We start from the raw sequence: 44,045 nt of genomic DNA on the forward strand, positions 1-44,045 counted from the left end.
CATATTATCAGAAGCTAAGTTCTAATAATTAAATTTGGTTGCGGGGGCCGGATTTGAACCGACGACCTTCGGGTTATGAGCCCGACGAGCTACCAAGCTGCTCCACCCCGCGTCCGTATCACCATTTAAAGCATGATGAGAGCTTTACTTCCAAAAGGAAGAAATTTGGAGCGACACACGAGGTTCCCGTTCTCTTCGTAAAGAGGCGTGACCTCAACCTTGATAAGGTTGCACTCTAATGAGTGGTGACGCTGTACCTTCGCATGAAGGAAATTGGAGCGACACACGAGGTTCGAACTCGTGACCTCAACCTTGGCAAGGTTGCGCTCTACCAACTGAGCTAGTGTCGCATTCACAACGTTTCCGTCGTTTAGGGCTGCGAATTATAAGAGCATTTTTTTGTGATGCAAGTCCTTCTAGCAAAAAAATCTGCTTTTTTTTTCGATTGATGAAAAAGCACACAAATTATCGAGTTTCAGCTGCTTTTTTGCTCAACATCGTCAGCCCTGAGTGATTAAATGGTAAAAATTGTCTGGCGATAATATTTGAGTTCGGCAATCGATTCGCGAATGTCATCGAGAGCCAAATGACTGCCTTGCTTAGAAAAACCGTCTAAAACCTCTGGTTTCCAACGACGAGTCAATTCCTTCAAAGTACTGACATCGATATAGCGATAGTGGAAATAGCTTTCTAGTTGCGGCATGTGTTTGTACAGAAAACGGCGATCTTGCCCAATGCTATTACCACAAATCGGAGATACTCCTTGCGGCACCCATTGCTGCAAAAATTCGATGGTTTGCGACACCGCTTGCTGCTCATTAATCTCACTTGCCTTAACACGTTCAACCAACCCACTGTTGGTGTGGGTTGTGGTGCACCAATCATCCATTTTCTGCAATTCTTGTTCATTCTGATGAATCGCTAACACTGGCCCTTCCGCAAGAATATTCAACTGCGCGTCGGTCACTATCGTGGCAATTTCGATAATCTTATGGGTTTCCGGGTCTAGCCCTGTCATTTCTAAATCGATCCAGATTAAGTTTTGATCGCTAAAGGACATAAATCATTGCCTATTTGTTTACTCACAAAAAAGGTACTATACCCAAATTCAAATACCCAAGATAGGTTTGCCCTTCAGCCATAAGAACAACTTTTAGGCAGAGCAAAACCAAAACAGTAAGTAGAGTGTTGTGGCAAAAAAGAAAAAGTTAACCAAGAGTCAAGTTAGACGCGTACGTAATAACCAGCATCGCAAACTGAAAGAAGCCAAGAATGTCCAGTGGGACGAAACGATGCTTGGCCCACAAAAAAACGGTTTGGTGATCACAAGATTTGGTCAGCACGCGGATATCGAAGACCCAGAGACTCAAGAGATCCACCGCTGTAATTTACGTCGTGGTATCGAGAGTTTGGTTTCTGGCGATCAAGTGCTTTGGCGCGCTGGCTCCGAAGTCATGGATGGCATCTCCGGCGTCGTAGAAGCCGTGGAACCGCGCCGCTCAGTACTTACTCGCCCAGATTATTACGATGGCCTTAAACCGGTTGCGGCGAACGTTGACCAAATGATCATCGTCTCTTCGGTACTACCAGAATTGTCACTCAACATCATCGATCGTTATCTGATTGCATCAGAAACACTCCAGATTGCACCGCTAATCGTACTCAACAAAGTGGATCTACTCGAAGAATCTCAGCGCGAGCAATATCAGCAATCGCTCAGTGAATACCAACGAATTGGCTATAAAGTTTTACTTGTGAGCAAGCAATCTGGCGAAGGTATCGATGCCCTAGAGCAGGAACTGCGTAATCGAGTCAATATCTTTGTCGGGCAATCCGGGGTTGGCAAATCGAGCTTAGTGAATGCATTAATGCCCGGCTTGGATGTCGAAGAAGGTGACGTTTCCGAGAACTCTGGCTTAGGCCAACACACCACAACCGCCGCACGCCTCTATCACATTCCATCAGGTGGCGATCTGATTGATTCTCCTGGAGTGCGTGAATTTGGCTTATGGCACCTAGAAGCCGAAGAAATCACCAAAGCTTTTGTCGAATTCAGATCTTTCTTAGGTGGTTGTAAATTTAGAGATTGCAAACACTTAGATGATCCAGGCTGTATCTTGCGTGAAGCGGTTGAAAATGGCGAGATAAGCCAAATCCGTTTTGACAATTACCACCGGATTCTGGAAAGCATGGGCGAGAACAAAGCCAACCGACAATACTCTCGTAGCAAGAAAGCAGACTTGTAACCAAGTTGGCGATTTAAACACGCGAATGCTGACTTTTATTTACGATTTGATTAGTATCGCTCGCCCCAAACTTTAAGAACTCTGATTTAAATTGGAAAGCCATCCTATGGATAAATTAAAAGTTAGACTGCAATACTGGATTCCACAGCACGGTTTAACCCGTTTGATGGGTAAACTGGCGTCTGCCAAAGCGGGCAGTCTGACCACCGCTGTCATTCGTTGGTTTATTAAGCAATACAAAGTCAATATGGCCGAAGCTCTGCACAGCGACCCAACTCACTACAAAAGCTTCAATGAGTTTTTTGTTCGAGAACTGCAGCCGGGCGCGCGTCCAATTACAGAAGGCCAAGAGATCATTACGCATCCTGCCGACGCTTGCGTAAGCCAATTTGGTGCGATTGATAATGGTCAACTGATTCAAGCTAAAGGTCATTTATATTCTGCCCTAGAGCTGCTTGGTGGAGATGAAAAACTAGCGCAAGAATTTACCGACGGGGCTTTTGCGACTTTGTACTTGTCGCCACGCGATTACCACCGTGTCCATATGCCTTGCGACGGTACGCTACGCCAGATGATCTATGTACCGGGCGATCTATTTTCAGTAAACCCGTTAACTGCAGAAAATGTACCGAATCTATTTGCTCGTAATGAGCGTGTAGTGTGTATCTTTGACACCGAGTTTGGGCCAATGGCACAAGTTCTGGTTGGTGCGACTATCGTAGGTAGCATCGAATTAGTTTGGGCTGGAACGGTAACACCACCACGCGGCAATACGGTTTATCGTTGGGATTACCCAGCGCAAGGTGATACTTCAGTAGTGCTGAAAAAAGGTCAAGAAATGGGCCGCTTTAAACTGGGCTCAACTGTGATTAATCTGTTTGCTAAAGACAGCGTACGTTTTGATGAAAGCATGCTGCACAACGTCCCAACAATAATGGGGACACCTTACGCTCACAAACCGTAACCATCACTTTGTTTTTGCTCAAAAGCCTCAGCCAATGCTGAGGCTTTTTTATTTCTGATTCGTCAGCGCTTAGCAGTTTGTTTTGCACCAAAACTCGGGCATATTACTTGCCAAATTTCACTCGTTTATTTTGAGACTCATTATGGGTTACGAATGGCTGGCACTCGGCGCCGCTTTTTTATGGGCGGTCGCCAGTATTATGTCGGTAAAACCAGCTCAGCATTTAGGTACATTTGCCTATAGCCGTTGGCGTATGGGTTGCACTTCGATCATTTTATCAATGATGGCGTTAATAACCGGCGGCTGGTACAGCGTGGAATGGAGCTCAATTTCCGCCATGGCACTATCCGGTTTGGTCGGTATTTTTATTGGTGATACTGCGCTTTTTGCTTGCTTAAATCGCATGGGACCTCGCCAAGCGGGCTTACTTTTCTCCTGCCACGCGGTGTTTTCTGCAGTTTTAGGCTACTTCCTATTTAGCGAAACCATGACCGGGCTCGAGCTCATCGGCGCCAGTTTGGTATTTTCAGGCGTACTGACTGCGATCTTTTTTGGTCGTCGTAAACAAGCGACCGCCAGCCTCGATGATATCAAAGGCAATGTGTGGGTAGGTATTGGCCTTGGCATTGTCGCAGCTCTGTGCCAAGCGTTCGGCGGCATTATTGCCAAACCGGTGATGGAAACCGCCATCGACCCTGTTGCCGCTTCTGCCATTCGCATGATTGCAGCGTTTGCGGCTCATTCTGCGCTGTGGCTGACTGGAGCCAAACTCGCCAAAGCTCGCAACGCAATCAACAGCAATGTATTTATCATCACTGCGGTCAACGCATTTCTTGCAATGGCGGTGGGCATGACTCTCATTCTTTACGCGCTGCGTGAAGGAAATGTCGGAATGGTCGCCTTACTCTCTTCAACCACACCGATTATGTTGCTACCGATGTTATGGATATACACCAAGCAACGTCCAAACCGATTTGCTTGGATTGGCGCTGTGGTCGCGGTGCTGGGAACAGGAATACTTGTGCAATAAACGCGGTGAATTGAAGCAATATCTGGAATCTGTCTAATAACTGCTTCCTATGAACATGATAGTCATTTTCATCTTTTAATTTTGCTTCACTTCGCTGAAAATAGAAGTAATAGAAATGCACTGTGGTCGACTCGTTACTACATTTAGCGATCGGAATTGAAAGATAGCTACGTTCTATCCCTAACAATATTTGATCTTAACCTACAGTTTTGGTTAAAAAGTGTAGTAAAGTTACGCTAGTTTTGTATTGAGGTCATCAGACCCACAGTTACTAATATTTGACGAGGTCATAACTATGTCTGCTAAGAAGCCAATCGCTTTAGTTATTCTTGACGGCTACGGTCACCGAGAAGATTCTGCGAGTAACGCCATTGCGAACGCAAAAACTCCAGTCATGGATCAACTGTTAGCCAACAACCCTAACACGCTCATCTCTGCTTCTGGTTTGGACGTTGGTCTACCTGATGGTCAGATGGGTAACTCTGAAGTTGGCCACACTAACATCGGTGCGGGTCGCGTTGTTTACCAAGATCTTACTCGTATTACTAAATCGATCGCCGATGGTGAATTTGCCACCACTCCAGCGCTAGTCGAAGCTATCGATAAAGCGGTTGCTGAAGGCAAAGCGGTTCATATCATGGGCTTGATGTCTCCAGGTGGCGTACACTCACACGAAGATCATATCTACGCTGCAGTTGAAATGGCTGCTGACCGTGGTGCTGAGAAAATTTACCTGCACTGCTTCCTAGATGGCCGTGACACACCACCACGTAGTGCAGAAAATTCACTAAAACGTTTTGATGAACTGTTCGCTAAATTAGGTAAAGGCCGTGTCGCATCATTGGTTGGCCGTTACTACGCCATGGACCGCGACAATAACTGGGATCGCGTTCAAGTCGCTTACGACCTACTGACTCAAGCCAAAGGTTCATTCACCACTGATTCAGCGGTTGCAGGCCTTGAAGCAGCATACGCTCGAGAAGAAAATGACGAATTCGTCAAAGCGACTGTCATTCAAGCCGCCGGCCAAGAAAGTGCAGCGATGCAAGATGGCGATGCAGTTATCTTCATGAACTACCGCGCTGACCGCGCACGTCAAATCACGCGTACATTCGTGACAGACTTTGCTGGTTTTGAACGTGAATCGTTCCCAGCAGTGAACTTTGTTATGCTGACTCAATACGCAGCAGACATCCCTCTTGCTACTGCTTTCCCACCAGCGTCACTTGAAAACACTTACGGTGAATGGCTATCGAAGAAAGGTCAAACGCAGCTACGTATTTCAGAAACAGAGAAATACGCACACGTGACTTTCTTCTTCAATGGTGGTGTGGAAAACGAATTTGACGGTGAAGAGCGTCAATTGGTTGCTTCGCCAAAAGTTGCGACTTACGACCTTCAGCCTGAAATGAGCTCAACTGAGCTTACTGACAAGCTGGTTGCTGCGATCAAATCGGGCAAATACGACACCATTATCTGTAACTATCCGAACGCTGATATGGTTGGTCACACTGGTGTTTACGAAGCGGCTGAAAAAGCAATCGAAGCACTTGATACTTGTGTTGGTCGCGTAGTAGAAGCGATCAAAGAAGTGGATGGCCAACTTCTTATCACGGCTGACCACGGTAACGCAGAAATGATGGTCGACCCAGAAACTGGCGGCACTCACACAGCTCACACCAACCTACCAGTGCCACTTGTGTATGTCGGTAGCAAAGATGTTGAGTTTGTTGCTGGCGGTAAACTGTCTGATCTAGCTCCAACGATGCTGTCGCTGTCTGGTCTGGATATTCCAGCAGAAATGACTGGTCAAATCTTGGTGAAATAAGCCAAACCTCTAACCTTAAGAGCCCAGCCATCGCTGGGCTTTTTATTTGCCAAACCGTAACCGCTTTTAGTTTTCCTAACCAACATCACGGCAGAGTTTTTACATTCCCCTTTCTTCTTGCAAAAATCTTTGGGTATACTGACCTACCGAAAATATTCAGGAAAAGTAAGGAATGACAACCACTTTCGCAACTCGAGCAGGTTCGAAACTTATCTCAACGTTACTGCTTTCGACTACATGCTTGACGTCATTCTTTACCACGTCTTCTTTTGCTGTCTCCCAAGCCGAACTGAAAGGCGTTTCGGGAGAAATCAATCGTCAGCAACAATCCCTGAGCCAACAAAAAAAGCAACTCGATAGTCTTCAACAACAGTTGAAAGACCAAGAGCTCGGAATCAGCAGTATTGAAAAAGAAATTCGTCAAACCAAAAACGAATTGGCGAAAACCGAAAGCAGCATCAAACAGCTTGAAGCAAAAGTCTCAAAGCTCGAGAAACAACGTGCAGAGCAAAGCAAGCAACTCGAAGAGCTCCTCAAAACTTACTACATCACCCAGCGCTCAAAAGCCTCATCCAATCTGCTCAATAACGATGCAGAAGCCGATCGTATCAGCCAATATTTTCAATATTTGGCCAAGAAACGTAGTGAAGTCATTCAAGAACTAGAGAGCACGGTTCGCGAACTCGATAGTAGCCGACGTCAGCTCGACTTACAAAAACAGCAAACCACGCAACTGCTAGACAAACAAACGCAAAAACGTGATCAACTCGCCAAGAGTCAATCGCAGCGACAAGGCACTATTAGCAAAATTCAGAAAAGCATTTCCGGTGATCAAGTGTATCTTGCTGAATTACGTCGCAATGAAACGCGTTTGAAAGCGGAGATTGCCAAAGCTGCAAAACGTAACAATGTGCCGATGGACGGCTTAGCAAGACAAAAAGGCAAACTGCCTTGGCCGGTTAAAGGACGTATTTTACACAGCTATGGCTCTGCTCAAACGGGTAGCCTGCATTGGAAAGGATTGGTCATTGACGCCAATTATGGTCAAGCGGTTAAAGCGGTATACTCTGGCAAAGTGGTTTTTGCTGATTATCTTCGTGGCTATGGCCTAGTGGTGCTGCTTGATCACGGCAAAGGCGATATGACCCTGTACGGCTTTAATCAAAGCTTAATGAAGAAGGAAGGGGATAAGGTCAAAGCTGGGGAAACCATCGCTCTCGCGGGCAATACTGGCGGTCAAAACCAAGCTTCACTCTATTTTGAAGTACGTAGAAATAGCGTTACTCAGAACCCCTCTTCATGGTTGACGCGTTAAACGCTCAATTAACAAAGCCCTGACCAGAAATAAAAAACCAACCTGATTGACTCTATATTCAGGTTGGTTTGAATCACTATCAGGGTTAAGCGTGCATCGCTTTAACACCATCTTCCAACAACTCTAATTGCTCAAGACCTTGCTCTGTCGCTTTAGGTTTAAGTATCGAAATCATCTGCAACATACCTTGGTGAATCACTTGCTCGGTAATGTTGGTGCGCAGCGTCATCGCCGATTGGTAACCTAGCCAGCTTGACGCCATCATATGTAAAGTCGTCACCAGATTAGGCATATCGTGCTCATTAAGATCGAGTAAATCGAGCTGAATAAAGGCGCGCATAATGTTGTTTAGGTTGCCTTGCAACTTCTCTTGAACTTGAATGTACTGATGGTGAAGCTCATCGTCTCGCTGCAGAATTTCTGGCAAGTTGGCGTAGAAGAAACGATATTTCCACATCAAGGTAAAAATCGAGTCCAGATAGTGTTTGAGCAGCACTAAGCTTTCTCTTTGTTCCTGAATCGGCGTAAAGCGCTCTAACAATTCACCAGAGTACAGCGCAAAGATTTCCCGCACGATCTCTTGCTTGTTGCGAAAGTGGTAATACAAATTGCCTGGGCTGATATCGATATGGGCAGCAATGTGGTTAGTAGTGATATTGCGTTCACCCTTTTCATTAAAAAGTTCCAAGGCTGCGTGAACGATTTTATCGCGCGTCTTCATTGTTAAGCCATGCCTATTAATTAGATAACAAAAGTATAACTAGGGATCCATCGAATAACAAAAGGCGCTTAACTGAGTAAGCGCCCACTTTGCTAATTGATGTCTTATTTGTGATATGGCTTTGAGAGTTGGTGTACCGCCTCAACAAACACACCAGCGTTTTCTGGTGGTACATCAAGGTGAATGCCATGACCAAGGTTAAACACGTGACCAGTACCTGCATCGCCGAAACCAGCCAAAATACTTTCGACTTCTTCACGAATGCGCTCAGGAGAGGCATAAAGCATGGATGGGTCCATGTTCCCCTGTAGAGCCACTTTATCGCCGACACGCGCTTTAGCGTCGGCAATGTTGATGGTCCAGTCGAGCCCTACGGCATCACATCCGGTTGCAGCAATTTGCTCAAGCCACATACCGCCATTTTTAGTAAATAGCGTTACTGGCACACGGCGACCTTCATTTTCACGAATCAAACCGTCGACAATTTTATGCATATATTGCAATGAAAATAGGTTGTAATCGCGTGGAGTCAATACACCACCCCAAGTATCAAACACCATCACAGATTGAGCACCCGCTTTAATTTGCGCATTAAGATACTCAATCACGCTGTCTGCCAATTTATCGAGCAAGGCATGCAATGTTTGTGGCTCGGCGTACATCATTTTTTTTATCTTAGTGAACGCTTTAGAGCTGCCACCTTCGACCATGTATGTCGCGAGCGTCCAAGGGCTGCCCGAGAAACCGATCAGTGGCACTTCACCTTGCAAATCTTTGCGGATTTGACGCACGGCGTTCATTACATATTGCAGCTCGCCTTCAGGATCCGGTAGGCCAATTTTATCGACGTCCGCTTTACACGTAATAGGGCGCTCAAACTTCGGTCCTTCGCCCGCTTCAAAATGCAGACCTAAGCCCATCGCATCGGGAATGGTGAGAATGTCTGAAAACAGGATCGCGGCATCAAGTGGAAAGCGACGTAATGGCTGCAAAGTCACCTCAGACGCTAACTCGGCATTACGACATAGGGACATGAAATCCCCAGCCTGAGAACGTGTTTCGCGATATTCAGGAAGGTAGCGACCTGCTTGGCGCATCATCCACACCGGTGTGTAATCAACCGGCTGCTTTAGCAGCGCGCGAAGGTAACGATCGTTTTTTAATTCAGTCATTCAAACTCTCAACTTTTTACTTCTTTACTGGGCACTATTCTAGCATGTGTTTGCTCGCAAAAATCGAGGGCTTTGCAAGCTGGATCATGTTATTAACTTTTAAATCAATGGCGTATTTGCAACCAGGCGTCAACGGTGTTAAAAATTTGATCGCTAGCGAAAATTACAACTACAAAAACTGAATCCAAGAGACTCAGTATCTCATAACGACATCTTACTTACCCCCTCCCTCTCGGAGGGTTTTTTTTGCCTATATTATGCGTTCTTTATCTGCTCAACAGTATGTTCGATCAACTCACGCGCGATGGTTCCTTTCGGTGCGACTTCAGGCATTTCATCCACCCCATACCAGCGCGCATCACTTAGTTCACTGTAGTCAGGCTTAATCGTACCACCATCATAGTCGGCTAAAAAACCCATCATCAAGCTCGACGGAAACGCCCAAGGTTGGCTGCCAAAATAGCGAATATTGGTCACCGAGATACCGGTCTCTTCCATCACTTCACGCGCGACACATTGCTCTAATGTCTCGCCAACTTCAACAAACCCAGCAATCACAGTATACATGCCTGTCTTGTGACGCGGATGCTGGGCAAGAAGGATTTGCTTATCTTTCCTCACCGCAACAATGACACACGGGAAAATTCGTGGGTAATGCAAGGTGCGGCAGTCATTACACTGCATCGCAAGTTGATTGTGATTCAAATGATTACGACCGCCGCATTGCGGACAAAATCTTTGGCTCTGCACCATATGGCCAAATTGAATCGCTCGGCTAATCAAAAGAAAGTCTTGCTCAGAGAAATGTAAGCAATCACGCAGAGACGTCATTTGCGGCAATTCGGCAAGATGCGCTTCATCAATCCACATCACAGGGGCGCCGTTATGCTCACAAATTTGTACGGCGTGCTCTAACGGCAGTTTAAAGTATTCTGAACTACCATACGGTATAACACCATTCTCTAGCCAAACTTGGCTTCCTGACACAACAAACCAGTAAATTAGTGTCTGATGGTTAAGGTGTTTGTTGTTTAACATTCCCGCTCCTCGTTGCTTGAAGTTCAACCATTTTACTGGCAATCTAATTTCATACCAGAGTTTGTAGTTAATGTTTTTTACGTCTATAAATTCTAGTAAGGACAAGAGTTTGTATCTCTAATTACGCTTTGATGACAAAGCTTTTCGGTCACCGGAGATGTGATCAGATCATGAGGGCATGATCATGCTAAATAAATTTAAAAGAACACAAGAACAATGGGGTGGCTCAAGCGAAGTCATCGACCACTGGCTAGATAAGCGACAAGCTCTGTTAGTGGAATACTGCAAACTGGCATCTTGCAAGCCATGCGCAAGTAAAGGGGCACTATCAAAACTACCAAAAGTCTCTGAAATCTCAGTCTTTTGCGAACACCTAGTCGATTACATATCTGAAGGACACTTCAAAATCTACAACATGGTCATGGACAAATGGCGAGCAACTGGCTTTGAAGCCACTGATGACATTAACCAGAGCTATGGCAAAATTGTCCTCACGACAGACCCGCTGCTGAACTTTACCGATAAATACGACAACGTCCCTAAAGACGATGATCTTGAAGAGTTCAACAGTGATTTATCTTTAATTGGCGAGATACTCGAAGTCCGATTCGAAGAAGAAGATGAATTGATTCAACAAATTGCAGATAGTTTAGCGATTCCACCAGGCGCGTAAATGCCGTTGATGAGATGAATTTCTGTCCGCACCTTTGACATTCAATTTTAAAAACGATAGACACAAAAAAGGCACCCTAAGGTGCCTTTTTTACATTTCAACGAAGTGCTTACTCTTCTGTAGAGAAGCCAGCGTTAAGTAGTGCTGCCAGGTTATCTGTCGCTTGTTCTGCAGATGGACCTTCTTGCTCTTTTGCACGCTGATTTTGACGCTCTTGGTGGTATGCGAAACCAGTACCAGCTGGAATCAAGCGACCCACAATTACGTTCTCTTTCAGACCACGCAAGTCATCACGTTTACCAGATACAGCGGCTTCAGTCAGTACGCGAGTCGTTTCTTGGAACGATGCTGCTGAGATGAAGGATTCTGTCGCTAGTGACGCTTTAGTGATACCTAGTAGTTCACGTTCAAAGCGAGCTGGCTCTTTACCTTCCGCTTCAAGTTCACGGTTGGCAATCTTAACTTGTGAGTATTCAACTTGCTCACCAGCCAAGAATTCAGAGTCACCTGCATGCGTGATGATACATTTACGTAGCATTTGACGAACGATAGTTTCGATGTGCTTATCGTTAATCTTAACGCCTTGTAAGCGGTATACTTCTTGAACTTCGTTTGCGATGTACTGAGTCACAGCGTGGATACCACGTAGACGCAGGATATCGTGTGGAGACTCTGGACCATCAGCGATAACATCGCCACGTTCCACTTTCTCACCTTCAAACACGTTCAATTGACGATGCTTAGGAATCATCTCTTCGTAAGTCTCGCCACCATCACGAGTGATGATTAGACGACGTTTACCTTTGGTCTCTTTACCAAAGCTCACAGCACCTGTGTGCTCAGCAAGGATCGCAGGCTCTTTAGGCTTACGAGCTTCAAACAAGTCAGCTACGCGAGGTAGACCACCAGTGATGTCTCGGTTACCGCCAGATTTCTGAGGAATACGAGCAAGGGTATCACCCACACCAACTTCCGCGCCATCCTCGATGTTCACAATCGCTTTACCAGGTAGGAAGTAATGGGCTGGCATATCAGTACCAGGGATCATTACGTCATTACCTTTCTCATCAACAAGTTTGATAGCTGGACGCATATCTTTACCTGCAGATGGGCGAGCTGCTGGATCAGTCACTTCGCTTGAAGATAGACCAGTCAGATCATCGGTTTGACGAGAAACAGTTACGCCATCAATCATGTCTACGAACTGGATACGACCAGCTACTTCAGTGATGATTGGCATGGTGTGTGCTTCCCAGTTCGCTACTGTTTCACCAGATTGAACTGCGTCGTTATCACCTTTGCTTAGCAACGAACCGTAAGGCAGTTTGTGTTTCTCTTTAGTACGACCGAACTCATCAATGATGGTCAGTTCAGAAGCACGAGAAGTAATCACAAGTTTGCCATCTTTGTTCACTACGAACTTGGCGTTGTGAAGCTTAACAGAACCATTGTTCTTCGCTTGAATGCTGTTTTCTGCTGCGGCTGTAGATGCTGCACCACCGATGTGGAACGTACGCATGGTTAGCTGTGTACCAGGTTCACCGATAGACTGAGCAGCGATAACCCCCACTGCTTCACCTTGGTTCACCAAGTGACCACGAGCTAGGTCACGACCGTAACACAGTGCACAACAACCAAAGTCAGAATCACAGGTTACTACTGAACGTACTTTGATTTGGTCGACAGAATTCTCTTCCATAATCTGACACCACTTCTCATCAATCAGAGTATTACGTGGAATCAGTACGTCATCAGTACCTGGTTTCAGAATGTCTTCAGCAACAACACGGCCAAGCGCTAGCTCAGTCAGGGCAACTTTAACGTCACCACCTTCAATGTGAGGCATCATGCTCACACCTTCTTGAGTACCACAGTCGTGCTCAGTAACAACAACGTCTTGAGCTACGTCTACTAGGCGACGAGTTAGATAACCCGAGTTCGCTGTCTTCAATGCTGTATCCGCAAGACCCTTACGTGCACCGTGGGTTGAGATAAAGTACTGAAGTACGTTTAGACCTTCTTTAAAGTTCGCAGTGATCGGTGTTTCGATGATTGAACCATCTGGACGCGCCATCAGACCACGCATACCCGCTAGCTGACGAATCTGTGCAGCAGAACCACGAGCGCCCGAGTCAGCCATCATGTAGATGCTGTTAAACGACTCTTGTTGTTCTTCTTCACCGTCACGGTTAATCACGGTTTCAGATGATAGGTTTTCCATCATCGCTTTCGCTACGCGATCGTTGGTTGATGCCCAAATATCGATCACTTTGTTGTAGCGCTCACCCGCGGTAACCAGACCAGATTGGTACTGCTCTTGGATTTCACGAACTTCTTCTTCTGCTTCCGCGATTTCAGTGTATTTCGCCGCTGGTACAACCATATCGTCGATACCAACAGACACACCCGAAAGTGCCGCGTAAGCGAAACCGGTATACATGATTTGGTCAGCAAAGATAACAGTATCTTTCAGTCCAAGCTTACGGTACGCCTCGTTAAGCAGGTTAGAAATTTGTTTCTTACCTAGCTTTTGGTTAACGATGCTAAATGGCAGACCTTTCGGTACGATTTGCCACAACATTGCACGACCAACAGTGGTATCAACCATCTTGGTCTCAGTTGTGCTATTGCCATCTTCGTCAACAACGGTTTCAGTAATACGAACTTTCACACGTGCGTGCAGTTCAGCCGTCTTAGTGCGGTATGCCTTCTCAGCCTCTTCTGGGCCGGCCAGGTACATGCCTTCACCTTTAACGTTGATCTTTTCACGCGTCATGTAGTAAAGACCCAATACAACGTCCTGAGAAGGTACGATGATAGGATCACCTGACGCTGGCGACAGAATGTTGTTTGTCGACATCATCAGAGTACGAGCTTCTAGCTGTGCTTCTAGAGTTAGAGGCACGTGTACCGCCATTTGGTCACCATCGAAGTCCGCGTTATATGCCGCACACACTAGTGGGTGTAGCTGAATCGCTTTACCTTCGATTAGTACAGGTTCAAATGCCTGAATACCTAGACGGTGAAGTGTTGGTGCACGGTTAAGTAGCACTGGGTGTTCACGGATAACTTCATCCAGAATATCCCATACAACCGCTTCTTCGCGCTCAACCATTTTCTTAGCCGCTTTGATCGTAGTTGCAAGACCACGAGTTTCTAGCTTGCTGTAGATAAATGGTTTGAATAGCTCAAGTGCCATCTTCTTAGGAAGACCACACTGGTGTAGACGCAAGTATGGACCAACTGTGATTACAGAACGGCCAGAGTAGTCTACACGTTTACCAAGTAGGTTCTGACGGAAACGACCTTGTTTACCCTTGATCATATCAGCAAGAGATTTCAGAGGACGTTTGTTTGAACCTGTGATCGCACGACCACGACGACCGTTATCGAGAAGCGCATCAACAGACTCTTGCAGCATACGTTTTTCGTTACGTACGATGATGTCCGGAGCAGCTAGCTCTAGAAGGCGTTTCAAACGGTTGTTACGGTTGATCACACGACGGTATAGATCGTTCAAATCAGAAGTCGCAAAGCGACCGCCATCTAGTGGTACTAGAGGACGTAGATCTGGCGGAAGAACTGGAAGAACGGTTAGGATCATCCACTCTGGATTGTTGCCAGACGCGACAAACGCTTCAACTAACTTAAGACGCTTAGTGATCTTCTTACGCTTAGTTTCAGAGTTCGTTGACTCTAATTCTTCACGCATTTGCTCAGCTTCTGCCTGAAGATCCATCGCCGCTAGAAGATCTTTGATGGCTTCAGCACCCATCTTAGCAGTGAACTCGTCACCCCATTCTTCTAGACGATCTAGGTATTCTTCTTCAGTCAGCATCTGACCTTTTTCAAGATCAGTCATACCTGGCTCAGTCACAACGTACATTTCAAAGTAAAGTACGCGTTCGATATCACGCAGAGGGATATCCATCAACAAACCGATACGAGACGGTAGTGATTTTAGGAACCAGATGTGAGCAACAGGAGAAGCCAGCTCGATGTGGCCCATACGGTCACGACGAACTTTAGTTTGGGTTACTTCAACGCCACACTTCTCACAGATAACACCACGGTGTTTCAGGCGCTTGTATTTACCACAAAGACATTCGTAATCTTTTACTGGACCAAAAATACGCGCACAGAACAGACCATCGCGCTCAGGCTTGAACGTACGATAGTTGATCGTTTCAGGTTTTTTAACTTCACCGAAAGACCATGAACGAATCATGTCTGGTGAAGATAGACCGATTTTGATTGCATCAAATTCTTCGGTCTTATGCTGTGCTTTTAGAAAGTTTAATAAGTCTTTCACAATCAGCTCCTGTAAGGAGTTAAAAAGGAGCTCACCGCAACAGTGAGCACCTTTCTACCAGATAATCGACTTTCTCCGTAAGGGAAAGGGATTACTCTTCGTCTTCTAGCTCGATGTTGATACCTAGCGAGCGAATCTCTTTCAACAATACGTTGAACGATTCTGGCATACCAGGTTCCATCGAATGGTTTCCGTCGACGATGTTCTTATACATCTTCGTACGACCGTTAACGTCATCCGACTTAACGGTTAGCATTTCTTGTAGCGTGTAAGCAGCACCGTATGCTTCTAGTGCCCATACTTCCATCTCACCGAAACGCTGACCACCAAACTGAGCTTTACCACCAAGCGGTTGTTGAGTAACCAGGCTGTAAGAGCCGGTTGAACGCGCGTGCATCTTGTCATCAACCAAGTGGTTCAGTTTGAGCATGTACATGTAACCAACAGTAACTGGACGCTCGAATGCATCACCTGTACGGCCATCAAACAGTTTCAACTGACCAGATTCTGGTAAGTCTGCTAGTTTCAGCAGGTTCTTAATTTCTGGCTCAGTCGCACCGTCAAATACTGGCGTCGCAACAGGTAGACCACCACGTAGGTTAGAGATAAGCGTACGAACTTCATCGTCGGTTAGGCTTGCCACATCGATCTTCTGACGGGTATCACCTAGGTTGTACACTTCTTGCAAGAACTCACGGAACTTAGCCAGTTCTTGTTGCTCTTTAACCATTTGGTTGATCTTGTCACCGATACCTTTCGCTGCCAGACCTAAGTGAACTTCTAGGATCTGACCGATGTTCATACGCGAAGGTACACCCAGAGGGTTTAGTACGATATCAACTGGTTGGCCTTTCTCATCGTAAGGCATGTCTTCAACTGGGTTGATCTTAGAGATTACACCCTTGTTACCGTGACGACCCGCCATCTTATCACCAGGCTGAATGCGACGTTTAACCGCTAGGTAAACTTTCACAATCTTCAATACGCCAGGTGCAAGATCATCACCTTGAGTGATCTTACGACGCTTAGTTTCGAATTTCTTATCGAATTCAGCTTTCAGCTCGTCGTTTTGCTCTGCTAGTTGCTCTAGCTGAGTTTGTAGTGCGTCGTCTTCTAGAGTCAGCTCTAACCATTTCTTACGATCGATGCCGTCAAGCTTCGCTTCAGAGTAACCGCCTTCAAGCAATACAGACTTAACGCGAGCTAGCAGACCGCCTTCCAGAATCTGGAATTCTTCGGTCAAATCTTTTTTCGCTTCTTTAAGCTGCATTTGCTCGATTTCAAGCGCACGCTTGTCTTTTTCTACGCCATCGCGAGTAAAGACTTGAACGTCGATGATGGTACCTGAAACAGAGTTTGGTACACGTAGCGAAGTATCTTTAACGTCTGATGCTTTTTCACCGAAGATCGCACGTAGTAGCTTCTCTTCAGGGGTTAGCTGAGTTTCACCTTTCGGTGTTACTTTACCAACTAGGATGTCGCCACCCTTAACTTCTGCACCGATGTAAACGATACCTGACTCGTCAAGTTTAGACAGAGCCGATTCACCTACGTTTGGAATATCTGCTGTAATCTCTTCAGCGCCAAGTTTGGTATCACGAGCCACACAAGATAGTTCTTGAATGTGGATAGTCGTGAAGCGGTCTTCTTGAACGACGCGCTCAGATACTAAGATCGAGTCTTCGAAGTTGTAACCGTTCCAAGGCATGAATGCGATACGCATGTTTTGACCAAGAGCCAATTCACCAAGGTCAGTTGATGGGCCGTCAGCCAGTACATCACCACGTAGAACCGATTCACCAGGCATCACACAAGGACGTTGATTGATACAAGTGTTTTGGTTAGAACGTGTGTACTTGGTCAAGTTGTAGATATCGATACCCGCTTCGCCAGGAATCAGTTCTTCTTCGTTAACTTTAACAACGATACGAGAAGCATCTACAGACTGAATCACACCACCACGTTTAGCAACTGCGGTTACACCAGAGTCAACGGCGATGTTGCGTTCGATACCAGTACCTACCAACGGTTTCTCTGCTTTCAGAGTTGGAACCGCCTGACGTTGCATGTTCGCACCCATCAAGGCACGGTTCGCATCATCGTGTTCTAGGAACGGAATCAAAGACGCAGCAATCGACACCACCTGGTTGGTCGCAACGTCCATATAGTTGACGTGCTCACGTGGGTGCAGACCAGATTCACCTTTCTGACGAGCTGTGATCAACTCTTCAGCAAAAGTGCCGTCTTCATTCAATTTAGTGTTCGCCTGTGCGATAACAAATTGGCCTTCTTCGATAGCAGATAGGTAATCTACTTCGTCAGTAACCACGTCATCGACCACGCGACGGTATGGGGTTTCTAGGAAACCAAACTCATTACAACGTGCGAACGCTGATAGTGAGTTAATCAAACCGATGTTTGGACCTTCAGGCGTTTCGATAGGACATAGACGACCGTAGTGAGTTACGTGTACGTCACGTACTTCGAAGCCAGCACGTTCACGAGTTAGACCGCCAGGACCCAAAGCAGAAATACGACGCTTGTGCGTTACTTCCGAAAGCGGGTTGTTTTGGTCCATGAACTGTGAAAGCTGTGAAGAGCCAAAGAATTCTTTTACTGCTGCCGAGATAGGCTTAGCGTTGATCAAATCTTGAGGCATGATCGCATCAAGGTCGCCAAGGCTTAGACGCTCTTTAACCGCACGTTCAACACGTACTAGACCAACACGGAATTGGTTCTCAGCCATTTCACCAACGCTACGGATACGACGGTTGCCAAGGTGGTCGATATCGTCCACTTCGCCTTTACCGTTACGGATCGCGATAAGCTTTCTCATCACTTCGATGATGTCGGTTTCGTCTAGTGTGCCTTGCTCTTGAGCATCTTCACGGCCAATTGAACTGTTGAACTTCATACGACCAACAGTCGATAGATCGTAACGATCTTCAGAGAAGAACAAGCTTTCAAATAGCGCTTCAGCAGCTTCTTTCGTTGGTGGCTCGCCAGGGCGCATCATGCGGTAGATTTCAACTAACGCAGAGATACGATCGACAGTGCTATCGATACGTAGAGTGTCTGAAATGAACGGACCATGATCGAGGTCATTCGTGAACAGAACTTCAAGCGCTTTGTGACCAGCTTGAGAAAGATTAGCTAGGCCTTCAAGAGAGATCTCTTGGTTGGCAGCGATAATGATCTCACCAGTTGCTTCGTTGATGTAATCTTTAGAAGCGACTTTACCAACGATGTACTCAACCGGTACTTCGATGTGCTCGATATTGTCTTTTTCTAGTTGACGAATGTGGCGTGCAGTTACGCGACGACCTTGTTCAACATAGACATTACCGTTTGCCTCGATATCAAACGTTGCAGTTTCACCACGCAGACGCTCAGGTACCAACTCCATTAATAGAGTTTGGTCTTTCACTTGGAAGTTCACTTTCTCGAAGAAGATATCTAGGATCTCTTCGGTCGTTTTACCAAGTGCGCGCATGATGATAGAAGCTGGCAGCTTACGACGACGGTCAATACGTACGTATAAGTTATCTTTTGGATCGAATTCAAAATCTAACCATGAACCACGGTAAGGGATAATACGCGCGTTATACAGTACTTTACCTGATGAGTGGGTCTTACCCTTATCGCTGTCGAAGAATACGCCAGGGCTTCTGTGCAGCTGGGATACGATAACCCTCTCGGTACCATTGATTACGAAGGTACCATTGTCTGTCATGAGTGGAATTTCACCCATGTAGACTTCTTGTTCTTTAATGTCTTTTACAGTACCTGCTGGCGCGTCTTTATCAAAAATAACTAGGCGCAGTTTCACGCGTAGAGGTTTTGAATAAGTTACACCGCGAATTTGACATTCTTTGACGTCAAAAACTGGCTCACCAAGACGGTAGCTAACGTATTGCAGCTCAGAGTTGCCGTTATAGCTCTGAATTGGAAATACAGAACGGAAAGCAGCCTCAAGACCATATTGCCCTTCAGGATCCTGTTCGATGAACTTGTCGAACGAATCGAGCTGGATCGATAGCAGGTATGGAATGTCCAACACTTGTGGACGAGTACCAAAGTCCTTACGGATGCGCTTTTTCTCGGTATAAGAGTAAACCATGGGGTTCCTCAGCTCGCTGATAAGTGACCCAAACTGTCTCTATTTCTTGTAGACAGTGACTAACAACTGTTTTTCTGTAGTGACGCTTCATCATGTTGATAATGAAGACGTTTTTTGCTGGATAGAGACGATTAAACAGCGGGAAAATTCGCCTATACCCTACAGCGCAAAAAGGCCGGTGGTCAATAAACCACCAGCCATTAGCCGTTAGGCTAAGAGATTAAGTATAGATTACTTGATCTCAACAGATGCACCAGCTTCTTCTAGTTGAGCTTTAAGAGCTTCAGCTTCAGCTTTCTCTACGCCTTCTTTAAGAGGTGCAGGAGCGCCGTCAACTAGAGCTTTAGCTTCTTTAAGACCTAGGCCTGTTGCGCCACGTACTGCTTTGATAACAGCAACTTTGTTACCGCCAGCAGCAGTTAGGATTACGTCAAACTCAGTTTGCTCAGCAGCAGCTTCGCCGCCAGCAGCTCCGCCAGCTACAACAGCAGCAGCAGCAGAAACGCCGAATTTTTCTTCCATCGCTTCGATTAGTTCAACAACTTGCATTACAGACATTTCTGCAACTGCGTCTAGGATTTGCTCGTTAGTAATAGACATAACAATTCTCTTTTAAGTCAACAATAATTTTATTTTGCAACCAGTAAAAAGCAAGGCTTATTAAGCCGCAGTTGCTTCTTTTTGATCGCGGATAGCAGCGATAGTACGTACCAGCTTGCCAGCAGAAGCTTCTTTCATGCACATCATTAGGCGTGCGATTGCTTCGTCGTAAGTTGGTAGTGTCGCTAGTACGTCAGCATCAGTAACTGCGCCTTCAAATGCAGCAGCTTTAACCTCGAATTCTTTGTTCTCTTTAGCGAAGTCTTTGAAAAGACGCGCTGCAGCACCTGGGTGCTCGTTAGAGAACGCGATCAAAGTAGGACCAGTGAAAGTGTCAGTTAGACACTCGTAGTCAGTACCTTGAACCGCACGGCGTGCTAAAGTGTTACGCACAACTCGCATGTAAACACCCGCTTCGCGAGCTTGTTTACGTAGAGCTGTCATTGCGCTTACTTCAACGCCACGAGAGTCAGCTACAACTGCAGAAAGTGCACCACTGGCTGCTTCGTTGACTTCAGCAACAATTGCTTTTTTGTCTTGAAGATTTAAAGCCATCTTGGATTTACTCCTGGTTGTCGATACACCACTCACTATTATCACAACAGTGAGAGCTATTGAGGTGCGTCCCAGAAGAAAGGAAACCCATTCTTTAAAATAAAAAATGAAATCTTTCTGTCAGGTTCGGGCACCATCTACGTAGGACAATTAAGTTAATCAATACTGAATAACACCTACGGTCTTGGACGGAGACTGGGTCATCATAAGCAAACAAATTTGCTTATCAAAGTTCAGCCCCAACCACAAATATTAGGCGCAGAATTATACATCAATTCTGCGCCTACGCAAATAAATTAAGCTTGAGTGTTCAGAGAGTTCTGATCAACTGCAACGCCAGCACCCATAGTAGTAGAGATGCTAACTTTCTTCAGGAAAGTACCTTTCGCTGAAGATGGTTTTGCTTTCTTAATTGCGATTAGAAGAGCTTCAAGGTTCTCTTGCAGTTGGTTAGTTTCAAAAGAAACTTTACCAATTGTAGTGTGAACGATGCCGTTCTTGTCGTTACGGTAACGAACCTGACCAGCTTTAGCATTCTTAACTGCTTCAGCAACGTTAGGAGTTACAGTACCAACTTTAGGGTTTGGCATAAGACCGCGAGGACCTAGGATAGTACCTAGTTGTCCTACAACGCGCATTGCATCTGGAGAAGCAACAACTACGTCAAAGTCCATAACGCCTTTTTTCACTTGCTCAGCAAGATCTTCCATACCCACTAGGTCAGCGCCAGCTTCTTTCGCAGCTTCAGCGTTTGCACCTTGAGTGAATACAGCAACGCGAATTTCACGACCAGTACCGTGTGGTAGTACAGTTGCACCACGTACGTTTTGGTCAGATTTACGAGCGTCGATACCTAGGTTGATCGCAACGTCAACAGACTCAACGAATTTAGCAGTTGCTAGTTCTTTAAGAAGAGCGACAGCTTCGTTGATTTCGTATTCTTTAGTTGCTTCCACTTTTTCGCGGATAGTGCGCATGCGCTTAGTTAGTTTTGCCATGATCTTAACCCTCTACCACTAGGCCCATTGAACGAGCAGTACCTGCGATAGAACGTTTCATCGCTTCGATGTCAGCACCAGTCATATCGCCAGCTTTAGTTTCTGCGATTTCTTGGATTTGAGCGTCAGTCACAGTACCCACTTTTTCAGTGTTTGGACGACCTGAACCAGACTTAACGCCAGCCGCTTTCTTAAGAAGAACTGCAGCAGGAGGAGTCTTAGTGATGAAAGTGAAAGAACGGTCGCTGTATACAGTGATAACAACTGGAGTTGGTAGACCTTTCTCAAGAGATTCTGTTTTTGCGTTGAACGCTTTACAGAATTCCATGATGTTCACACCGTGTTGACCTAGAGCAGGACCAACTGGTGGACTTGGGTTTGCCATACCCGCTGCAACTTGCAGCTTGATATAAGCTTCAACTTTCTTAGCCATGATATATCCTAAATTTCGGGTTCAAACGCTTATTTAATTCAATAAGCTCCCCATCGTTACAAAAAAACTTTTACTTCAGTGGAAGTAAAAAGGCGCGAAATTATAGTCAGATTTCGCGCCTGATACAACCTTAAAAAGGTGTTTTTTTAATCAAGTTTTTCAACTTGACCAAATTCGAGCTCGACTGGTGTTGCACGACCAAAGATCGATACAGACACTTTCACGCGGCTCTTCTCGTAATCCACTTCTTCAACTGTACCGTTAAAGTCAGCAAATGGCCCTTCGTTAACACGAACCACTTCACCTGCCTCAAACATTGTTTTCGGACGTGGTGCTTCATTTGCTTTCTCAAGACGATTCAGAATTGCGTCAGCTTCCTTATCAGTGATAGGCGCTGGACGGTCAGAAGTACCACCAATGAAGCCCATGACACGCGGCACACTGCGTACTAGGTGCCATGATTCATCGTTCATGATCATCTGAACCAATACGTAGCCTGGGAAGAATTTACGTTCTGATTTGCGGCGTTGACCGGCACGCATTTCCACTACTTCTTCAGTAGGGACTAAAACTTCACCGAACAGCTCTTCCATATCGTGCATTTTGATGTGCTCACGTAAAGATTGAGCAACACGACCTTCGAATCCAGAAAAGGCTTGAACCACGTACCAGCGTTTTTTTGGAGCTTCACTCATGAATAAGAACCCTCTATACCCCAGTCACTAACGCGACTAAACGGACCATCAGTCCGTCAATGCCCCATAGCGCTAGAGCCATTACAATACTTACAGCTAAAACGATAAAAGTCGTTTGCGTTGTTTCTTGGCGAGTAGGCCAAACCACTTTACGAACTTCCATACGTGCTTCGCGAGCAAACGTGATCGCAGCTTTACCTTTAACAGTAGTAGCTAACACACCTAGCGCAGCTACAACCAGTACTACTGCACCAGCAGCACGGGCAACCACGTTTAGGTTATAATACGTAAAGTCTGAATTTGGACCACTTCCACCCAAAAGTGCGTTTCCCACAACAGCGGCAGCTAGCAGAACAAAAGCGACAATCCACTTAAATGTATCTGCGGCACTTGAGCTATCAGGAGTTTCAGCATGATTTGCTTTCATAAAACCAACCTGTCACAAGTCTTACTATAGACGACAACAACCCCGCTGTTGCAGGGCAAATCCATAAAACACCAAGTATAGAGACTTGATGCACGCTTTATTGGCTCAGAGTGTATTCTCAACCAAAAAAATTCCTACTTTGTCGCTTTCTTGTACAAGAAAACAACAACAATTATATGCAGTGCATAAAAAGGGCATCAAATGATGCCCTTTTTGGTGTTAGTTCGTCAAATATTATTCAACGATTTTAGCTACAACACCAGCGCCTACTGTACGGCCACCTTCGCGGATTGCGAAACGTAGACCTTCATCCATTGCGATTGGAGCGATTAGCTCTACAGTCATTTGGATGTTGTCGCCTGGCATTACCATTTCTACGCCTTCTGGTAGTGAGATATCACCAGTTACGTCAGTTGTACGGAAGTAGAACTGTGGACGGTAGCCTTTGAAGAATGGGGTGTGACGACCACCTTCATCTTTAGACAGTACGTATACTTCTGATTCGAATTTAGTGTGTGGTGTGATTGAACCTGGTTTCGCTAGTACTTGACCACGTTCTACTTCATCACGTTTAGTACCACGTAGTAGTGCACCAACGTTCTCACCCGCACGACCTTCGTCTAGAAGCTTACGGAACATCTCTACACCTGTACAAGTTGTAGTAGTTGTGTCGTGGATACCAACGATTGCTACTTCATCACCTACTGATAGGATACCGCGCTCGATACGGCCAGTTACTACTGTACCACGACCTTGGATTGAGAATACGTCTTCGATTGGCATTAGGAACGGCATGTCTACTGCACGCTCTGGCTCTGGGATGTAGTTGTCTAGCGCTTCTGCTAGTTCTACAATCTTAGCTTCCCATTGCTCTTCGCCGTTTAGAGCGCCTAGAGCTGAACCTTGGATAACTGGTAGGTCATCACCTGGGAAATCGTACTCAGATAGAAGTTCACGTACTTCCATTTCTACTAGTTCTAGTAGCTCTTCGTCATCTACCATGTCACATTTGTTCATGAATACGATGATGTAAGGGATACCAACCTGACGGCCTAGTAGGATGTGCTCACGAGTTTGTGGCATTGGACCATCTGTTGCTGCTACAACTAGGATACCACCGTCCATTTGCGCAGCACCGGTGATCATGTTTTTAACATAGTCAGCGTGTCCTGGGCAGTCTACGTGCGCGTAGTGACGAGTTGGAGTATCGTACTCAACGTGTGAAGTCGCGATTGTGATACCGCGTTCACGCTCTTCTGGAGCGTTATCGATTGATGCGAAGTCACGAGCAGCACCGCCGTAAACTTTAGCAAGAGTAGTACAGATAGCTGCAGTTAGAGTTGTTTTACCGTGGTCAACGTGGCCGATAGTACCAACGTTTACGTGCGGTTTCGTACGTTCAAATTTTTCTTTAGACACGATCGTGTTCCTTCCTAGTTATGATTCGCCGCAATCTTTATTGATCACGGCGCGCCAGAATTTGCTATTTTAAGCGCCAACGCATGTCAGCGCAATATTTGGGCGTATCGATCTCGAAAAAACCGTTAGAGTTTTTACAGAACGATACAAATGATCAATATCCGCGGTCAGCAATAACTTTTTCTGCAAAGTTTTTCGGTACTTCCGCATACTCAAAGAATTCCATTGAGTAAGAAGCACGACCTTGCGTTGCTGAACGAAGATCCGTTGCGTAACCGAACATCTCGGACAATGGAACTTGAGCACGGATAATTTTCAGGCCAGCAACGCCTTCATCCATCCCCTCGATGATGCCACGGCGACGGTTTAAGTCACCCACAACATCACCCATCCAATCTTCCGGAGTGGTTACTTCAACTTTCATCATTGGTTCAAGAAGAACAGGCTGAGCTTCTAGAGCCCCCTTCCTGAACGCCATCGAGCCGGCAATCTTAAACGCCATTTCGTTGGAGTCAACATCATGATAAGAACCGTCGAACAAGGTTGCTTTAATATCCAAAACAGGATAACCGGCAAGTACACCACTGTTCATTTGCTCTTCGATACCTTTCGATACCGAGCTGATGTATTCCTTAGGAACCACACCACCCACGATTTCATCGACAAAGACAAAGCCTTCGCCCGGTTCTGAAGGTTCAAGTTTGATCCAAACATGGCCATATTGACCACGTCCACCAGATTGGCGAACAAACTTACCTTCAACCTCAGCTTTACCACGAATGGTTTCGCGATAAGCCACTTGAGGTTTACCAACGTTGCAATCAACGCTGAACTCACGCTTCATACGGTCAACGATAATGTCTAGGTGAAGCTCACCCATGCCAGAAATCAAAGTCTGGCCTGTTTCGTCGTCCGTTTCCACGCGAAAAGATGGATCTTCCGCAGCAAGCTTGCCAAGCGCAATACCCATTTTCTCTTGATCTGCCTTAGAGCGAGGCTCTACTGCAATCTGAATAACCGGCTCTGGGAATTCCATGCGCTCTAGAATCACTTTATGATTCTGATCACACAGAGTGTCACCTGTGGTCACATCTTTTAGACCAACGGCCGCAGCGATATCACCAGCACGAATTTCTTTAATTTCTTCGCGCTTGTTTGAGTGCATCTGTACGATTCGACCAAAGCGCTCACGCTTTTGTTTCACTGAGTTGTAGACAGCATCGCCCGAGTTTACAACACCAGAATAAACACGCATAAAGGTTAAAGTACCGACAAACGGGTCAGTCGCAATTTTGAACGCCAATGCTGAGAATGGTTCAGTGTCGTCTGCATGACGTTCCACTTCTTTCTCATCTTCATCAACGCCCTTAATTGAAGGAACATCAACTGGTGATGGCAAGAATTCAACAACCGCATCGAGTACAGCTTGCACACCTTTGTTTTTGAATGCACTACCACAAGTGGCAAGAACGATTTCGTTATTCAGTGTACGAGCGCGAAGACCGGCTTTGATATCTTGCTCAGAAAGTTCCCCTTCTTCGAGGTACTTTTCCATCAACTCTTCATTGGCTTCTGCTGCTGACTCAACCATGTGGTTGTGCCATTCTTCAGCGAGTTCGAGCATATCAGCTGGAATTTCTTCATACGAGAAGGTCATGCCTTGATCGGCTTCATTCCAGTTAATAGCTTTCATCTTGATAAGGTCGATGACACCTTTGAACTCTTCTTCCGCACCAATGTTCAATTGGATAGGAACAGGAGTCGCACCAAGACGATTTTTAATTTGTTCAACAACGCGTAGGAAGTCTGCACCTGCACGGTCCATCTTGTTAACAAATACCATACGAGGTACATGGTATTTATCAGCTTGACGCCAAACGGTCTCAGACTGAGGTTCAACACCAGATGATCCACAGAATACGACCACAGCACCATCAAGCACACGAAGAGAACGCTCTACTTCGATCGTAAAGTCAACGTGTCCAGGGGTATCAATGATGTTGATGCGATGATCTTGGAATTGCGCTTCCATACCACGCCAGAAGGTAGTCGTTGCAGCTGAGGTGATAGTGATACCACGCTCCTGCTCTTGCTCCATCCAGTCCATGGTGGCAGCACCATCGTGAACTTCGCCGATTTTGTGAGAGAGGCCAGTGTAGAACAGAATACGCTCAGTTGTGGTTGTCTTACCTGCATCTACGTGCGCACAGATACCGATATTACGGTAGCGCTCAATAGGAGTTTTGCGAGCCACGATTGTATCCTCTTACTAAGGTGTACCTTAGAGTAAAGAAAAGTGCTGCGAGAGAGCCTCGCAGCACTGAAGGTCTATTACCAACGGTAATGAGCAAACGCTTTGTTCGCTTCTGCCATACGGTGAACGTCTTCACGTTTCTTAACAGCAGTACCTTTATTTTCTGACGCGTCTAGCATTTCAGCAGCTAGACGTCCAGCCATAGATTTTTCACCACGCTTACGCGCAGCTTCAACCAACCAACGCATAGCAAGTGCGTTACGGCGAACCGGACGTACTTCTACAGGCACTTGGTAAGTAGAACCACCTACACGGCGAGATTTAACTTCTACCGCTGGGCGAACATTTTCAAGAGCTTCTTCAAAAATAGCTAAGTGATCTTTACCAGATTTCTCAGCCATAGTGTCTAGTGCAGTGTAAACGATTTTTTCTGCAGTAGATTTTTTTCCGTCAACCATAAGGATGTTAACGAATTTTGCCAGCAGTTCAGATTTGAACTTAGGATCTGGAAGGATCTTACGCTGACCAATAACGCGACGACGTGGCATGGAATATTCTCCGTTGTCTTCTTCAGGTTTTATCCAAAACTTTTCAGTTTTTTCAAAAAATAAAAATTGAAAATAAGTGTTTGGCCTTACTTAACGCTTTCTTTATAAAAAAGAGGCATTAAGACTTAGGACGCTTCACACCGTACTTAGAACGACCTTGTTTACGGTCATTTACGCCAGCACAGTCAAGTGCGCCGCGAACAGTGTGGTAACGCACACCTGGAAGGTCTTTAACACGACCACCACGGATAAGAACAACTGAGTGCTCTTGAAGGTTGTGACCTTCACCGCCGATGTACGAAGTTACTTCGAAACCGTTTGTTAAACGAACACGACAAACTTTACGAAGTGCTGAGTTAGGTTTTTTAGGTGTAGTAGTGTAAACACGAGTACATACACCACGTTTTTGTGGGCACGCTTCTAGTGCAGGCACGTTGCTTTTAACAACTTGCTTTGCACGTGGTTTGCGTACCAACTGGTTAATAGTTGCCATTAACTAGCTCCTGATTTACTTGAAAGTAAGCTTTGTGAAAAATCTAGTCCCCAATGCAAATGCAAATTGGGGACGCAAAATTCTATGCAGCAGTGGGATGTGTGTCAAGAAATATACAGATCTTTTTTCAACCAAAAATCATGCATGAAGCACAAATGGGCTTTGGTCTTCGCATATTTATGCTTAGTCAGTTAAATACGCTGTTATTCCCAGGTCATGGAGTGGCTATGCTCGACAGTGAGTTCAACAAACTCAGCATAATTAATCACATGAATCGATGGACTGATTCGTGCATCAATACCTCGAGCTTTTGCATCTTCATCAAGAACATAAATTGAGTATTGGTCATTTCCTTGGACATAGTCCTTGTGCTGTGAAATTGCAGCATAAACACTATCTTCGATCAGCAACATCGCGTCCTGTTGAGACACAAATAATCGCGCATCTTGCAAAGCTGGGATGGTTTTTATGATATGTAACATACAGGTGCCTTTAGAAAGATAAGATTTTATCCGCTTGCTGCAGCTGTTGTTTAATCTCATCGCGATTTAGACGTTCGGCATTCAGCACTAAGTCAGCATGTGCCACACCTCGCTCATCGAGCGATTGCTGACAAACGTAGACTTGTTCAATGTCATAGAGCTCAAAGAGCTTAAACATTGGCGCATAATCTTTACTTGCGATGTGATTTGGTTGCTGGCCTTGCAACAATTGCAATACGCCATCAGCAACAAAAATCACTTGAATCGTTTCGCAATACGCCGAAGCAGCTAACAGAGCATCAACACCTTCACGCCCAGATGCGCTACCATGAGGTGCGCTGCGAAATACAAAGGTTAACTGACTCAAAACTGCACCACTCTGTCTTGGCTAAGAAGCGCTTCCGCCAAACTGCCAAGGCCCGACTGTTCAAAACCATCGGCAAGGTTGTGCGAAGCAAGGCCATGTTGCTGAGCTTCACTTTCACTCACAATACCTCTGCGCAGCGCTGCGGCAACACAAGTTTGCAAAGCAAATCCATGCTGTTGAGATAACGCTTGCCATGCAGCGGTAATATCAAACTCGTCATTTGCAGGCACCGCAAGTTGCCCACCATTGGTCACCCCATCACGATAAAAAAACACGCTGTTTAATTGATGACCTTTGGCAAGCAGGGCACTGGCAAACTTATACGCCGAACGTGACGATTGATCGCCATAGTTCGCACCATTGACGACCAACGTATAAGTCAGAGAATTCACTTCTCGTCTTCCTCGGTTTTGCGCTGACGTATATAGAGATAAACGGTATGCTTGGAAATATTTAAACGATCAGCCACTCGGTTGATGGCATCTTTAATATCAAAAATACCCTTATCAAACAGCTCCATGACGATCTGACGGTTTTTGGTGTTGTTCGAGACCGTCTTGTCTGCGTTAATCTCTTCAATCGTGCGCTCTACGGTTTGATCAACTAACTCCTCAACATCACTGGCAAAGTTAACTGATGAAGCCGCTTGTTTCGCTTCTTCATTGGGCATGAACGATTGCAAAACTTGAGAAAAGGGTGCGTCAAGGTTCACGTTAATACATAAGAGACCAATCACTCGATTGTCGCCATTGCGAATTGCAACGGTGATCGACTTCATCAACACGCCACCCTTTGCACGCGTGAAGTAGGAACGAGAAAAGTTGCGCTCGGATCCTTCAATGTCTTTAAGCATTTTAAGCGCCATATCGGTGATCGGTGATCCCACTTGGCGCCCGGTGTTTTCACCGTTAGCAATTTTAATCGCCGAAGTATTAAGATCTTCCAACGAGTGAAGCACTATCTCACAAAACGGACCGATTAGGCTTGCTATCCCATCCACCACCGCTTCATAAGACTTGAGAATTATTTTGTCGTGCTCGCTAAATGGCATCACATGAATAGATTCCATTTCAAGCAACTCATCAATGTTTACCGTCTCTGTAGTCGTCACTTCTTTCGCCTTCGAGTGAAAAATCAACAAATTGATGTAAGTTTATCAGAAATTTTGAAATGAACACTCAACTAAGTGGCATTCTAGTGATTTAAAACAAATATTTGCTCACAAAATCCGCAGTCAAAAAAAAGGCCTAACATCCGTTAGACCTTTTTGAACAGCATAAAATGCTAACAAAGCATATTATTGACTTGCTTTCGCTGAATCCGCACCAGCGTCTTGAGCTTTGTCGCCATTGTCAATTTTTAGCAATTCCACTTCAAACACAAGAGTCGAGTTCGCTGGAATAGTCGGAGTATCTTGCTCGCCGTAAGCCAGCTCAGGCGGGATTACGAACTTGAATTTAGAGCCAACCGGCATTAACTGAACGCCTTCAGTCCAACCAGGAATCACACGGTTAAGTGGGAAGGTCGCTGGTTCGCCACGATCATATGAACTATCGAATTGAGTACCGTCAATCAGAGTACCCTTGTAGTGAACTTGCACTGTATCGGTCTCTTTTGGCATCTCGCCATCCGCAGGAGTGATGATTTGGTATAGAAGGCCTGAGTCAGTTTTCTTCACGCCGTCTTGCTTTTCAAATTCAGCTCGGAATTCATCACCCGCTTTTTTGTTTTTCGCTGCTTTTTCAGCAGATTGTTTCTGCATCTTATCTGCAACGCGTTTGTCTAAACCTTCTAGAGCTGCGCGAGTTTCTTCTTCGCTAAGCTCTGGCTTACCAGAGAACACGTGCTCAATACCTTGCAACACTAAATCTTTGTTAAGATGAATGCCGATTTCGCTTGGCTTATCCAAACTGGTGTTAAGATAGTTAGCGAATGACACACCAATCGCGTACGCGGCTTTGTCATCTTCGGTTTTAAAGTTAACTGCTTTTCCGGCTTCAGCTTGTACTTGTTCGGTTGCAGGCTGAGTGTCAGCTTTTGGCTCTTCTTCTTTTTGACAGCCAGCTGCTAACATGACGGTAGCTGCAAGCAGTGACACTTTAAACATTGATTTCATTGAACTCTCCACGTTGTGATGGATTTACTGTTTGTCCCTGTGCACAAAAATATCGTAAATACTGGTGTACACAAATATGTTGTACCAATATAGCTAATATGCGTTCCGAATGTCGGAAAACCAAGTGGATAATTAGATTTAATGCGGATAAATTTTTATGCTTCTCTGATTTTAATCACAACGCTTTTGCTCGGCGGTTGTTTATTTTCTTCTAAAGAAGATCAGAGGTGGCAACTTGATCCGTCAGGTTCAACCAGTTTTGCACTTAGTCGAGACGCACGTTTCGCTTTACTCTACTCCAAGAAAAACCATTTAACGTTATGGGATCTTGAAGACAACGTAAAATTGGCGGATCTCGGCGAACACGATGCTGATGGCAGTACCATTTCACGCATTCGTATCTCAGATAATGGTCGCTTTGCAATTACAGCAAGCCAAATGCAATTTGCAGTCTGGGATCTGGCGTGGACCCAAGCAAAAGGCCTTTGGTCTATCTCCGACGGTCTGATTAGAGACGTCGATATCACCAGTAATGGAGAGCAAGTCGTGCTTGGCCTCTCCAATGGCAAAGCAATTTACGTCAATTTAGTCACTGGACGCCGCCTAGAGTTCCTTGCCCATCGAGAAAAAGTCAATTCCGTCGCCATTTCCCCCAACGGCCGCTTCGCTCTTTCTGGCGGAAATGACTACACCGCCTATTTATGGGATACCACCAGCGGCCAAATTCTCCATAGTTTCGAGCTAGACCAGCGTGTTAATCGCGTCGCACTACAAAGAGATGGTAAATTGGCTTTTACCTCAGACGGTGGCAATAAAGCGGTTATCTGGGACCTTACGACTGGCGAGAAAGTATCGCGATTACACAGTTGGTACCGCCAACTGATCTTTTCATCGGCTCGATTTTCTGATGATGGCTCTAAATTGGTGACAGGAACGCCTTCTGGACGCATCAGTGTATGGGATACAAAAACCGGCGATAAGCTTGAGCAATTTGAAGCCGAGCCGCTAAAAGATACTCGCCCTCCTACCGCTGTAGTGTATGATGCAGCCTTTGATAAACAGCAACGTGTAATTTCAGCAACTTCCGCAGGCATTGCACAAGCTTGGAAAATAGAACCGTAATCATGAGCGATCAAAATACTGAGCAACTACAACAACGGCTGGATGATTTAGAGTGTCAATTAGCCTTTCAAGAACAAACCATTGAAGCGCTTAATGCCGCACTGAGCAGCCAACAGCTACTGATTACCAAGATGCAAGATCAGATGAAGTATGTAGTTGGAAAAGTAAAAAACATCGACTCATCCAACCTTGCCACTCAAGACGAAGAGACACCACCACCGCACTACTAACTGCATTGGTGTTGGATTAAATTCATAGGCTCGGTACCAACATAAGTTTTGTGTGGCTAGAGAAAACACCACGCGATCACAACGCCAGCAACCACTAAACAGCCACCAATTCGACGTAATTGGTTATCAGGTTGTGCGCTTAATTCTGCAACCATAGCTCGCCAGCCTTTTGGCGCGATCAGTGGGCCGATACCTTCTGCAATCAATACAAATCCTAGCGCAATCCAAAGTGAATTCGACATTTTAAACTCCCAAAAATAAAGGCTCCCAGAGGAGCCTTTATATCGATGATGACAAAATCATTTAACCATTAAGGTTTCACTGCACCCTTTGAATCTTTCATATATTTGAAGAATTCGCTGTTTGGATCCAGAACCAAAATATCACTCTTATCGCTAAATGACTTCTCATAAGCTTTTAGTGAACGCAAGAAGCTAAAGAACTCTGGATCTTTACGATAAGCATCCGAGTAAATCTTGGCAGCTTTTGCATCGGCTTCACCGCGAGTCACGCGAGCGGTTTTATCCGCTTCAGCCAGAATGGTTGCGACTTCTAGCTCAGCTTGAGCTTTGATGATTTCTGCTTTTTCACGACCTTGAGAACGGTGCTTACGAGCAACAGATTCACGTTCCGCACGCATACGACGATAAATCGATTCGCTGATTTCATCAGGTAGGTTGATTTTCTTCATTCGGAAATCAACCACATAGACACCTAAGTCTTTTTCAGCACTCTTACGGGTATCATTCAGAACGTTTTCCATGATCTGGTCACGTTGACCATCCACTTCTAACGCTTGTTTCGCCGCCTCAGTGGTCACCACTTCAGAATCAGAACTGTCAGGCAATACATCTTGGTTACGAGGACCAGAGACAATCTGCTTAATTTCGCGTGAACCGATTTCTGAGCGAAGTACGTCCGTTACTTTACGTTCAAGTAGCGTTTCTGCCGTCAGAGTATTACCGCCACCTGTTGCTAGGTAGTATTGACCGAAGTCTTTGATACGCCATTTCACGTAAGAATCGATGATAACGTCTTTTTTCTCAGAGGTAACGAAACGGTCTGAGCGGCCATCCATTGTTTGAATACGAGCATCAAGAGTTTTGACGCGATCAAACAGTGGTAATTTTAAATGCAAACCCGGTTCGTAAATCTTCGAAACGTTATTGTCATCCTTCAGAACACGACCGAATCGAATTACGATACCGCGTTCACCTTCAGGAATCACAAATATGCTCATTAGAACAACGATCAACGCAACAACAACTACAGGGATCATTAACTTACGCATTCTTAGTATCTCCCTTGACGTGAATCATTAGTGCGTGATTGAGAGCTTGAACTGCCATCTGAATCACTGCGTTGTGACTCAAGCTCGATTTGATCATAGCTAGCTGACGATTTCTGGCTGCGCTTAGTCGGCGCCGAATCTTGTCCCGCTAACTTATCAATTGGCAAGTACAGCAAGTTGCCACTTGATTTCGAATCAATCAGCACTTTAGAAGATTTAGAATACACTTCTTGCATCGAATCTAGGTACAAACGATCACGCGTCACTTTTGGCGCTGCCAAATACTCTGGTAGCAGTTTCTCGAATTGAGCCACTTGACCTAACGCTTCATTAACTGTGCGTTCGGTGTAACCATGAGCTTCTTTCTTCAAGCGCTCGGCACGACCAGTCGCTTTAGGCAAAATTTCGTTTTTATACGCTTCTGCTTCACGAATGAAACGCTCTTCGTCTTCTCGAGCCGCGATAGCATCATCAAATGCATCTTTCACCTGTTCAGGTGGACGAGCAGACTGGAAGTTAACGTCAACTACCGTGATGCCCATATCATAGCTGTCAATGATTGAGTTCAACGTCTCTTGAGTACTTTGACGAATTTGCTGACGGCCACTGGTTAGAATGCTATCCATTAAAGAGTCGCCCACCACAGCACGAAGTGCTGAGTCAGTTGCTTGACGCAAGCTGTCATCAGCATTCGTCACTCGGTAAAGATATTTATATGGGTCAGAAACGCGGTATTGAATATCCATACCGACGGTCACTACGTTCTCATCTTTAGTCAACATCAGACCAGAAGCACGTAATGAACGAATTGCTTGGACGTTTACCGGAGTGACTTCGTCAATAAATTGAGGACGCCAGTTCAAACCAGGATCGACGATACGATCGTACTTACCTAAACGAAGCACCACGCCTCGTTCTGCTTCACCGATGGTATAAAAACCAGCGAAAAACCAAACTGCAACGGCAATTGCAGCAATGACACCAAACCCAATAGCACTGCCGCCACCGAGTGAAGGACCTTTGCCACCTTTGCGGCCAAACTTTCCACCCAGCTTCTGACTCAGCTTATTGAAGACTTCGTCTAAGTCTGGCGGACCTTGATCACGGCCACCTTTGTTACCGCGATTATTATTACCCCATGGGTCATTATCGCGGCCATTGTTGCCGTTGTTATTTCCAGGCTCATTCCACGCCATTAGAAAGCTCCATCATTTGATATGACGTTATACTGTAGCAGTCATTTAAGTAACTATAAAGTCACGTAAAACTGCCCCTTCTCTTTTTTCAAGTCTAGACCAATCTACTTGCTGCATGCGGACATTGATCAGCAAACAGCCGTCTTGGTCATATTCTTCTTGTTGAATACAATTCATGCGAAAGAATATACTGCGAATACGTCCCTGATACTGTGGCGGTATGCACAGACGGTGATCAACCATTTGACTCGCTAACCTTGCGGTTAGAGCTTCAAATAATAGGTCAATCCCTTTTCCTTCCATCGCCGATACCCAGACGGTTCTTGGTACCCCTTCCTCATCATATTCGATACGAGGAGACTGCCCTTCAAGATTGTCAATTTTGTTCATGACTATCAAAGTCGGAACTTCATTGGCATCGATTTCTTCAAGAACTTCGTCAACTGCCCGAATATTCTCACGAAAACGGTCGTCACTGGCATCAACAACATGTAACAAAATGTCAGCTTCTTGTGTTTCTTGCAGGGTCGCTTTGAAGGCAGCGACGAGATCATGGGGTAAATGACGAATAAAACCTACGGTATCTGCAAGAATGGCAGGCCCTACATCTGCTAAGTCGATTTTACGCAAGGTCGGATCCAAAGTAGCGAACAATTGATCAGCTGCGTAAACACCCGCTTCAGTAATACGGTTAAATAACGTTGATTTACCCGCGTTGGTATAACCAACGAGAGAAATAGTAGGAATTTCAGCGCGATTTCGAGCACGTCGACCTTGTTCTCGCTGCTTAGCGACTTTCTCGAGTCGACGAAGAATCGCTTTGATACGTTCACGCAACAAACGGCGGTCAGTTTCTAACTGAGTTTCACCAGGCCCACGTAGACCGATACCACCTTTTTGTCTTTCAAGGTGCGTCCAGCCACGAATTAAGCGTGTTGAGATATGGCGCAGCTGAGCAAGTTCAACTTGTAACTTACCTTCATGGGTGCGCGCGCGCTGGGCAAAAATATCCAGAATTAGACCAGTTCGATCTAACACTCGACATTTGCAAAGCATTTCAAGATTTCGCTCTTGGGCAGGAGAAAGGGCGTGATTAAAAATCACAATGTCAGCACCATTTAACTGCACCGATTGGGCAATTTCTTGGGCCTTTCCCTCTCCGACATAGTATTTAGGGTGTGGAGATTGACGACTACCAGTAATCACTTGTAGCGTCGAAACTCCAGCAGAAGACGCCAGCATTTCAAATTCGCTTAAGTCTTCCCATTCACCCTCTTGCGTGAAGTTGATATGAACAAGTACGGCTCGCTCACCGGCTTCATAACGGTCAAACAAGCAATCAACTCCTTAGTTTATTGCCGACAGAGATATTCAGAGGATTAATCTTCTGATTTCTCTGGACGATCAGATTGTTGAGGACGGTCGTTACTGTGGTGGCTCACAGGGCGAGCCGGAACAACAGTAGAAATCGCATGCTTGTATACCATTTGATTTACTGTGTTTTTCAAAAGAATAACGAACTGGTCAAAAGATTCGATCTGGCCTTGTAGTTTAATTCCGTTTACAAGGTAGATAGACACTGGAATACGTTCGCGACGTAGTGCATTTAAGAATGGGTCTTGTAAAGATTGCCCCTTAGCCATTTTATTTTCCTTATTTGTAATTTTGTTTTAGTTATTTAGCTGGCGGTGCACTGCAAAAGTAAGTGCCTTTGCATCTGAGCTAAACGAATAAAAAACACCCTACCACTTCTTGTTATGAAGGCTTTACACCAAAATTTCAAGTCGCGGTTCCTTGACAGGGTAAATTCACGCAAAAGCGATCACATTATACACAGCTAACCCCCTCAGATGCTAATGCATTTGAGACAGTTTCTAGAGCCTGATCAATATGTTCGCTATCCAACCAAGTTAAATTATCCCAGCTGCGCAACCAGGTAATTTGTCGCTTGGCCAATTGACGGGTCGCACAGATTCCACGAAATATCGCATCATCTAGCGTGGTATTCCCATCTAAATAGTCCCACATCTGCCGATAACCGACGCAACGAATTGAAGGAAGATCTGGATGAAGATCATCTCGGGCATACAATGCTTTCATCTCGTCTTCAAAGCCCATCTCGAGCATTTTTTCAAATCGGAGTTCTATTCGGCGATGGAGTTCAGTCCTTTCCCTGGGAGCGATCGCAAACTGCTTTACTCTAAACGGCAGTTGGTCACCTTTCGTTTGAGTCAGCTCAGTAAGAGTTTTACCTGAAATTCGATAAACTTCCAATGCCCGCGATAACCTTTGCGGATCATTTGGATGAATTCTTGCGGCTGAAACAGGATCGATCGCCTTGAGTTGATCGTGCAGCACCTCCCAACCATTAGTCAATGCTTCTTGCTCAATTTGTTGGCGAATTTCTGGATCCGCCGCGGGAAGCGGTGATAACCCTTCTAATAGAGCCTTGTAATACAACATAGTTCCGCCCACGAGCAAAGGGATTTTTCCTTGCGCGGCAATCTCATGCATTTCTTTTAGCGCATCGCGTCGAAAATCTGCTGCGGAATACGCTTGGGCTGGATCCAAAATATCAATCAAACGATGCGGTGCCAATTGCTGTTCGCGCTGATCGGGTTTTGCGGTTCCGATATCCATACCACGATAAATCAGTGCCGAATCGACAGAAATAATTTCCACTGGGTATTTCTGACGCAAACGAATGGCAAGTTCAGTCTTGCCTGATGCAGTAGGGCCCATCAAGAATAGGGCCAAAGGTAACTCTTTATTCATAATTTAATGCTGCGATTGTCGCTGTAAAATCGATAGGTCTGACCAACGAACGGTCATCAAATGGCAAGTTGCCTTGCCAAACCTGCTCTGCCTCAGCCACCAGCTGTATGGCTTCAGACAAAGTGTAGTTGCTTTTAGTTTTGACCACTTGATGCGCCAACCAATCCGCCAATTCATCCCGAGGAGAGATGCTCGAAGCCAGATTTTGCGCCGCAAAGGCCAACATGTCAGGAATTAGGTTCTGTAAGTTATGTTGACGCAAAGGCTGGGGCACCCCCATCACCATCAATGAATTGCCGCCTCTGGCTTTTAACTCGATACCAAATGAGGTGAGTAACTCAAAAATATCTTCACTCACCTGAATCAAAGAAGGTTCTAACTTCATTGCCAGCGGCACTAAAAGCGGCTGACTTTTGAGTGGTTGCTGCAAAGGTGCAAGTTGCCCACGAGTACGATACCACTCGGCTCTTGGCAGCGAGAGTAACAGGCAATGCTGCTTATCAGCCATAACTAAATATTGCTCTTGCACCACACATACGGCCTTACCTAATTTATCAATAGGCTCAGCGTGAACGACAACACTCGGTGATACTTGTGAGCTAAGCTGAGCAACCACCTCAGCCTTTGCGCTTTCGGGAGTGGTTAATAGCTGCTTGTACGCTCTTAACTCACTTTGACTTGGCGAGGCTGGCACCGAGCGCTCTTTTGGCGCTGATGATTTGCCTGCTGAAGAAGAAAATGCAGGTTTTGAATCATTCCATGAGCGACTCGTGCTCTGTTCCCGCACTTCAAAAGCATCATTCGTATTGCGAGTCGATTTCCCCGGATAAGCCGGAGAATCTTCAATTGCTTGATAAACCCGCTCTGGAACTGGGTTTGCTTGCGGGTTTTGCTGTTCAGAGCTCCAATCACTGACCACTTGAGGTTGCTCAGGGCTTGGAGTATGAAACGCCGATTGTGTCAGCTCTGTCTTATCAATGTCTGCGCCTTGGGCAAGCGCATCGGCCAAAGCTTGATAAATAAAATCATGCACTAAGCGCCCTTGATGAAAACGCACTTCATGCTTAGCTGGATGGACATTGACATCCACTTGATGTGGGTCGACATCAATATACAGAACATACGCGGCGAACTGATCAGGACGTAAGCTGGTTTCGTAGCTTTGACGAATCGCGTGATTAATCAACTTATCACGCATCATTCGCCCATTAACGTAACAATACTGAAGATCGCTTTGTGCCCGCGCCCCTTGTGGCGTGATTATCCAGCCATGAAGTCTTAGGCCTTGATGCTCAAGTTCGATCGCCAGCATATGGCGAACAAACGGCGCACCACACACAGCAGCAACGCGTTTTTCTCGTTGCTGATCCGTTTGTGCAGCGCGATACTGACGCACTATTTTGCCGTTATGTTTGAGATGAATCGTGACATCAAAACGGCTTAACGCAATGCGTTTAATTAACTCGTCAATATGGGTAAATTCGGTTTTATCGGTGCGCAGAAACTTGCGTCTGGCTGGCGTGTTAAAAAACAAATCTAACACTTCAATCGAAGTACCAATGGGATGTGCTGCGGGCTGAAGCTTCACTTCCATATCCCGACCTTCCGCGTGTGCTGACCAAGCTTGCTCTTGCGTTGCGGTTCGTGACGTCAGTGTCAGACGCGACACCGCACTGATACTCGCAAGCGCCTCGCCACGAAAACCCAAGCTCATGATCGCTTCAAGGTCATCCAAGCTATGGATTTTAGACGTCGCGTGACGACTCAGCGCCAGCCCCAGTTCGTCTTTATCAATTCCTTTGCCGTTGTCACGCACACGAATCAGCTTAGCGCCACCTTTTTCGATATCGATATCGATTCGTGTCGCACCGGCATCTAAGCTGTTCTCAACCAACTCTTTAACCACGGAAGCTGGTCTTTCAACCACTTCTCCGGCAGCAATTTGGTTGGCGAGACGGGCGGGTAGAATTTTAATAGTCATGAACTGGCGAAACTCCCTGTGACTCGCAATCTCAATGACGAAATCGCCCGACTTTGGAAAAAAATCGGGCGATTTCGTCAATTAGGATGGTGGTTGGCAACCAAAATGCGATTAATTATTTGGAATAATCAACTCTTGGCCGACCGCTAATCCATCGGAACGTAATTTGTTGGCTCGGCGAATACTGTCGACCGAAACGCCATAGTGAGTAGCAATCTTACCTAAAAATTCACCACGCTTCACGGTATGTTTTCTCAGTGGACGATCCTTCATACTCACGGTGATTTTCAGTTTCTGGCCCAACTTCAACGTGTCGGATTTCAGGTTGTTCTCACGCTTAATCGTCGAAACAGGCACCTTGTACTTACTGGCAATCAACCCCAGATATTCACCGCGTTGAACCACATGCGTGACCACACGCGTTTCAACCGGATTTTCAATCACAGGAACCGGAATATCTTTTGATCCACCCGCAGGAATCGTCAGAACTTGACCGATTCGCAGTGACGAACTGGAAAGATTGTTGGCACTCATAATCGCTTTACTGGACACGCCATAACGCTGAGCCAGTACAGACAAAGATTCACCACTGGTGACTTTATGCTTCAGCGCCTTACCACGATTGGCAAATAACGTCCCTTCCGGCGGATTCTCTTCAAAATACTGCACCACCGCTTTCGCTAAAGCGCGGGCTAATTTATCTTGATGGCTACGCTGGAACAGTAAACGCTCTTCGTTCGGGTTAGAAATAAACCCTGTCTCGACCAATACCGATGGAATATCCGGTGACTTCAACACCGCCAAACTGGCATTAACAGGCTTGCGTTTATGCAGGTAAGCAACCTTACCCACCTCAGCCAAGATCTTTGTCGCAACTTTATAGCCTTCTTTTTGCGAGTGACTAAATTGCAAATCAAGCAAAGTCTGGCTGATGTTTTTATCGTTATTATTCTTGGCCAGCACTTCACCTGCACCGCCAAGCAATTGCGATTGTTGTTCGTGGTTTTCAACCCAGCGACCAATTTCTGTATTGGCTCGGCGCGTATTGAGAACAAACACAGAAGCGCCACGAGGTTGCGGAGAAGAGAACGCATCAGCGTGAATCGACACCAGCAAATGAGCTTTATTCTTGCGCGCAATTTCAGAGCGTTTATTAAGATTAACGTAGTAATCTCCTTGACGCGTCAACACCGCTTTCATTCCCGGTACCGCATTAATTTGCGCTGCAATTTTCTTGGCGATAGCCAGAGTGGCCACTTTTTCATATTTGCGGCTTGGGCCAATCGAACCTGGGTCTTCGCCGCCATGGCCGGCATCAATCGCAACCACAATGTCACCAGAGCCTTTTAATGACGAAGCATCACGGCTGACAGTACTGGTTGTGGTGGCGGATGACGAAGTCGCGGAAGTATCCGGTTTTTCGCTATGGGCAAAGTCCACCACTAAACGGTGACCATATTGCCCACCCGGTGTCGGGGCCAACGTGAATAGATTCGCTGGCGCTTTGCTCTTGAGCTCAAACACCAAGCGATAGGTGCCTTTCTCCGGCGGAGAACTGCTACGAACCTTGGTTAGCACCGGGCTGTCACCCACGTTGATAGGAAGTTTGGTTTGTAGCGCAGTGTTTTTCAGATCGACCACCAAACGGTTTGGACCCGTAAGGCTAAAATAGCTGTAATCAGCTTGGTCTTTTAAATCGATGACAACACGGGTTTCATCCGGAGACGGCCAGACACGGACGCCTTCTAACGCATTAGCCCAAAGTAATTTAGGAAACAGTAAAAGCGTTAAGAAGCAGGAAACAAAAGCGGCTCTATACGACAACGTACTTTTTAACATAGTTCCAGTTTGCTTAGTAAGGTAGACCCATAGTCATTGTTAGCGGTAAAAACCGCGACTCTTTGCTCTCCGTCGTAACGTAATTCCAAATCCAAATCCGCTTGAGGCAGTAAACCGTAGCCCTTCTCAGGCCACTCAACCAAGCAAATTGCATCGGCAGAGAAGTAATCACGAATGCCCATAAACTCGAGCTCTTCTGGATCTGCAAGACGATAAAGATCGAAATGATAAACTTGCCAGTTATCAAGCTGGTATGGCTCAACCAAAGTATAAGTTGGGCTTTTGACGTTACCGTTGTGACCTAAAGCACGAATAAAGCCGCGACTAAATGTGGTTTTACCCGCTCCTAAATCACCGTGTAAATAGATGGTGGTTTGCTGAGAGCAAAGATTTGCTAACGCGCTTCCCATCGCAACAGTCGCATTTTCATCGATTAAGGAGAAGTTTTTCGTACTCATGGATTACATTCTCTAGAGAGTCAAAATGACTATATAAAAATCAAAAGAATACGAATAGTAAACTGGGTTGGATTTCGGAGACAAGATCTCTTCTGTAAGTAATTAGAAAATAATTGCCAAGATATTGCTTCCAAAGTTGAACACTGGCTAGATCACAACCCCAAGATCCGTTAAGATCCTGCCCCCATTTTAACCAGTCAGCCATTATGGATTATCAGCAACTCGCACAGCAGATCAAACTGTGGGCAACCGAGCTCGGATTCCAGAAAGTTGGGATCTGTGATGTCGATCTGTCTGAACACGAAGCAGAGCTACAGAAATGGCTGGATGCCGGTTTCCATGGTGAGATGGACTGGATGGCGCGACATGGAATGCTCAGAGCCCGGCCAAATGAATTGCTTCCCGGCACGATTCGCGTCATTAGCGTCAGAATGGACTACTTACCGCAACAAGCCGCATTTTCAGCCAATCTCAGTCGCCGAGATCACGCTTATATTAGCCGCTACGCGCTAGGGCGAGACTACCACAAACTGGTGAGAAACCAGCTCAAGAAATTAGGCCAAAAAATCGAGCAACAGGTTGATGCATTGGGCTATCGACCGTTCGTCGATTCTGCACCGATTTTAGAACGTCCTCTCGCCCAAAAGGCGGGCTTAGGCTGGACGGGCAAACACTCGCTAATTTTAGATAAAGACGCGGGTTCTTGGTTTTTCCTAGGCGAGTTATTGGTCGACATTCCACTTCCCGTTGATGAACCGCAGGTCAATCAATGCGGAAAGTGCCAAGCTTGCATTACATCCTGTCCAACCAATGCCATTATTGAAGATGGCGTAGTTGATGCGCGGCGCTGCATTTCGTATCTAACCATTGAGTTCGATGGCGTGATTGACGAAGAATTTCGCCATGCAATTGGAAATAGAATTTATGGCTGTGATGATTGCCAGCTGGTGTGTCCGTGGAATCGATTTGCACCTTTAAGCGAACAAGATGATTTTCAGCGTCGAGAGGTGTTGAAAAATCCAGATCTTGTGTCACTCTTTCTATGGAGTGAAGAAACCTTCCTCGACCACATGCAAGGATCGGCAATTCGCCGCATAGGGCATATTCAGTGGTTAAGAAACATTTCAATTGCGATGGGTAACGCAGATTACTCACCAGAAATAGTAGATGCATTAGAACGTCGGAAAGGGATTAACGACATGTTAGACATTCACATTCAGTGGGCGCTAGAACAACAACTCAACCAAATACCTACCCCAGGGACCATAGATACCAAGCAACAACGTTTGATTCGTATCGTTCAAAAAGGTCTGCCTAGAGATGCATAATACCTGCCGTATTAATCACTGCATAATTTGACTTGGCTCCAAAAAATGCAATGTGGAAAAAGTCAAATTTGCACAGAATTTTTCTCTATATGTGAAGAGTTAATCACATTGAAAACCAATGACAAAGATCAAAGAACAACGACTTAATGATCTTTTTTGACCATAGATAAAAACGCTTAATATTAGAAAAAATCCTTTAATTACAATCGATTAATTTAATTTTATTGAAAATAGAAAAATCGTTTTAATAAAAAGATCTTAAATATTAAATGCTTATACATGACTAAAAATCAGGTTACTCACCAAGTTATCCACAAAAAACAACTTGTGGATAAGTCTGTTGACGATTTTAAATAGTGATGACTAAACCAAACTTGGCAGTCAAGCAAAATTTTCTATGCTTCAGGCATGAATTTAGAGCAGAAAAACGTCCACCTTTATTAAGGAAGACATCTAATTTTTTAGGGTTGATGCTTCTCAGCATTATCTAAAGAGCGGTCATCAATGATGATGATTAATTGAAAAACAGTCAGTGCTGTTTCTTGTATCGTGCCTAACTTAATATCGGTAAGCGATACGGGTTACCCAACAATCACTACGGTAACAGAGTTTTTACTCAGTTAGTAGCCGAAAATCAGCCCGACTTGTATCGTTGCTGAATTCAATGACTTGGGATATCTGAATCTGAAATTGGTTGCGGGGGCCGGATTTGAACCGACGACCTTCGGGTTATGAGCCCGACGAGCTACCAGGCTGCTCCACCCCGCGTCCGTATCATCATTTAAAGCGTGATGAGCGCTGAACTTCCCGAAGGAAGAAATTTGGAGCGACACACGAGGTTCCCGTTCTCTTCGTAAAGAGGCGTGACCTCAACCTTGGCAAGGTTGCACTCTAATGAGTGGTGGCGCTATACCTTCCGGAGAAGGAAACTGGAGCGACACACGAGGTTCGAACTCGTGACCTCAACCTTGGCAAGGTTGCGCTCTACCAACTGAGCTAGTGTCGCATATTATCAGAAG

At 45.6% G+C, this 44,045-nt stretch carries 39 protein-coding genes and 4 tRNA genes; 9 read left to right on the forward strand and 34 right to left on the reverse strand.

Translation table 11 applies throughout. The features are described 5' to 3' along the window. Positions 1-35 precede the first annotated feature (35 nt). From BLS03_RS22475 to orn, 3 genes are all read right to left on the reverse strand, one after another. Positions 36-112, reverse strand: a tRNA-Met gene (locus BLS03_RS22475). 162 nt (positions 113-274) lie between these two features. Further along, positions 275-350, reverse strand: a tRNA-Gly gene (locus BLS03_RS22480). A gap of 164 nt (positions 351-514) precedes the next feature. Continuing rightward, complete coding sequence (gene orn, locus BLS03_RS22485; protein ID WP_093279120.1) at positions 515-1,060, reverse strand: oligoribonuclease; 546 nt, start codon at positions 1,058-1,060, stop codon at positions 515-517. 130 nt (positions 1,061-1,190) lie between these two features. Between orn and rsgA the strand changes: the two genes are divergently transcribed. The 5 genes from rsgA to BLS03_RS22510 all read left to right on the forward strand — a co-directional run bounded on the left by rsgA (position 1,191) and on the right by BLS03_RS22510 (position 7,383). Further along, positions 1,191-2,246: a small ribosomal subunit biogenesis GTPase RsgA gene (rsgA, locus tag BLS03_RS22490; protein WP_093279121.1), complete on the forward strand. Its 1,056-nt coding sequence runs from the start codon at positions 1,191-1,193 to the stop codon at positions 2,244-2,246. Positions 2,247-2,352: 106 nt separating this feature from the next. Further along, positions 2,353-3,210 (forward strand): archaetidylserine decarboxylase, encoded by an 858-nt coding sequence (gene asd, locus BLS03_RS22495; RefSeq protein ID WP_093279122.1) that lies wholly within the window; start codon positions 2,353-2,355, stop codon positions 3,208-3,210. Positions 3,211-3,352: 142 nt separating this feature from the next. Then, entirely contained in the window at positions 3,353-4,240 is an 888-nt protein-coding gene (locus BLS03_RS22500; protein WP_093279123.1) for a DMT family transporter, read from the forward strand. Between the two features lie 295 nt (positions 4,241-4,535). Continuing rightward, positions 4,536-6,068 (forward strand): 2,3-bisphosphoglycerate-independent phosphoglycerate mutase, encoded by a 1,533-nt coding sequence (gpmM, locus tag BLS03_RS22505; protein ID WP_093279124.1) that lies wholly within the window; start codon positions 4,536-4,538, stop codon positions 6,066-6,068. Between the two features lie 172 nt (positions 6,069-6,240). Beyond that, positions 6,241-7,383 (forward strand): murein hydrolase activator EnvC family protein, encoded by a 1,143-nt coding sequence (locus BLS03_RS22510; protein ID WP_093279125.1) that lies wholly within the window; start codon positions 6,241-6,243, stop codon positions 7,381-7,383. Between the two features lie 85 nt (positions 7,384-7,468). On the opposite strand, the gene BLS03_RS22515 is transcribed toward BLS03_RS22510, so the two are convergent. From BLS03_RS22515 to nudC, 3 genes are all read right to left on the reverse strand, one after another. Next, positions 7,469-8,104 (reverse strand): TetR/AcrR family transcriptional regulator, encoded by a 636-nt coding sequence (locus BLS03_RS22515; protein WP_093279126.1) that lies wholly within the window; start codon positions 8,102-8,104, stop codon positions 7,469-7,471. A 104-nt stretch (positions 8,105-8,208) separates the two neighbouring features. After that, the gene (hemE, locus tag BLS03_RS22520; protein WP_093279127.1) at positions 8,209-9,276 is read right to left on the reverse strand and encodes a uroporphyrinogen decarboxylase; all 1,068 of its coding nucleotides are present in this window, start codon (positions 9,274-9,276) and stop codon (positions 8,209-8,211) included. 255 nt (positions 9,277-9,531) lie between these two features. Beyond that, the gene (gene nudC / locus BLS03_RS22525; protein ID WP_093279128.1) at positions 9,532-10,314 is read right to left on the reverse strand and encodes an NAD(+) diphosphatase; all 783 of its coding nucleotides are present in this window, start codon (positions 10,312-10,314) and stop codon (positions 9,532-9,534) included. Positions 10,315-10,492: 178 nt separating this feature from the next. On the opposite strand from nudC, the gene rsd reads away from it, so the two are divergent. After that, a complete protein-coding gene (rsd, locus tag BLS03_RS22530) occupies positions 10,493-10,987 on the forward strand; it encodes a sigma D regulator (RefSeq protein ID WP_093279129.1) in 495 nt (164 codons plus the stop codon). A gap of 109 nt (positions 10,988-11,096) precedes the next feature. Here the strand turns inward: rsd and rpoC are convergent, their stop codons facing one another. The 17 genes from rpoC to fkpA all read right to left on the reverse strand — a co-directional run bounded on the left by rpoC (position 11,097) and on the right by fkpA (position 30,806). Then, positions 11,097-15,299 carry a DNA-directed RNA polymerase subunit beta' gene (rpoC, locus tag BLS03_RS22535; protein ID WP_093279130.1) on the reverse strand — a complete coding sequence of 1,401 codons (4,203 nt, stop codon included), beginning with the start codon at positions 15,297-15,299 and terminating at the stop codon, positions 11,097-11,099. Between the two features lie 91 nt (positions 15,300-15,390). Further along, positions 15,391-19,419, reverse strand: coding sequence for a DNA-directed RNA polymerase subunit beta (gene rpoB, locus BLS03_RS22540; protein WP_093279131.1), 4,029 nt, complete (start codon positions 19,417-19,419; stop codon positions 15,391-15,393). 231 nt (positions 19,420-19,650) lie between these two features. Then, a complete protein-coding gene (gene rplL, locus BLS03_RS22545) occupies positions 19,651-20,019 on the reverse strand; it encodes a 50S ribosomal protein L7/L12 (protein WP_093279132.1) in 369 nt (122 codons plus the stop codon). A gap of 60 nt (positions 20,020-20,079) precedes the next feature. Next, positions 20,080-20,574 carry a 50S ribosomal protein L10 gene (rplJ, locus tag BLS03_RS22550; RefSeq protein WP_093279133.1) on the reverse strand — a complete coding sequence of 165 codons (495 nt, stop codon included), beginning with the start codon at positions 20,572-20,574 and terminating at the stop codon, positions 20,080-20,082. Positions 20,575-20,870: 296 nt separating this feature from the next. Further along, entirely contained in the window at positions 20,871-21,572 is a 702-nt protein-coding gene (gene rplA, locus BLS03_RS22555) for a 50S ribosomal protein L1 (RefSeq protein WP_093279134.1), read from the reverse strand. Between the two features lie 4 nt (positions 21,573-21,576). Next, positions 21,577-22,005 carry a 50S ribosomal protein L11 gene (gene rplK, locus BLS03_RS22560; protein ID WP_093279135.1) on the reverse strand — a complete coding sequence of 143 codons (429 nt, stop codon included), beginning with the start codon at positions 22,003-22,005 and terminating at the stop codon, positions 21,577-21,579. A gap of 146 nt (positions 22,006-22,151) precedes the next feature. Continuing rightward, complete coding sequence (gene nusG / locus BLS03_RS22565; RefSeq protein ID WP_093279136.1) at positions 22,152-22,700, reverse strand: transcription termination/antitermination protein NusG; 549 nt, start codon at positions 22,698-22,700, stop codon at positions 22,152-22,154. A gap of 13 nt (positions 22,701-22,713) precedes the next feature. Further along, positions 22,714-23,127 (reverse strand): preprotein translocase subunit SecE, encoded by a 414-nt coding sequence (gene secE / locus BLS03_RS22570; RefSeq protein ID WP_093279137.1) that lies wholly within the window; start codon positions 23,125-23,127, stop codon positions 22,714-22,716. A gap of 234 nt (positions 23,128-23,361) precedes the next feature. Beyond that, positions 23,362-24,546 carry an elongation factor Tu gene (gene tuf, locus BLS03_RS22575; protein ID WP_093279138.1) on the reverse strand — a complete coding sequence of 395 codons (1,185 nt, stop codon included), beginning with the start codon at positions 24,544-24,546 and terminating at the stop codon, positions 23,362-23,364. Between the two features lie 154 nt (positions 24,547-24,700). Next, positions 24,701-26,800, reverse strand: a complete 2,100-nt coding sequence (gene fusA, locus BLS03_RS22580; RefSeq protein ID WP_093279139.1) for an elongation factor G — start codon at positions 26,798-26,800, stop codon at positions 24,701-24,703. Between the two features lie 77 nt (positions 26,801-26,877). Beyond that, on the reverse strand, positions 26,878-27,348 hold the full coding sequence (gene rpsG, locus BLS03_RS22585; protein ID WP_093279140.1) for a 30S ribosomal protein S7: 471 nt from the start codon (positions 27,346-27,348) through the stop codon (positions 26,878-26,880). 118 nt (positions 27,349-27,466) lie between these two features. Next, positions 27,467-27,841, reverse strand: a complete 375-nt coding sequence (rpsL, locus tag BLS03_RS22590; protein WP_004399892.1) for a 30S ribosomal protein S12 — start codon at positions 27,839-27,841, stop codon at positions 27,467-27,469. Between the two features lie 203 nt (positions 27,842-28,044). Beyond that, positions 28,045-28,323 (reverse strand): sulfurtransferase complex subunit TusB, encoded by a 279-nt coding sequence (gene tusB / locus BLS03_RS22595; protein WP_093279141.1) that lies wholly within the window; start codon positions 28,321-28,323, stop codon positions 28,045-28,047. Between the two features lie 10 nt (positions 28,324-28,333). After that, a complete protein-coding gene (tusC, locus tag BLS03_RS22600; protein WP_093279142.1) occupies positions 28,334-28,690 on the reverse strand; it encodes a sulfurtransferase complex subunit TusC in 357 nt (118 codons plus the stop codon). Beyond that, the gene (gene tusD, locus BLS03_RS22605) at positions 28,687-29,082 is read right to left on the reverse strand and encodes a sulfurtransferase complex subunit TusD (protein ID WP_093279143.1); all 396 of its coding nucleotides are present in this window, start codon (positions 29,080-29,082) and stop codon (positions 28,687-28,689) included. The genes tusC and tusD overlap by 4 nt, the downstream gene beginning before the upstream one ends. Then, the gene (locus tag BLS03_RS22610) at positions 29,079-29,801 is read right to left on the reverse strand and encodes a helix-turn-helix transcriptional regulator (protein ID WP_093279144.1); all 723 of its coding nucleotides are present in this window, start codon (positions 29,799-29,801) and stop codon (positions 29,079-29,081) included. Before BLS03_RS22610 ends, tusD begins: the two co-directional genes overlap by 4 nt. A 186-nt stretch (positions 29,802-29,987) precedes the next feature. Next, positions 29,988-30,806, reverse strand: a complete 819-nt coding sequence (gene fkpA, locus BLS03_RS22615) for an FKBP-type peptidyl-prolyl cis-trans isomerase (protein ID WP_093279145.1) — start codon at positions 30,804-30,806, stop codon at positions 29,988-29,990. A gap of 141 nt (positions 30,807-30,947) precedes the next feature. On the opposite strand from fkpA, the gene BLS03_RS22620 reads away from it, so the two are divergent. Together BLS03_RS22620 and BLS03_RS22625 are read left to right on the forward strand one after the other, a co-directional pair. Beyond that, positions 30,948-31,928 (forward strand): WD40 repeat domain-containing protein, encoded by a 981-nt coding sequence (locus tag BLS03_RS22620; protein WP_093279146.1) that lies wholly within the window; start codon positions 30,948-30,950, stop codon positions 31,926-31,928. Positions 31,929-31,930: 2 nt separating this feature from the next. Next, complete coding sequence (locus BLS03_RS22625) at positions 31,931-32,158, forward strand: SlyX family protein (RefSeq protein ID WP_093279147.1); 228 nt, start codon at positions 31,931-31,933, stop codon at positions 32,156-32,158. Positions 32,159-32,214: 56 nt separating this feature from the next. Here BLS03_RS22625 and BLS03_RS22630 read toward each other — a convergent pair whose 3' ends face one another. The 9 genes from BLS03_RS22630 to tsaE form a co-directional block, all read right to left on the reverse strand. Next, positions 32,215-32,400: a DUF2065 domain-containing protein gene (locus tag BLS03_RS22630; protein ID WP_093279148.1), complete on the reverse strand. Its 186-nt coding sequence runs from the start codon at positions 32,398-32,400 to the stop codon at positions 32,215-32,217. Between the two features lie 68 nt (positions 32,401-32,468). Then, positions 32,469-33,449, reverse strand: a complete 981-nt coding sequence (hflC, locus tag BLS03_RS22635; protein ID WP_093279149.1) for a protease modulator HflC — start codon at positions 33,447-33,449, stop codon at positions 32,469-32,471. A 2-nt stretch (positions 33,450-33,451) separates the two neighbouring features. Next, the gene (hflK, locus tag BLS03_RS22640; protein ID WP_093279150.1) at positions 33,452-34,645 is read right to left on the reverse strand and encodes an FtsH protease activity modulator HflK; all 1,194 of its coding nucleotides are present in this window, start codon (positions 34,643-34,645) and stop codon (positions 33,452-33,454) included. A 45-nt stretch (positions 34,646-34,690) separates the two neighbouring features. Continuing rightward, a complete protein-coding gene (hflX, locus tag BLS03_RS22645) occupies positions 34,691-35,980 on the reverse strand; it encodes a ribosome rescue GTPase HflX (RefSeq protein WP_093279151.1) in 1,290 nt (429 codons plus the stop codon). 44 nt (positions 35,981-36,024) lie between these two features. After that, positions 36,025-36,288 (reverse strand): RNA chaperone Hfq, encoded by a 264-nt coding sequence (gene hfq / locus BLS03_RS22650; protein WP_093279152.1) that lies wholly within the window; start codon positions 36,286-36,288, stop codon positions 36,025-36,027. A gap of 184 nt (positions 36,289-36,472) precedes the next feature. After that, complete coding sequence (gene miaA / locus BLS03_RS22655) at positions 36,473-37,420, reverse strand: tRNA (adenosine(37)-N6)-dimethylallyltransferase MiaA (RefSeq protein ID WP_093279153.1); 948 nt, start codon at positions 37,418-37,420, stop codon at positions 36,473-36,475. After that, entirely contained in the window at positions 37,413-39,401 is a 1,989-nt protein-coding gene (gene mutL / locus BLS03_RS22660) for a DNA mismatch repair endonuclease MutL (protein WP_093279154.1), read from the reverse strand. Before mutL ends, miaA begins: the two co-directional genes overlap by 8 nt. A 111-nt stretch (positions 39,402-39,512) precedes the next feature. Continuing rightward, positions 39,513-41,240, reverse strand: coding sequence for a LysM peptidoglycan-binding domain-containing protein (locus tag BLS03_RS22665; RefSeq protein ID WP_093279155.1), 1,728 nt, complete (start codon positions 41,238-41,240; stop codon positions 39,513-39,515). Further along, complete coding sequence (gene tsaE / locus BLS03_RS22670) at positions 41,234-41,698, reverse strand: tRNA (adenosine(37)-N6)-threonylcarbamoyltransferase complex ATPase subunit type 1 TsaE (protein WP_093279156.1); 465 nt, start codon at positions 41,696-41,698, stop codon at positions 41,234-41,236. Before tsaE ends, BLS03_RS22665 begins: the two co-directional genes overlap by 7 nt. Positions 41,699-41,904: 206 nt before the next feature. On the opposite strand from tsaE, the gene queG reads away from it, so the two are divergent. Then, positions 41,905-43,026: a tRNA epoxyqueuosine(34) reductase QueG gene (gene queG / locus BLS03_RS22675; protein ID WP_093279157.1), complete on the forward strand. Its 1,122-nt coding sequence runs from the start codon at positions 41,905-41,907 to the stop codon at positions 43,024-43,026. 691 nt (positions 43,027-43,717) lie between these two features. On the opposite strand, the gene BLS03_RS22680 is transcribed toward queG, so the two are convergent. After that, positions 43,718-43,794, reverse strand: a tRNA-Met gene (locus tag BLS03_RS22680). A gap of 162 nt (positions 43,795-43,956) precedes the next feature. Next, a tRNA-Gly gene (locus tag BLS03_RS22685) sits at positions 43,957-44,032 on the reverse strand. Positions 44,033-44,045: the final 13 nt, after the last annotated feature.

It is taken from the genome of Vibrio xiamenensis (genome assembly GCF_900100015.1).
Taxonomy (GTDB): Bacteria; Pseudomonadota; Gammaproteobacteria; order Enterobacterales; family Vibrionaceae; genus Vibrio; species Vibrio xiamenensis.

Excerpts from the sequence above, each read along its gene's own strand:
- orn (WP_093279120.1), bottom strand. The coding sequence starts at position 1,060 with ATGTCCTTTAGCGATCAAAACTTAATCTGGATCGATTTAGAAATGACA.
- asd (WP_093279122.1), top strand. The coding sequence starts at position 2,353 with ATGGATAAATTAAAAGTTAGACTGCAATACTGGATTCCACAGCACGGT.
- BLS03_RS22500 (WP_093279123.1), top strand. The coding sequence starts at position 3,353 with ATGGGTTACGAATGGCTGGCACTCGGCGCCGCTTTTTTATGGGCGGTC.
- gpmM (WP_093279124.1), top strand. The coding sequence starts at position 4,536 with ATGTCTGCTAAGAAGCCAATCGCTTTAGTTATTCTTGACGGCTACGGT.
- BLS03_RS22510 (WP_093279125.1), top strand. The coding sequence starts at position 6,241 with ATGACAACCACTTTCGCAACTCGAGCAGGTTCGAAACTTATCTCAACG.
- BLS03_RS22515 (WP_093279126.1), bottom strand. The coding sequence starts at position 8,104 with ATGAAGACGCGCGATAAAATCGTTCACGCAGCCTTGGAACTTTTTAAT.
- hemE (WP_093279127.1), bottom strand. The coding sequence starts at position 9,276 with ATGACTGAATTAAAAAACGATCGTTACCTTCGCGCGCTGCTAAAGCAG.
- nudC (WP_093279128.1), bottom strand. The coding sequence starts at position 10,314 with ATGTTAAACAACAAACACCTTAACCATCAGACACTAATTTACTGGTTT.
- rsd (WP_093279129.1), top strand. The coding sequence starts at position 10,493 with ATGATCATGCTAAATAAATTTAAAAGAACACAAGAACAATGGGGTGGC.
- rpoB (WP_093279131.1), bottom strand. The coding sequence starts at position 19,419 with ATGGTTTACTCTTATACCGAGAAAAAGCGCATCCGTAAGGACTTTGGT.
- rplL (WP_093279132.1), bottom strand. The coding sequence starts at position 20,019 with ATGTCTATTACTAACGAGCAAATCCTAGACGCAGTTGCAGAAATGTCT.
- rplJ (WP_093279133.1), bottom strand. The coding sequence starts at position 20,574 with ATGGCTTTAAATCTTCAAGACAAAAAAGCAATTGTTGCTGAAGTCAAC.
- rplA (WP_093279134.1), bottom strand. The coding sequence starts at position 21,572 with ATGGCAAAACTAACTAAGCGCATGCGCACTATCCGCGAAAAAGTGGAA.
- rplK (WP_093279135.1), bottom strand. The coding sequence starts at position 22,005 with ATGGCTAAGAAAGTTGAAGCTTATATCAAGCTGCAAGTTGCAGCGGGT.
- nusG (WP_093279136.1), bottom strand. The coding sequence starts at position 22,700 with ATGAGTGAAGCTCCAAAAAAACGCTGGTACGTGGTTCAAGCCTTTTCT.
- secE (WP_093279137.1), bottom strand. The coding sequence starts at position 23,127 with ATGAAAGCAAATCATGCTGAAACTCCTGATAGCTCAAGTGCCGCAGAT.
- rpsG (WP_093279140.1), bottom strand. The coding sequence starts at position 27,348 with ATGCCACGTCGTCGCGTTATTGGTCAGCGTAAGATCCTTCCAGATCCT.
- rpsL (WP_004399892.1), bottom strand. The coding sequence starts at position 27,841 with ATGGCAACTATTAACCAGTTGGTACGCAAACCACGTGCAAAGCAAGTT.
- tusB (WP_093279141.1), bottom strand. The coding sequence starts at position 28,323 with ATGTTACATATCATAAAAACCATCCCAGCTTTGCAAGATGCGCGATTA.
- fkpA (WP_093279145.1), bottom strand. The coding sequence starts at position 30,806 with ATGAAATCAATGTTTAAAGTGTCACTGCTTGCAGCTACCGTCATGTTA.
- BLS03_RS22620 (WP_093279146.1), top strand. The coding sequence starts at position 30,948 with ATGCGGATAAATTTTTATGCTTCTCTGATTTTAATCACAACGCTTTTG.
- BLS03_RS22625 (WP_093279147.1), top strand. The coding sequence starts at position 31,931 with ATGAGCGATCAAAATACTGAGCAACTACAACAACGGCTGGATGATTTA.
- BLS03_RS22630 (WP_093279148.1), bottom strand. The coding sequence starts at position 32,400 with ATGTCGAATTCACTTTGGATTGCGCTAGGATTTGTATTGATTGCAGAA.
- hflC (WP_093279149.1), bottom strand. The coding sequence starts at position 33,449 with ATGCGTAAGTTAATGATCCCTGTAGTTGTTGTTGCGTTGATCGTTGTT.
- hflK (WP_093279150.1), bottom strand. The coding sequence starts at position 34,645 with ATGGCGTGGAATGAGCCTGGAAATAACAACGGCAACAATGGCCGCGAT.
- hfq (WP_093279152.1), bottom strand. The coding sequence starts at position 36,288 with ATGGCTAAGGGGCAATCTTTACAAGACCCATTCTTAAATGCACTACGT.
- miaA (WP_093279153.1), bottom strand. The coding sequence starts at position 37,420 with ATGAATAAAGAGTTACCTTTGGCCCTATTCTTGATGGGCCCTACTGCA.
- mutL (WP_093279154.1), bottom strand. The coding sequence starts at position 39,401 with ATGACTATTAAAATTCTACCCGCCCGTCTCGCCAACCAAATTGCTGCC.
- BLS03_RS22665 (WP_093279155.1), bottom strand. The coding sequence starts at position 41,240 with ATGTTAAAAAGTACGTTGTCGTATAGAGCCGCTTTTGTTTCCTGCTTC.
- tsaE (WP_093279156.1), bottom strand. The coding sequence starts at position 41,698 with ATGAGTACGAAAAACTTCTCCTTAATCGATGAAAATGCGACTGTTGCG.
- queG (WP_093279157.1), top strand. The coding sequence starts at position 41,905 with ATGGATTATCAGCAACTCGCACAGCAGATCAAACTGTGGGCAACCGAG.